We start from the raw sequence: 57,671 nt of genomic DNA on the forward strand, positions 1-57,671 counted from the left end.
GAAACCCAGCAGTTGGCGGCATGGTCCGGGCAGTTGGATGGCACCCATTTTACTTCTGAGGTCATTCTCAGCAGTCACGACAAACCTAGTGCGCCCCGGCTTTTTGTTATTCGCAAACAAGCCGATCTGCTATGATTGCGCTCCTTTTTTTACTAGCAATAGATGTGCATCATGTCAGAATTCAATAACGTCACCATCGTCAAACAGGCCAATGTCTATTTCGATGGAAAAGTGAATAGCCGCACCATTAAGTTTGCCGATGGCTCTTCAAAAACCTTGGGTTTTATGCAGCCAGGCGAATATACCTTTAACACGGCCGAACCTGAATTGATGGAAATACTGGCGGGCGAACTGCAAGTGTTATTGCCCGGTAACGATGCCTGGCAAACCGTGAAAGGCGGCGAGTCTTTCAATGTGCCGGGCAATGCCGCTTTCACCATGAAGGTTAGTGTTGCCAGCGATTACTGCTGTTCTTTTTTGAAGTAAGCGCCGGATGGAAAGGGTAGCGATTTTTGTCGATGTGCAGAATATTTACTACACCACCCGGCAACGCTACCAGAAACATTTCAATTACAGCGCGTTTTGGCAGCAGGCAACCGCGGGTAAACAGGTTGTTGCTGCCATTGCATATGCGACGGACCGCGGAGACAGCAAGCAACAAGGTTTTCAGCAGATCCTGAAAAATATCGGTTTTACCGTCAAACTAAAACCCTATATTCAGCGCCGCGACGGTACCAGTAAGGGCGATTGGGATGTGGGGATTACCCTGGATGTAATGGATTACGCTGCGCAGGCTGATCGGATTATTCTCTTGTCCGGGGATGGCGATTTCGAATTGTTATTGCAAAAGGTGCGCAGCGATTTCGGTACTGCCAGCGATGTTTATGGCATTCATAGTTTAACCGCGCCGGCCTTGATTCAAGCGGCCGACAATTTCATTGCCATTGCCGGCGCATTATTGCTGTAAGACGTTTGGGCGTTTTGCTTATTGTTTGTCGGCGTCTTCTTCTACCAATTCTTTGCCTTTCTCTGCGGAACTGGCGGCTTCTTTGGGTTCGGTAGCGTTTTGATTGTTTCTGCGGGCAAAGGTGTCGGGTTCGTCGCTACCGAATAAACCGCTAATTTTTTCCCACATCGAGCGTTCCAGGTCGCGTTTTGGTACGTCAACGCTGGTTTCCGTGGATTCCTTGGCAACCGGCATCGAGCTGGGTCTGAAGTCGCCTTGCACGCCCATCAAATTGTCACCATTGAAAAATAAAGACACCCGTTTTTGCACCCGGTCTTCGCCGCCCGGTTGCTCAGAGTATAAATAGTCCCAGCGCTTTTCATGAAAGGCATCGGACAGCATAGGCGAACCCATGATATACAAGACCTGGCGCTTGGTCATATTGGGCCGCAATTGGTTAATCATGCTTTGATCGATGATATTGCCTTGCTCAATATCCAGGGTGTACACGCCGGGCAAGTTAGTGAGAATGGTGCTGCAAGCGTTAATCGATAAACTGGTGACGGCCGCTAGCAAAAAAGTCGATTTTTTCATGAGAAGAGAATGGAGTCTGACGACAAACGATGGGCCATTATCCCATAATTCTGTCAGCGGCTTGGCGCAAAAAACGATACAATGTTGCGGATTATCGGTTTAAAGGAGGGGGCTTGTGGAAACTCAGGATTTGCGTAATGCGGGCTTAAAGGTGACCTTGCCCAGAATCAAAATTCTGGAGATTCTGGAAAAACAACAGGACGATAGGCATTTGTCGGCCGAGAAGGTCTACAAAATTCTGTTGGCGGAAGGTGAGGAAATTGGCCTGGCGACGGTTTATCGGGTGTTGACCCAGTTCGAAGCCGCCGGCTTGGTTAACCGTCATCATTTCGAGGGCGGCAACTCGATATTCGAACTAAATAGCGGCGGCCACCACGATCACGTCGTCTGCATGAAGTGTGGAAAAGTCGACGAATTTACCGATGAAGTCATCGAAAAACGCCAATCGGAAATTGCCCTAAGATTGGGTTACACCCTTACCGATCACAGCCTCTACCTTTACGGTTATTGCGCTGCTTGTAAACCCCCAAAAGCCTAAGCATGTTTAAACCTCTCATCCTGTATATCGGGTTACGCTATACCCGTGCTAAAAAACGCACTCAATTTATTTCATTCATCACTTTAACATCCGTACTCGGTATCGCATTGGGCGTGACCGCCTTGATTACCGTGCTGTCGGTCATGAATGGTTTCGAAGCCGAATTGCGCGAGCGCATCCTGGGCATGACCGCGCACAGCACAATTACCGGCCGCTTCGGGCAGCTGGATGATTGGCAAGCTTTAGAGCAACGCACTCGCAGCATGCCTCATGTCGAAGGTGCTGCGCCGTTTATCCACGGTCAGGTGATGGTGAATGCTGATCGTCAAGTCAGCGGCACTTTGTTGCAGGGCGTGTTGCCCGAATATGAAGCCAAAGTGTCTGAAGTGGCCAATAAAATGATGTTCGGTAGTTTGAACGATTTAGTCCCCGGCGAGTTTGGCATCGTTTTAGGTGCCGAGTTAGCAAGTTATCTGGGCGTGATGATGGGTGACAAGGTCACCGTGATAACGCCGCAAATTAACTCCACGCCGGCCGGGATTCTGCCGCGCATGAAGCGCTTCACCGTCGTAGGTGTGTTTAAAGTCGGCATGTACGAATACGACCGCAATATGGCGCTGATGCATCTCGATGATGCCGGCAAATTGTTCAGATTGGAGTCGGCAGTATCCGGTTTGCGTTTGAAGCTGGATGATTTATTCAACGCGCCACGCATTACCCAAGGCTTGGCAGATACGCTGGGCGAAGAGTTTCGGGTCAGCGACTGGACCAAAGCCCACAGCAACTTTTTCCGCGCCGTGCAAACCGAAAAGCGGGCGATGTTTATCATTTTGCTGCTGATCGTGGCAGTAGCGGCGTTTAACATCGTCTCCACACTAGTGATGGTGGTCACTGACAAGCGCGGTGACATCGCCATTCTGAAAACTCAGGGTTTATCGAACGGGTCGGTGATGGGGATTTTTATTGTTCTGGGCTGTATCATCGGCAGTATAGGTACTTTATTAGGCACGGTTGGCGGCGTGTTGCTGGCCCTAAATGTGGAAACCATTGTGCCGGCCATCGAAAAAGCCTTTGGCGTGCAGTTCATGGCCGCCGATGTGTATTACATCAGCGAAGTGCCGTCAAAACTGATCTGGACCGATGTGTATTGGATAGCCTGCGTGGCGTTTTTATTATCCTTGCTGGCGACGCTGTATCCAGCTTGGCAGGCGGCGCGTATAAATCCTGCCGAGGTGTTGCGTTATGAATAATGCCATCGTGTTGCAGTGCCAGCAGTTAACCAAGCGTTATGAACAGGGCGATTTGAATGTCGAAGTGTTGCGCGGCGTCGATTTGGCGATTCATGCCGGTCAGCGTGTCGCTATCATGGGCGCATCCGGCTCCGGCAAAAGCACCTTGCTGCATTTGCTGGGTGGCCTGGAAAAACCCAGCTCCGGCTCGGTGATGCTGGATGGCGCCGATTTGAATAAGATTAGCGCCGGCAAACTGAGTCAGCTTCGTAATCGTTCACTGGGGTTTATCTACCAGTTTCATCATTTGCTGGGTGAATTTACCATCCTGGAAAACGTCGCCATGCCATTGTTGATCGGCAACCAATCGATCAAGCAAGCCCAACAGCAAGCTGCCGAGCTACTCAAACGTGTCGGCTTGGGGCATCGCATGCTGCACAAGCCCGGCGAATTGTCCGGTGGCGAGCGGCAACGCGCTGCTGTAGCCCGGGCTTTGATTAATCAGCCTAAATGCGTCCTGGCCGACGAGCCTACCGGCAACCTGGACAGCAAAACCGCCGAGCAGATTTATCAGTTGATGCTGGAGCTAAATCAGGAATTACAGGTGAGTTTTTTGGTGGTGACGCATGATCCTGAGTTGGCTGGGCGAATGGATCATGTGCTTTATATGGAGGATGGGTTGATTGTGCCGGAAAGGGTGCATCATAGCTGAAGGCGGCTATCTCTGATTTTCTGGTACTGCCCTTAATTCCTCAGGGCGTTTGCTCCCTCTCCTGATGGAGAGGGTTGGGGAGAGGAGATTCAAATGGTTGTGTCGCTATCGCGACGGCTTGATTTAATGTCGGGTCTCGGCCCGACAGCCGAGATACTTTCGCTACGAAAACCATCCTTGGTTTTCGCCCTTCGGGCCAGCCTGTCGGCTGTTCAAATTCCTTCCAGACGAATTTGTGCGTGGCCAAAAGAAAGTATCCAAAGAAAAGGCCACCCGGATGCCGCTTATTCCCTGCGCTCCTCGCTTTTGACGAGGGTCGGCAGAAGGGGCTTCCCAGCCCCTCCGCCGACGTGCGGCATCCCTGCCGCACCCCTTCGGGCAATTCTCGCCAAAAGCTCCGGTGCTCGGCGCGGCATACGGGATAAAAAATCGTCCCGGAATTAAAAGTCGGTTAGGGAACAATGAAACTGCGATGGAGTGAAACGAAATCGAGGTTTTGGTGGCTTCAATGATTCTGGATTTCGCTGAGTTTCATCTAGGCTATTTGTGCAAACTTAAACCTTTATGCATCTGTTCTTCGGCTGCGGCATAGAGTTTTTGAAAAACTTTGTTCAACGCTTCCAGCCGAGCTTCGTTTTGCCCTGTATTACGGTTCGCGTACATATACGGACGGATTGCTTTGTACTCGCCGCTATCCCGTGCGAATCCGTACAAATACCCATTGTTTATGTCAAGAAGGGAGGCCTCGTATATCGAATATGAGTCTCGGTGGTGCCCAGGAGCTAACCACATTCCAATGATGGATATATTTAACATACTCAATGGATTTAAGTATGAATCTGTATCCGTACTATCGTTGATGAACAAGATGGTGTCGGCTCCCATCCTTGCGCCGGCTAGGCGTGATTCGTTGGAGAAGCAACTGCCTTCGCTTCGATAGCCACAATTTGATATTAAGGATTGAGGGACAATGTCAAAGCTTTTAATAAAACCCAAGGCCTTAAACTTTTCGCCCCAAATGTTTATAGCCTCTTGCTCTTCTTTTGAAATTTCCGTTCGACGGTGGTTGGCTGGTACTACCGCGACTTTCAATGGGATCGTTGCCTGCGGGCGCAAATTTCTAATTTCTTCCACAGTTGTAGCGGTGGAAAACTGAGTTCTTGGAGTGTCTCCAATCGATTGTTCCAGATGGGGCCGCATATCAGTTGCGGAACAAGCTGCTAGAAGTGTCGTGAGCGTAAAAATCCAGGCTTTTTTCATAAATCCTCCATAAATAAATTGGCTGCTTAAGGCTAAGTTGTGATTCTGGATCGTTCGGTGCATTACGCTATTGTTAACGTACCCTACAAAATTTTGAAGAGCACAAGCGGTGGGATTTGCGCTTGGGTTTCTCCCGTATGTCGCGCCGAGCACCGGAGCTTTTGAACGGATCAGCCCGTTAGGGGCGATGCAGGGATGCATCGCGTTGCCGAAGGGGCAGGAAGCCCCTTTCGGCAACCCCGTTCAAAAGCGAGGAGCGCAGGATCAAAGCGGCATCCGGGCCGCCTTTTCTTTGGATACTTTCTTTTGGCGGAGCAAAAGAAAGTATCTCGGCCGTCGGGCCGAGACCCGACACCAAAATAAACCGTCGCGGTAGCGACACAATATCAACTGAATAAAATCAAATCCTATTTGGCTGAATAAACCGGAAACCTAGCACACAACAAATGCACCTTCTCCCTAACCGCATCAATCACACTCTCATCCCCCAGGTTATCCATCACATCGCACATCCATTCCGCCACTTGACGGACTTCGTATTCCTTGAAGCCGCGCGAGGTGGGAGCAGGGGTGCCGACGCGGATGCCGCTGGTGACAAACGGTGACTGCGGGTCGTTGGGTACCGCGTTTTTGTTGACGGTGATGTGGGCCCGGCCTAATGCGGCGTCGGCGGCTTTGCCGGTGATGCCTTTGGGGATTAAAGACACCAGCATCAAGTGGTTGTCGGTGCCGCCGGAAACCACATCAAAACCGCGTTGGATAAAAACCGCCGCCATGGCTTGGGCGTTTTTCACCACTTGTTGCTGATACGTTTTAAATTCCGGGGTCAGCGCTTCTTTAAAGGCTACGGCTTTGGCGGCGATCACGTGCATCAACGGACCACCTTGGATGCCGGGGAAGATGTTGGAGTTGATCTTTTTTTCCAGGTCCGGATTGTGTTTGCACAAGATCAAGCCTCCGCGCGGGCCACGCAGGGATTTGTGGGTGGTGCTGGTGACCACGTCCGCAATCGGCACCGGATTGGGATATAAACCCGCTGCGACTAGGCCGGCGACATGGGCCATGTCTACGACGAAGTAAGCGCCAACTTTATCGGCAATGTTTCGAAAACGTTGCCAGTCCCAAATGCGGGAATAAGCCGAGAAACCGGCGATGATCAGTTTAGGTTTATGTTCCAGGGCCAGGACTTCGACCTGTTCGTAATCGATTTCGCCGGTGTCTTTGTTCAAGCCGTACTGGATGGCGTTGTAGATTTTGCCGGAAAAGTTGGGTTTGGCACCGTGGGTTAAATGGCCGCCGTCGGCCAGGCTCAAGCCCAGGATGGTGTCGCCCGGTTGAATCAATGACATGAAAACTGCCATATTGGCCTGCGAACCGGAGTGAGCTTGCACGTTGGCGTAATCGGCGCCGAACAATTCTTTGGCGCGGTCGATCGCCAATTGCTCAACGACATCGACGTATTCGCAGCCGCCGTAGTAGCGTTTTTCCGGATAGCCTTCGGCGTATTTGTTGGTCAGCACCGTGCCCTGGGCTTCCAAAACTCGGGGGCTGGCATAGTTTTCCGAGGCGATCAGTTCGATATGGTCTTCCTGGCGTTGGCGTTCTTGTTCCATCGCTTGAAATAGTTCGTCGTCAAAGCCTTTGATGGTCATCGATTCGCTAAACATGGGGTCTCCTAAAGTAAGTTCGGGTTATTCGTGGGGATGCAGCAGCAGGACTTGCAGGTCGGCGACATTGGTGCCGGTTGCGCCGCTCAGCAGTAAATCGTTCGCCGCTTGCAAGGCAGGGTATGAGTCATTATCGTCGAGCAAGGCCGCCGGGTCGAGTCCGGCGGCGCGGATGCGTGGCAAAGTGCCGTCATCGACGATGCCGCCGGCGGCATCGGTAGGGCCGTCGCGGCCATCAGTACCGCCGCTGAGAAAGGTCCAAGCGCCGTTCAGCCCGTATTTTTCGGCGGCCAGGGCGAAGGCAAGAGCCATTTCCTGATTGCGGCCGCCCTTGCCATTGCCCTTTAAGGTAACAGTGGTTTCGCCGCCGGCGATGACGGCTGTCGGTTGCGTCATGCCGGCTGTTGCGGATAGCGCATGCAGTGCTATTTGCTCGGCAACCAAGCGCGCTTCGCCGCCCAACTGTTTGCTGTAAAGCTGGGTGTCATAGCCCAATTTGCATGCTTGATCGATTGCAGCGTCAACGCTAATGGCATTGCTGCCAAGCAAATGGTGGCTCGTCTGCCGGAAGAGCGGGTCACTGTCTTTAGGCGTTTCGATTTGCAAGCCTTGAGCGCCTTGTTGCAAATAGTTTTGCACGCTGGATGGTATTTTCTGCCATATGCCGAACGATTCCAATATTGCGACGGCGTCTATGAAAGTGGTGTCGTCGGGCACGGTGGGGCCACTGGCGATGGCGCTCAAATCGTTATCCAGCACGTCGGATAAAATCAGTGCGTGCAAGTCGGCGGGTGCGGCAAATCGGGCAAGACCGCCGCCTTTGAGTCGAGACAGATGTTTGCGGACGCAATTGATCTGGTTGATGGTTGCGCCGGAGGCCAGTAATAGACGGGTGGTGGCGATTTTATCCGCCAAATTGATGCCGACGGCCGGGTAGGGCAGCAATGCCGAGCCGCCGCCGGAAATCAACACCAACACCAACTCGCCGGGATTCGTGTTGCTCAGGCGGGTAGCGATGGCTTTTGCCGCATGCAAGCCAGCGGCGTCCGGCAGCGGATGGCCGGCGCCGAATACCTGACAGTTTTCGACGACATCAATGTTGTCGTAATTGGTCACGACAATGCCTTTAGCGGCAAGCCAAGACTCGGGAATTATTGTTTGTGCCGCATCGGCCATTGCGCAAGCAGCTTTACCGAAAGATATTAAATGAATGCGCCGCCAGTCGCCGCTGCGGTAGCCGGTTTGTTCCGAACCGATATGCAGCAGTTCGCTATCGGCTCTGAGAAAACGTTTTACGGCAAGATACGGATCAGCCGCCGCAACGCCGGCGCGAAAAATGGCGGCTGCCTGTTCACGATAACTTGGCTGAACTGCGGACATATCGATCCGGCAGAACCTTAAGCCATGGCTTTAGCGAGTGCAAAGATGATTTCCGCGTCGAACACCTGCTTATTGCTTTCAAATAGCTTGGTGATACAGGCGCGGTGTAGGGCTAGTTTTAGCGCGCCGAAGCCGATGGCGCCCCAGACGATTTTGCCGTGTCGTTGTTCGCCTCTATCCAGTACATCCGTGCCGCCAATGCCGACAGGCGGCGTGGCGTTGGCGTCCGCCAACAATTGCAGATTTGGATTGTTTTGCCAATGTTCCGGCTTTAATAATTGGACACCGGCAGCACCGGTCGCTAATACGACGTTGGCGTCTTGGATGGCGGCGGCGCGACTGTCGTAATCGGCGGCTTCTATGGGTGTCAGATCTACGCCGAAACGCTCCTTCATCGCGAAGCAGGCTTTTTCCGCGTTAAATATGTGTCGGGACGTGATGCTGACATGCGCGCCTTCCAGCGCCATCATTGCCGCCGCACGTTGACCGACCGGACCTGTACCAGCTAATACCACCGCTTTTTTGCCGGCCAGGCTTGCGCTGCTGCCCAGTTTGGCGACGGCGGCGGCGGCTGTAGTGTTGCTGCCGTTACTGTCCAGCATCACCGACACTTGAAACCCGGGGAAAAAATGTTTTTGCACCGCTATCAGTAAACGCTGGCCGGCCTCGATATTGCTGCCGCCGATAAAAATCGCCGTGTTTTTTTTGTCTTTGGGGGCGCGAGTGAAGATCGTACCGTCGACCAGGCCGCCGACGTTATCGGGGGTAATGTTGCCGTAACCAATGACATGGTCCGCGCCGCCGTCGTAAGCGACTACGGTATCGAAAGCCGAGGGATGGGTGTCGGTGTCGAACTGGAATAACAATTTTTTCATTAAGCTACCTGATATGAATAATGGTGGCCCGGTGGGAGAAGGTTAGCCGCCGGCATTATACAGAATAATATTTACCTCGCCGCAGAATCCAAGCGGGTTTTGGCAAGCAGGAATTAGTGATTGTTTGCTCAAAAACTTTATGTCATATTGGAAAAGCCTGCCGTTGGGTCGGGTGTGGAAGAATCCAATCAATAAAGAGGAACGCAGATGAAAACGCCCGTGGATATTGCTGTAACAGGTGCAGCTGGTCAGATTAGTTACTCCTTGCTATTTCATTTGGCGTCTGGCGAATTGCTGGGGCCGGATCAGCCTATCGTGCTGCGTCTATTGGAAATTCCACCGGCTATGAAGCAGTTACAAGGCGTGGTGATGGAGTTGAACGATTGCGCGTTTCCGTTGATCAACAAAATCATCATTACCGACGATCCGAAAGTGGCATTCGATAACGTCGATTATGCCTTTTTGGTAGGGGCAAAGCCGCGCGGACCGGGGATGCTGCGTAGCGATTTGTTATTGGATAACGCGCAGATTTTTATCACCCAAGGCCGGGCGCTGAATGAAGTAGCCAACCGGAATGTCAAGGTTTTAGTGACCGGCAACCCGGCCAATACCAATGCTCTAATCGCTATTCATAACGCACCGGATTTGGCGCCGGAGTGTTTTACGGCCATGACCATGCTCGATCATAAACGCGCGATCAGTCAGGTGGCCGAGAAATGCGGGGTGCTGAGCAGAGACGTGAAAAACGTCGCGGTTTGGGGTAACCATTCCTGCACGCAATATCCTGATTTACATCATGCCAAGGTCAAGGGCATGGATGTATTCTCTTTGGTCGAGCAATCCTGGTTTGTTGATGAATTTATCCCCACTGTGCAGTACCGAGGTACGGAAATTATCAAAGTACGCGGTCAGTCCAGCGCGGCGTCTGCGGCGCATGCGGCGATTGAGCATATGCGGGTTTGGGCCTTCGGTACCGATCCGGGGGACTGGGTGAGTATGGCGGTCGCATCCGACGGTAGCTATGGTGTTGCGGAAGGATTGGTTTATTCCTTCCCGGTGACGGTGGTGGATGGGCAGATCGGCATCGTTAAGGGCTTGGATCTTAACGAGTTCAGCTTGGCAAGATTGCGTCAAAACGAAGTAGAGTTAAAAGAAGAGCGACAAGCCATCAAACATCTACTCTAAATTGTCCGAATGCGGGAGCTCTGCGGCTATTCCGCGCGGCTGGGCTTATCGAGCATCACAATCGCGGTATAGCGCAATAACTACCGCTCCATTATTTGTTGCTGATGTTTTCTTGTGTTTACGTCGGCGGGTCTCTCGGCTAGCCGATTCGTAAGGCGCCGCCATCCGTGGCAGCTTGTTAACGACTGGTAAAAAGCGCTCCATCCCTCATCCAGCGAGAGAGTTTTTTAGCGCGTCCTTAAAATCTTGAATGGGTCGGGGGCTTTAATTGATACCCCGGAAATTGTTTGGGTGGGGCAGGCAACAAAACAGTGCTTTATTATTTTTTTAGATAAAGCAATAGGTGTGCCAATTATGAATTCCCGTTTGACGGGGCACGTACGGGGTGATGGGTGATTCCAAAGTACCGGTTTTGAGGCTTATGCCGCAATGGCAAGGGATATGCCGTATTTTTGGGCATATTGAATTGGCACCGTATCGGTAAGGGATAAAACTCAGCGCGTTGCTGGGTCTGCAACGGCTAACGAGCCTCCGGAATTGCCGTGTACGTCTATCCATAAGTACGGCAATGCCAACTGTTCCAGCCAACTTGGGCCTTGTTCTTCCTTGAGCATGGCGATGGTTGACGCGCTGCCGGCCACTACGCAGAATTCGCCGACGACACTGACAGATGCCAAATGCCGAACCGGCCAGCCTGTTTTCGGATTGAGGATGTGTCCGTAGCGCTGGCCGTTGACGATAATGCAGCGCTCATAGTCCCCACTGCTGGCGACTGCGCCGTTATGTAGTGCCAAAGTACTTGCTAATGCCTGCCTTTGGCGGGGGTGATGGATACCCACTCGCCAGGCAGTGCCGTCCGGACGTGGGCCTATCAGTTTGATGTCGCCGCCCAGATTGATAAAGCCGTGGCGAGCGCCGGCATTCCGTGCAATTACCGCAGCCCGGTCTACGGCATATTCTTTGACGATGCCGCCAAAATCCAGCTCCATGCCGGCCAATGGGAACTCTAATAGCGGTGCCTGCCAGCGTAGTTTGTCCCATCCAACTTTTTTCAATAGTGTTTTAATTAGTTGTTCATCCGGCAACTGGCCGGACTCGAAACGCCAAGCCTGCCGTAAAATTCCGGACGTGATGTCGAACAGGCCGTCGCTTTGTTGATGACAGGTTGCAGCATAATTCAGTAAGCCAGCCGTTTCCTCATCCACGGTAATGCGGCCGCCCATGGCTGCGACTTGATTGATGCTTGAAAGCAGGCTGTCGGGTTTATACCGGGAATACAAGCCCTCCAAGCGTTGCACGTCGGCTGTTACTATATCGGCAATACGCTTGGCCTGTTTATGCTCCGTGGCAATCAATTGGATTTCGCATTGAGTACCCATAGCCTGGAATGGGAAGCGAAATAAGGATGTTGGGCTCACGATTAATCTTTGTCGGTTTTAAAGTGATAAGCGTGGCTGATGGAATATTAACTCCGTATTTTTTTTATTAGAACCAGGTAAAGCGCTAGAGGCAGTAAACTGGGTAGAATATATTTTAAGTCCTTCATACCAAAATACCCCAAACCCAAGGTTTTTCTAAATAAATGATGCGCGCTAGGTAAATCGTTTTTCCAATAAAACTCATAAGCTCTTTGCAATAACTGGCCTTTTGTCAAAAGATCGGTTTTAGCTTTACCCAGCGTTTGCGATATTACGGGAAAGTCTCGCAGCAAGCCTTTTTGCACGCCCCAATGATTTATTATGGCCCTAAGTCGGTTGCTGGAAATTTGTTCGCCTTGTTGATGGTGATAATAAGCCAATACTTCAGGAACGCGGACAATATTGGCAAACATTGCAATTCTGATCCACATATCGAAATCTTCAGCGGTTAGCCAGTGTTCGTTAAAACCTCCAACTTGATCGATGGCAAATTTGCGCGTCAATGCGGCGTGAATTGGCCAAGGGCAACTGCGCAACAAAACGGCAAACTTATCATTTTCTTCGTAATCAGGCGGAATATAAGGTTGGGATTTTTCTGCGCTCAGACCAATATTTTGCCAGCCGCAGTATGCGAGTACGCTATCCGGTTTTTCTTCAAGCTTATGATGAAGCTTTGCCAGAAACTCAGGGTGCCAACTGTCGTCGGAGTCCAGAAAGGCGATAAATTCTCCTGATGCGGCTTCCAATCCGCGATTGCGCGCAGGGCCGGGGCCTTTATTCTGTTGGGAAATAACTAATATATTTTGATACAGCGTTGTTATTGTCTGCAAAACCTCTAGCGAGTTATCCGATGAACCGTCGTCAACGACTATCAATTCGAAATTCTTGAAAGTTTGTTGATACAGATTGGCGATGGTTTTTTCAATGATATGTGCCGAGTTATAGCAAGGCATAATCACGGAAATGAGTGGTTTAGCTTGAGATATATCAGTAGTTTGTCGCATACTGGATTCGCCTGAATCAGGCCGTTGATTGTGCGAAATTTATTTTAAATCAAATTGTGGCAATTCGAGCTTTTACTGGAATATTGCCTTTAGCTGTTGGCGCCATTCCCAGAGAATGCCTTTTATACGTTGATTTAAGGTTTGCTGTTCAAAGCCTAGCAAACGCAGATGGGCATTATTGATTTGTCCCAATAATCCCGATAGCAGATCAAGTTCTTGATCAGAAATCGCCGGCGGGCCGTAGGCCAGCGCAGCGTTGGCGATGTTCAAAAATTGCTTAGCGTATTTTTGGCTGGAAAAATTTTCAGCGACGGAGATACGGGCGTTGGCGGTGAGTTTTTGAGCCAATTCTGGGTCGTCCAGCAGGCGCAAAATGGCCGTAGCGGTGGAATTTTCATCGCCCGGATCTACCAAAATGCCGTCGTGTTCGTTAACGATGCACTCCCGTAGACCCGAACACGCCATCGCGACCGCTGGCGTACCCAAAGCCATTGCCTCCAGAGCGGCAATGCCTTGGCCTTCAAAAATTGCCGTGGAGAGAAATATAGTGCTTTGTGCCAGCAAGGCGGCAATGTCATCTCGCGGTCCGAGTATATGTAACTTGTTGTTTAATTGGCCACGCTCTAATTCGTCTTCCAACAGGCGGACAGCTTCCGGTTCCTGTTTTGGGCCGGCGATAAGGAAATAACAATCCGATTTAAACGTAACGACCTTGGCGGCTACTCTGGCAAAGGCAGCAAAGTCCTTTTGAGCAGAGATGCGGCCCACGCCGATTACCAATTTTGCGTCTGCGGAAAGGCCCAATTCTGCGCGAATATCGGTTGAAGACGACTTGGCAGAACTACGCAAATCTTCTATATCGATGCCGTTGTAGAGCGTATTTATTCGGTCAGCGGGTAAATATTCCGATAGCGATTTAGCAACGTCGTCTGATACGCCGATGATGCGGCTGCTCAATTGTTTTAAAAGGTGAATATAGCCGCCGGTGCCAATGCTGGATTCATAACGGGACAAATCTTCCGCAAACGGTGCATGAATGTGCCAAATGGCCGGTATTCTTTGACGAGCGGCGGCAATACCGGCATGCAGTAAATGACCGGTGTTAATGTGAATAATGTCAGGGTTTTCCTGCTGTATCAACGTAATTAAATTGTCTAATTGTGCAAAAGAATCTCCGTAAAACTTAAATTGCGCCCGCTCTGTTCGGCTTAAGCAGCAGGAATATGGGACCAGCCAGTAACGAATCGCTTGAGACTGCAAATATTCCGTGACATTGCCAGCTTTGGGCACCACCGCGATAGGTTCGACGCCTAGTTTTTTTAATGCGACCATCAAGGTGCAGGTGGTTTTGTCAACCCCGTTTTTTAAATCACTATTATGGAAAATATGTAGAGTTTTCATTTTTTATACGGAGAAAACAAACGAATGGCTATAGCTTGATAAACACAATAAAATAAAGCCAAAGTTGCACTTAGATAATCCTTCTTCCGCCAGAAGGCGAGTAAATAAGTTTTCTTGTTGTGTGCGAGTAAGTATCTAAATAATGGTATCCTGATCGCTAAATTGACACGATTGAGGTAGAAGCTTTCCAGTACCGATATATTACCTTGGTATATATATAAATTTTTGTTGAGCCAAGCTGTTGAAAGGGTTTGAGCATAATGTGCAATTTCAGATTTTGACAAGTTGTCATGGAATACAATGTCTGGAAAATTTGTCATCCCATAATCCAGGTACCAATTGCCAACAGTTTGTTGAAATAAAGGTAATGGGTTGGCGTTTAAAATTATTCCTGGCATAAAATAGCTTACAGCTCCATCGATAATGTTAAATTCGTTTCTAATTGCCAAATATCTACCCAAGTATCGCCCTGCTGCCACCCCCAGCTCTGCTAAATTGCCTTTTAAGTTGTTCAATAAAGAGCGATGATGAATAAAGTGACTAGACTGCACGCGATTTTTTCCAAGTAGAGTGCTACGTGTCCAAACTGGATGGAATTGATTATCTAGAGCCGGTTGACCTTTTTCATCGCATGCTTCGCTAAAGTAGCGAGTATCCGGCATAAATGAAATAGATGTTTTGTGCTGGATGTGACTTGCCAGGATTTTCAATATTACATCGATATTGAATCTAAAATTGTCTTCCAAATATGCAAAATAAGCACCTTTAGCTCTATGCAATGCCGTGTGCCACGCAAGGCCGTTTTCATCGAAAATACAGTCATGAGTGGCAAGTAACGGGATAAAAGGTTTCAGGCTAAGTTCTGGTTTGACCGAAACTACAATAATTTCTATCGAAAACTTGGCTTGAGCCTTCAAGGCGAAGGCTTGTTGCAGACGTTGATTGAAATCTTCGCCAGCTTGGTTATAGGTAACGAATAAACTTACCGCTATCTGATTGCAGGGGATAATCGCCAGCGTATCGGGATTCAGGGCTGGGTCTAGGTTTTCGATGCCGCGGTAGGCATTGAGTAATGCCGCCAACCAAGCCTTGTCGTTGGCGAGCAGTTGTTCGCCCAAGTTTTCGCAATAGAGCTCCGGCTTTTCCAGCCACAAGACCAGCGCCTTGTTAAGACGGTCTCCCGAGGTAGCGTCTGGCAGATTCCGCCAGGTGCGATACAACAATGACGGTCCCTGCTCGGGTAATAGTTGTTTGATTCTTTCGTCTTGCCATGTGCCGGTTGGAAAAGTACAAATAACCGTTTTTGCGGTGTCCGCAGCTCGTCGAGGATCGTCTAATAGCAGTTGGTTAAATCCCGCATCGCGAACCTCCGCTACCGAAGCACACTGTGCTCGCGCTTTGTGGTGTGTAGTACTGGCTGGATTTAAGCGCCAGATGAACAGAATTTCCGGCAGATTGGCGAACCGGCATCCCGCCAATTGCATGCGCATAAATACGTCGTAGTCGGGTACCAGACAACTGCGGTCTACGGAGTAGCCACCCACTTTTTCCAATGAGTGTCGTCTAATCATCGTGGTGGGATGATGCAGCGAAAAAAAAGCGTACATCAACACCGAAATTCTCTCTGAATCAGTCGGGTGCGTATCGATGCCAATATCTCGCCCGTCGGCGTGCAACATTCGCCATTGGCTACCGACCGCGTCAATGTCTGAATGCTGATCGAGGAACTGTTTCTGTAGCTTTAGTCGATCGGGGAGGGAAATATCGTCAGAGTCCATGATGGCGATATATTCACCTTGGCTTTCGGTAATGCCTCTTTGGGTTGCAGCGCCTATGCCGGCGTTAACTTGAGTGATGAGTTTGATGCGCGAATCTTGTTGGGCGAGATTTTTCAAAATCTCCGGGCTGCCATCGGTGCTCCCGTCATCGACGATCACCAATTCAAAGTCCGTAAAAGATTGTGACAGAATACTCTGAATGGCTTCCGTTAAATATCGTTGAGTATTGTAAACGGCCATGATGACGCTGATAGCGGGCGTGTAGATGCTATTAGCAGACATAGATTAAATCAAGCTGCTGGGCGCAGTTTAATTCTTAACTCGGGCGGACATTCACCAAATTTGTTAATAAAGTAGTGATTTATTCCATAAAACTGAGCAATATAAAATGGATCATTAAATCGGCCGAATACTTGTTTTATCCACATACCAAATGCCCAATAACGCTGTTTTAGCGTTAATGGTGCTTTCCATGATAGAAATGCGAGAGAAGGGAAGCAGGCCTTAATGGTTTTTAGAATAACTGCGTGATGCTCGCTAGTGGGTAAATGCCGTTTTGACCATAAAAGCAGGTTACGGGTCATATAATATTTCCATAACGGAGATTCACCGCCAAACGATGCGGAAACCTTATGCCAAATTTTCGCGTCTGGTACGGAGTAATTAATTAACCCAGCTTTCCTGGCGCGTTGGCACCAGTCGTTCTCTTCGAAATTTAAAAAGAATAATGGCTCCATCAAGCCTATTTTTGAAATGACATCTTTGTGTACAAACAGGGCGCAACCCACGGCATACTCTACTTCGTAGGGGTTATTGCTTGGTAATTCCTGAGCGGATTTACCGAGCCCAATATGATTGAGATCAAGAATAGTTGAGTCCCAAAAACCGCCCGCAGCCCAGATTACGTTAGGATTATCGTAATAGTAGCTCGCCGCACCCAGAATGCCTGGATTAGCCAAGGAGTTATATGCGTCGTGAAATGCTTGTAAGAGGTTGGGATCGACGATAATGTCGTTGTTTAACAATACAACAGCGTCGGCGTCTTGATCCAGAGCGTAACGAATGGCCCTATTATTCCCTTCGGCAAAACCTAAGTTGGCTCCATTTTCTAATACAAAGACATCCGGATATTCGGCGCGTATAGTCTTCACGGAATCATCACTGGAACCATTGTCGGCGACGATAATATTAAAATTAGGATGCTTAAGGAGCTGTAGCGAGGATAAACACTCCAAAGTGTCTTTTTTGCCGTTCCAATTTAATAGGATAACCGTTAATTTATCAAACGATATTGATAGGTCATTTTTCATCGACTTATTTCTGTAGACGCCAGCCTATGTTTCTATTATATAGATACCTAAGATAATGAGATATATTCAATGGATTTGGATGGGTACGCAAAGTTTTTCGCTCTTTATTCGGATCATTCAAGGCATTAAATGTTGCTTCGAGATATGCATGACCCCATTTTTGGTCTGGTTCGAGATGGTTCCCTTCAGCCCATTCATTCCACGCATTAATAAAGACTAATTTCGGTATTTTAGAGTCAAATAAAGAAGCTTTTTGAATTGAACTTGCAAGCCATTGCTCGTATTTATCAGGCGTTGAGTTAATAAAAATTGCAGCATTTTTTTTCTTCCTAGCACTATTATCCCAGCAGGGAGTGACTCCCGGAAACCTTACATAATCAGGATTTTTCTTTCGCATCATGCTGGTAGCTAAAGTATCATAATCTACCACTTGGTTATCACTAAAAACCTTAGGGAATAATCCGATATTGGATATTTTTTTAAGTAATTCAGTCCTAAACAGCCTTGGTCCAAGGTTGGCCCAGTCTGGAGCAAATTCTATTGCTGCGTCGAAACCAATAGTTTCAGGGTTAATGTTGTTTACAAAGCTTTCTACTCTGACTAGATAAAGATCGCCGATGCCATTTTTAATGGCTTCTGCTCGCCAAATTTCAGCAGTTTTTTTGGGGTCTGGTAACAATTCAGTCCGATAAACTAGAAACAAAGGTTTTCCGTCAATTCTTATATAACGTGGGTCACGAAAAGCACTAAAAAGTGAATGAATATGATCTATATCATCTTCATGGCTATACTTTTGTTTTAAAAGCACGTCTTTTGATCCGCCACTCCAGGTTCTGGTCCAGTTCTCGTTAGCCCAACAAAGACAAAATGGAAAATCAGGCTTCCCAGTATTTAATATTTCATTGACAGGATGTTCGAGTATCCGTCTCTTGTTGAACCAATAATGATAATAACAAAAACCCGAAATTCCATACTTTCCGGCAAGCTCAGCTTGTTGTTGCCGTACTTCCGGTAAACGCAAATCATAAAAACCAAGATCTGCAGGTAGATGAGGCTGATAATGACCCGGAAATAATGGTCTTGCTTTTGTGACATTCGTCCATTCAGTGAACCCTTTGCCCCACCATTCATCGTTTTCTGGAATTGGGTGGAATTGGGGGAGGAAGAATGCAATTGCTTTTACTGGGTTATCATTCATGAATTAGGCGCGATGTATTAATTTTTGAAATAAACTTGTAAAAGGGCCAAATCTATTTTTTTCAAGCCAGTCAATTTTAGATTTTAGCAACATATTTTGCTTGTTTAGTTCTGATAGTTTCGAGACTAATTGGTCTACATTGTCTAGTTTCGTATACAGAGACTCTTCCGTATTTGATGTGGGTATTGCTTTTACTATAAATTGATATGTATTGGACTCTGGGTTAAGATCGTTAATCCAGTCAAAAAAAGATTCATCTTTTGCAGAAGAGCAATGCACATTAAATTCAGTTTCTTCTGGGGTCCTAATGACGCGATCCCATAAAATAATATGGTATCCGGCATCTTCAAATAATTTTATTATATTTTTTTTAGTAAAAAATCGTATATGAGTATTGTCTAGTAGTCCATATTTTTGGTAATCAAATCTCCCGTGAGCAAGTTCCCAGCATATTGCTGAGTGACTAATGTTAGGTATGGATGCAATTACAACACCATTCTCATTAAGAAAAGGAAGTATTTTTTTTAGAGTTGCTAGAGGATCTATCAGGTGCTCTAATACATCAACGAAGAGAATGGCATCGAAGTTTTCATTTTTTAGTGCTAATGATAAATCAATTTCCTCAATGCTTCCAATTATAACGTCTTCGCAATATGGTTTAGCATCTACTGCAGCTGACGGATCTATTTCGAGTCCTGTAACTCTGCAGCCCAAATTTTCTTTCAATATTCTAGATTGAATTCCGCTAGCACAACCAATTTCAAGTACCTTTGAATTATTTTTTATCCATTTAATAACTTTTTTAGCTGGGTGGTTTTCGTTATCTGGAATTTCATATATATACTTTTTAGAGGTCACTTTTTTCTCTCAATGTAATATGTTGACTAGGCTGCTGTGAATGTCCATGTGCCGGGAAGAGATACTAACCCCTCATTCCAAGTTTTGTCTGCTAGGTTTTCAGATGTTACTTGAAAATGTAGCAGGTTTTCTGCATAAAAAATAGTTCTACTGGCTGATCCTTCAGCGACTCCCGCTCTGATCGAGTAGACTCCAGGCATAAATGGAAATGATTCAATCTCAAAGTTAAATTCATATATGCCAATATCAAGTTTTTCTATTTTTAGTTGGTTTATGCTTTGCTGAGTGGCTAGATAAATAAAGTCAGTGGTGTGAATGCCCACTCCAAACATAGGATATCGAACCTGATTTTTAACTTCATAAACTAATTTAATGGTAACGGCTTGAGTGTGTTTTAATTCTGTAATTGAGTTGCCTGAAGAGTTGAGGAGTTTAATATCTACTAGGTGTATCTCTCCTGTTGCCCATTCGTTGTTATTTGCCAAGCTAAGTGTGGTAGAGCTGTCAATGCTTATTTTTTTGTCATTTGCCTGATAAAATTTTGCGCATAAGCTGTTTGCGTCACCATCACCTATAACTGAGCCTTTACTTAATAATATAACTCTATTACATAACCGTTCAATTTGGCGTATGTTGTGGCTGACTAGAAGAACAGTTTTACCTTGGCGTCTAATAAGATCTTCCATTCGATCAAAACATTTCCTTTGAAAAGCTAAATCCCCAACTGCTAATACTTCATCAATAATTAATATATCTGCTTCCATGCTAGTGGCAATGGAAAAGCCCAGCTTTACCGTCATGCCGGAACTATATCGTTTAACCGGTGTGTCAATAAACTGTTCCAGCTCGGAGAAATCAATGATTTCATCCAATTTCTGTTGAATGATTTTTTTGGGAATACCCAGGATGGCGCCGTTAAGATAAATATTTTCTCGGCCGGTTAGTTCCGGATTGACACCGGCACCCACTTCAATCAACGGTGCTACGCTGCCTTTAACAATGACTTCGCCCTTGGTGGGTTTGCTGATATTGGCCAAGTGCTTGAGCAGAGTGCTTTTACCTGCGCCGTTATGCCCGATGATACCGACTACTTCACCTTCATTGATGTGAAAATTGACATCGTCAAGCGCTTTGAAACGCTCGCGCTCGTGAACCGGTTGTAAGGCGAGGCGTCTCATGGTGTTTAAAGCGGTTTCCTTCAAACTGGTAAGGTGACCGAGCTGGTATTCCTTGGTGAGGTGGTTGACTTCTATGATGGCCATATATGCTAATTAATGATGTAATTTTGAAGTTTTTTGCCGAATCTTATATGACATCGGCGAACCAACTTTCCGCGCGCTTAAAAAACCAATAGCTGAACGGTAGTATTACCAAAATCAAAATTAACCCCGGATAAATTACATTTAAATCGGGCTCTGTTGCTCTAATTAAAACACTTTGAAATCCATCTATAATGCCCACTAATGGATTAAGTGTGTATAAAAAATACAAATCATTGGACCATTCGCCCGCTGCCTGTTCGATAACTAATTTCTTTTGTACCAAGCTCAACGGATAGATGACTGGGGAACCGTACATCAATAAAGATAATGCTATTGGTATTGCTTGGGCTATATCGCGGTAGTATACATTCATCGCTGCGCCAAAGAAGCTGATTGTTAAGGCGACTATCATCGTGTATAGCACGAAAGCCGGTATCCAGACTGCATGCAGAGTGGGCATGACATGATAATAAATCATCATGGCCGCCAATATCGCAAAACTGATAACTAATTCCACTAGTTTAGTAACCATCGCGGTTAATGGAAACACTTCACGCGGGAAATATATTTTTTTGATCAAATTGGCATTCGAAGTTACGCTATTGACGCCTTCAGAAACTGATTCCTGAAAAAATACCCAAGGTATTAGTGCTGCAAACGTAATAAGCGGATAAGGTAAGCCCCCTGTTTCTATGCCCACAAAACCCTTAACCAAGGTAAATACCAGCATTAACATAATAGGCTTTAATACAGCCCATAAAATTCCGAGGTATGCTTGCTTATAGCGGATAACGATGTTTTTCCAGGTGAGTGCGGCTATTAGCTCTCTGTAGGTATATAAGTTTTTGGCGATTCGTAACATGGGTATTTGTTTTAACTGAATAATCCAATCGGTAGCGGTTAAGCTTTTAATTAGAGATGGGGATTATTTGAAATTCTTCATGCGTTTAAGCAATATTTTCGAGTTGGGGTTGTGTTCCAAGCCTTTTTCTAAAATGGTTTTAGCTTCTGCTTTCATGTTTTTTCTTTGATACAAACTGCTCAAGGCGGCATAAGGAAAAGAGTTATTTTTATCAAGCGAAATACTCTTTAAGTTGGCGGCAATTGCTTCATCAATTTCCCCCATGAATTGGTAGGCTTGACCGACATCGTAAAATATTTTTGGCATTAACTTAAAAGTAGGCGAGGCGTGATCCGGTACATATAGAAGATCTCCCACTGCCGCGCGGTATTTAGACTGTTTTTCTGCCTCGTCATGGGTTCTGAAGGCTAAATTCATGGTGTGTAAGCCTGCGCAATAGTGGTGGATATGAATGAAGTCGTCGCCGAGCTTTCGGTTCCAGCTTTGGTAGTCAGGCGATTTTTGATCGGATGCGCGCGCCTTGCAGTAGGGTGGCAGGAAGGCGTAATCGGCGTCGGTTTTCGGATAGTCGGCTGCCGCATTCCGGATACAGGCAATAAATAGCAATGGAAGTAATCTGACTTTTTTCTGGCGCATGAATTTGCTTGAGTACTGTTTTATAAAAACTTTTGATATATGGACTGTATCGCTTCTGTGTGCTGCCGGACGTCGAAGGTGGCTAATGCTTTGCCCCGGGCGTTACTGGCTAAACGATTCATCAACTCGCTGGAGCGGTAAAACTTAAGGATAGACGCTGCCAAACTTTCCGCGTCACCGCTGTTAAATAACAGTCCGGTTTGATTATCTTCAACCATTTCCGCGCCGCCTCCATGGTTTGGTACGATCAATGGCCGGCCTAACGCCATCGCTTCGATGACGACCGTACCTAATGGTTCGGGGCTAGTGGATGCTGAGACCACAATATCCAGAGCTTTGTAGGCTTCTATCATGTCGCTGACGTGGCCGATAAAGTGGACGGTATCCGACAACGATTCCTGTCTTACACGTTCTCTAAGCTCTCGTTCGTAAGGGATGCAATCGTCTGGCGTTCCACCGACAATCAGCATTTTTAAATGGGGTATTTGGTCTTGCAGTATTTTAGCCGCGTCGATAAATAGTTGTTGCCCTTTCCAAGGAATAAGTAAGCCTACTAAACCTACGATAAAGATATTTTCAGGTAAATCGAATCGTTGCCTAAATAAGGAGCCACCTGCTTGGTTGTTCAGCTTATCCAAAGCGATGCCATCATAGACCACGCTAATTTTCTCGTCCTGCACGGCTAATTTTTCACGCATGCTGTTGGCAACCCAATGGGAGACGGACACAAAATGATCGGGTAGGGAATAAGCCCAGCGGGCTGAATGCGGTCCGTCAGGGTTGCCACGGACATGGCAAATACTGGGGATGCGCAAAATCTTGGCTACCAAGAGTGCGGCTCTGTTACAAAGCGGCTCGTTATTGGCGTGGATCAAGTCGGCTTTGAAACGCCATGCAGTCCAAAGCAAGTCGAGAAAAAACGGTAAAAAATTAAATAAGTCGTCGCTTCTGGCTATCAGTTGATTGACGAAAAACCGCAGGGGAGACACCTTCGTTAACCATTGAATCGATTCCGCTTTTGCACGCCAAGCCACGATGTCTATATGACGGTCCGGGATGTGTTTCCATAAGGCTTCATCGGCAATCTCCCGATATTGCGGACCGTTCCGTCCTGTAACAACTAGAGGTAGAAAGTGATCACGATCAAGATTTCTGACTAAATGCCTCAGACAGATAATGGCGCCACCATAACCAATTCCGTTTTCGACATAGATAATTCTTTTTGGGAGGTTGTTGGTCGACATGAAATCAGAGTTTGGCAATATCAGCGTAGAAAGCGTTAAGGAATATTCTCATATACTCAGGATTTTGCGAATTTTTGTTTAATGATACGTAGCGCATTAATTAAGCTGGCTGGCAAGATACTGAAAATCAGATAGAGTAGATTGGTAAGTGTGAAATCCTGGGAGAGGCTTTTTTTAAAGGCCTCTCTGGCTTTGGCATAATTGCCGCCGCTGAAATACCAGTAGCCAAGCGTCCATTGTGCCTCAGCCACCAGACTATTCGGCGAAATGCCTTGAGCAGTTAATTGGGGCGCGGCAAAGTTCCGAATAGACTCAGCCACCTTGGTCAAGTCTATTAACATACCTTCGCTGGCTTGCGTGGCATTGTTGCCGTGCTGGCGGCGCAGCATCAAAATGTCGGGAAGGCACGTTACTGCGTGAAACGTGGCGATTTTTGCCCACAATTCCAAGTCCTCTCCATAGCGAATCTCGGTATTGAACATGCCTGCTTCAAGCAAGGTTTGGCGCTTCACCAAAACGGTACCCGTCGGTATAAAATTTTTTTTCACTAACGCAGCAAGGGCGTTGGGAATTGGTTTTCCGGCCAGCTGTTGGAAATAGTCCAACATTTTATGTTTGGCTAACACCGATTGGGTTAGCAGTTGGTCGTCGTTGTCGATTTCCGTCATGTCGCCGGCAATCAGGTGGAGTTCCGGATTGGTTTGCAATGCTTGGATTTGCTTGGTGGTTTTGTCCACAGTCCATTGATCATCGGCATCCAGAAATGCAATCCAGTCACCGCTAGCCAATTCTATGCCTTTATTGCGCGCGGCGGACGGGCCTTGATTGGCTTGTTTGTGATAAATGACGGTATGGGCAAACGTCTTAAGGACTTGTTCGGTGTTGTCCGTGGAGCCATCATCCACCACGATGATTTCGTCAACTTTGCTGGTTTGCGCCTGGATGCTTTCGATGGCGGCACGAATGAATGTCGCGCTGTTATACGCTGGAATGACGGCGCTGATTTTCATTTTGGGCTAATCAAAATTTTCGATACGTTAGAATGGTTATAAACTGGTTTTGCAGATCAACCACGCCGGTACAATTAATCCGGTGCAATAACCGATCAGCGCTAATTTTCTGTGTCTGTAGTATAGACGGTATAGAAATGCACCGGTTTTGCGGTGCGTCGCAGCTAAGCTAATTGCTGGCCATTGACGCTGATTGAAACGATTCACGATATTGTCGGTTTTGTTTTGCAAGAATTCGCCGAGTTCCGGGGACGCCAAGAAGCGAACGTTGGGCAAATTTGCCCTGATTTGCCCTAAAAGATGGTCTAACCCACGAATAGCTTGTTGGCATTCGTCCTCTGAGCGCGTGTAATTGTAGCGATGTGTGGAAATACTCACCGGCAGGGCTTGACGATAAGCCATTTTAGCTTCGGCAAACGCGCTGGCAGGTGTGTTTTTGCCGTCAACAGGTTCGTACATCACGTTGCGAACGAGGTAAAGTTGTGCGAAACGATTGGTATTGCCGACCCGTATCAGCGGAGGATCCTGAAAATAATGTCCGGTTTCATCGCGCCCGGTACAGCGGTAGCCGGCAGTTTGAATGGCGATGATATTTTGCTGTTGCCAACTTTGTTCGATCTCATCGTTCCATAAATAGCACGGGGCGACTGTGCTGAGGCTGGGATAGCCGAACATGCCGGTAAAACATTGCATGGCATTTGCGACTAGTGAATTGGCTTCCGCAGCGTCAATTGCCTGGGTAGGTAAATTGCGTCCGTCTACATAGTGGCCTTGTAGCGGCGAATCCAGTTTTTCCCAGTCCCACCAATCCTTGGTTGCGCGAGCGGTTGCCAGGCGCGGGTCTTGTTGCCGGCATAATTCCGCGAAGGCCTTGCCGTTCAGGTGTTCCATCCCATGCAGTTGCGGCACTAAAGTGTCTTGTTGTATGCCTTGTTGCAGTGCTGCAAAAATGGCCGGGAAGTCTTTGTCCAGCATGCGCCTGTGGTATTGGCCCGTGGATTCGATCTTTGCTAAATCCGGAACGGCCAAGACCATATCGGCGGTAAGTATCGCAGAGCGGTTTACAGCGTCTTTGTGTTGAGCCAGCATGGAGAGCAGGTCTGTTAAACGGGCTGCGTGGAAGTCGCCACCCGGACCCCAGTCGTCGCTTTCGATTAAAACCGGCGTATCGGCAAAATAGGGCTCACGCCAGGTAGCGATAAATAAGGGTTTTTTCCACAGCCATAAGCCGGTAAGGCAGGCCAGCCAGAAACCTAAAAAAAACAGAACTACCATGGATTTTGTTTAATAATTAAAAAGCCTAAATATTGGGTCGACCAACGCACTGAACTTTTATCGTAGCAGAGATTAGCGAACTAGCTGAAAACCACTGCGCAAACTTTAGATGTGGTCGACATAGCAGCAGGCTTATGATAACAGCGGTAAATAGCCATTCGCTAAACATTGGGATGAGTCTAGGCTCTGTAGCATATAGACGACGCGGGCGTTCGTAGTTGAGTAACCATAACAAAACTCTAAATAGCAGAGGAATTAGAATGTTAAAAGCTTTAGGACTGCCTGATCATTGGCGTAAACCGCTGCTAGGCGTCGTGTTGGTTACCCTGGTTTCAGTAGCGGCTTTTTTTGAGACCTGGTTAGAAATTGTCGCAATTTGGTCTCGATCGGACACATTCACGCACGGTTTTTTAGTGGCCCCGGTTAGTCTTTGGTTGATTTGGTCGCGCCGGGAGTTCTATAGAGATTTACGGCCGGCTTTTAGCCCGTTAGGTTTGCTGTTTATTATCGTTAGCGGATTTGGCTGGTTAATTGCGGGAGGGTGTAAGAATTTTTGTGTAAACGGCCATTAGGCAGGAAACTGCCGTTCCTTAGAGGAGAAAAAATGACCGTATCAAAATCCATCCCTACCGAGTTGCTCGATTCCTTGTTGTCCGGTTATCAGAAACCCGAAGACCTGATTGGCGAAAATGGCCTGCTGAAGCAATTGACCAAGGCTTTGGTTGAGCGTGCTTTAGAGGCAGAAATGACTGAACATCTGGGCCACGCCAAGCATGAAGCCGTCACTAATCCCAGCGGCAATGCACGTAATGGCAAGAGCCGAAAAAATCTCAAAGGTGACTTCGGCGAATTGCAGCTTGAGATTCCGCGAGACCGGCACGGCAGTTTCGAGCCGCAAATCGTCGCAAAACATCAAACGCGGTGGACAGGTTTCGACGACAAGATCATTTCGCTGTATGCCCGTGGTATGACGGTACGGGAAATCCAGAGCCATCTGGAAGAGATGTATGGCGCCGAGGTGTCGCCTTCGTTGATTTCCTCGGTCACCGATGCGGTAGCCGATGAAGTCAAAGCTTGGCAATCACGGCCGCTGGAACCGATTTATCCCATTGTCTATCTCGATTGTATACACGTCAAAGTGCGCGACACTGGCGCCGTGCGGGTCAAGGCCGTCTATTTGGCGATTGGCATCAATCTGAATGGCGAAAAGGAAGTCCTGGGGCTGTGGATCGCCCAAACCGAAGGGGCCAAGTTTTGGCTACAGGTGGTCACCGAACTGAAAAATCGCGGCGTGCAGGATATTTTCATCGCCTGTGTCGATGGGCTGAAAGGCTTTCCGGAAGCCATCGAAGCCGTGTTTCCGCAAGCCACCGTTCAGTTATGCATCGTCCACCTGGTGCGTAACAGTCTGAACTATGTCGGTTGGAAAATGCGCAAACAGATCGCCGCTGACCTCAAGCGGATTTATCAAGCGGCTACCGTGGCGGAGGCTGAGCAACAATTGGCTGCGTTCGAGGCGCAATGGAACGGCGATTATCCCTCGATTGCCCAAATATGGCGGCGTAATTGGAGCCGCATCATCCCATTTTTCGACTATCCGCCCGAAATACGCCGTATCATCTACACCACCAACGCCATCGAGTCGGTCAATATGAGCCTGAGGAAAATCACCAAGAATCGCGGCTCTTTCCCCAATGACGAGGCACTATCGAAACTGTTTTATCTGGCACTGATTAATATTAGTAAAAAATGGACCATGCCCTTGCATGACTGGAAAGCCGCTTTAAATCGGTTTAGCATTCAATTCCAAGAAAGGATGCCAAGCCACTAAACCAAAACCCGTTTACACAAAATTCAGGACACCCTCAATTGCGGATTTGGTGCATGTGGCGGTGATTCAGCAATGGGCAGTGGTTGGTGTTTTGGTCGGTGGTTTTTGGACCGTGCTTGGCAGCCATACCGTCGCGCAAATGTTATTTCCGATAGTGTTTTTATTTTTGATGGTGCCATTCGGGGAAGCATTTATTCCGCCTTTAATGGAATACACCGCCACCTTTGTCGTTACGCTGATACGGCTGACCGGAATGAGTGTTTACCGGGAAGGCTTGTTTTTTACGCTAACCTCGGGTAACTGGTCGGTGGTAGAGGGGTGCAGTGGTTTGCGTTATTTGATTTCTTCGCTAACACTGGGTTCGGTCTATGCGTATCTCAATTACAGCAGCTACAAGAAACGGACTATCTTCATTACGCTCTCGTTTTTGGTGCCGATTTTAGCTAACGGTCTGCGCGCCTATTTGATTGTGATGATAGGCCACTTCAGTAACATGAAGCTGGCTGCGGGTGTCGATCACATCGTTTACGGCTGGGTGTTTTTTGGGATCGTCATGTTTGCGTTGTTTTATTTTGGCTCTTTTTGGCACGATTCGGATGCTGGGGTAGCGGCCGCATCGACCCTGGATTTGGCGGGTGACTCTAACCTTGCTGATGCTGCAACGATTTACAAACATTATTGGCCGGCCTTAACAGTAACCGCTTTATGCGTTTTCATTTGGCCGTTTGCGTCACAAGGTCTATCCGCACTACAGGCCGCCCACGTCGAGGTACCCGAGCGCTTTAGCCGCCCGTCTTTGCCTGATTGGCAGCCGGTTGCAGCGCCCGATTGGGGTTGGGAGCCCAGTTTTAAGGGCGTGGTGGCGGATGCCAAAGTTTATTTAAGCGATGGTCAAACGATAGTCGGTATGTATTTTGCCAATTTTGGCGATGAAACCCAAGGTGGTGAACTGGTCAATTCGCAAAATTATCTGGTGCCGCAAAAACATCCGATATGGCGGATGCTGCATGACGACGTCATTGCCATGCAGTGGGCGGCCGATAAAAGCGGCGATATTGAAGAAGCGGTACTAAACAGTACACATCGGAGCTTGTTAGTCGAGCGTTGGTACAGGGTTGGCGACAAAAATACCGCCAATGCCTATCTGGCGAAATGGTGGCAATTGCTGAAACGTTTGTCAGGTGATGCATCCGCTGAGTTGCTCGTCGTGATGTATACCGAAACCCCGGATGGAGATTACGATTTGGCCCGGCAAAAATTGAAACAGCTCGCGATAGCTTGTTGTGATTAAACGGCTGCGCCGAGCTTATTGTGACAATTCAATGAAAACGCAGGGGCAAATTTGCGAGTCAAATTACCTGATCCAAGGCTTGACCCCAGCAGTTACCTAAATGTTAGACTAGCTCAACCCATTTTCATTCAGCCCGTAAGGAAAACGACATTATGATCCCGGTAGTATTATCAGGTGGTTCAGGAACTCGGCTATGGCCTTTGTCTCGTGGTCAGTATCCCAAGCAATTTTTGCCCTTGGTGTCCGGCAACACCATGCTTCAGGAAACCATTTTAAGGCTTGATGGCGTTGCCGGCTTACAGGCACCCATTGCGGTTTGTAATGAAGATCATCGGTTTATGCTCGCAGAGCAAATGCGGGAAATCGGCATCAAACCGGCTGCCATTATTTTGGAGCCTGTCGGCAAAAATACCGCACCGGCCGTAGCGATGGCGGCATTAAGTGCACGTTCCGAAGACGATGTATTGTTGATTTTGCCGGCTGACCATGTGGTCGGTAATCGTGCCGCTTTCCATCGGGCGGTGGTTCAAGCCGAACTGTTGGCGAAACAGGATCTTTTGGTGACGTTTGGCATCGTCGCGACCGAGCCGGAAACCGGCTATGGCTACATCAAGCGCGGCGATACCCGTCATGGTGAAGCCTATAAAGTTGCCGCATTTGTTGAAAAGCCCGATTTGCAAACCGCGCAGCGCTATCTGGAAAGTGGCGAGTATTTTTGGAACAGCGGCATGTTCGCTTTTAAAGCGGGTTGCTTTTTGCGTGAGCTGGAAAAATTCAATCCGGAAATGCTGGAAGTGTGTAGAGAAGCTTTGCGGGCGGCAAAACCGGATATGGATTTTGTGCGTTTGGATAAGCAGATTTTTTCGACATGTCCATCAGATTCCATCGATTACGCGGTGATGGAGAAAACCGATAAGGCGGTAGTGATCCCGTTGGATGCAGAATGGAATGACGTCGGTTCTTGGTCCGCGCTTTGGGACGTAACGGATAAAGATGCAGCCGGCAACGCCATCAAAGGCGATGTGTTAACGGTGGATACTTGCAACTCCTATATTCACTCGGCCAACAAATTGGTAGCGGTGATCGGTGTGGATAATTTGGTGGTGGTTGAAACCGACGATGCGGTCATGATTGCCGCGAAGGATAGGGTGCAAGACGTCAAGGAAGTAGTCGATCAACTGAAAAAATTGAAACGCAGTGAAGCCAGCGTGCATCGTAAAGTTTACAGACCTTGGGGACATTACGATTTGGTCGATGCCGGTGAGCGCCATCAAACCAAGCGTATAGTCGTGAAGCCCGGCGCCAAATTATCAGTACAAAAGCATCATCACCGCGCAGAGCATTGGGTAGTTGTCAAAGGTACGGCCTGGGTAGATAAAAACGGTGAGAAAATTTTAGTCACTGAGAACGAATCGATTTATATCCCTTTGGGGGTTATTCACAGCCTGGAGAATCCGGGGGTGATTCCATTGGAAATGGTGGAAGTCCAGTCCGGCAGCTACCTAGGCGAAGATGATATCGTCCGTTACGAAGACCAATACGGCCGTATTTAACTCGGAATTGCTTGCTTATCGCCGCGTCAGTTTACGTGGCGCCTGGACTTGCATATTGTCTAAATTATCTGTCAGCGACTACTTTAAGCATATGGTTTGCATCAATCCATCGTTTGATGTGTCATCAAAATTAAATGCTTTTGTCTAAATTTACTGAAGTTCGCCGTTCAACGAAGAGCGGCGAAGGATTTTTTGTCAGCGTTTTGGTTTAAAGTTAGCCGTTTTATACCCGCCGAATAAAAAATGTGGTGCTTGCTTTATTCCGGAGTTGCTCTTGTCGCTACAAACAATCAACGATTTGTTGAAAAAACATAAGCTTGTCGAAGGCATGCTGAATAACCAGCCTATGCCGCGCCGCAAGTTGATCACTGCTTTGGTACAAAAGCAGCACATGGTGGAACTGCGTAGTCTGTTGGCGCGGCTGTCTGCTATCGAAATTGGGCAAATTCTGCATGCTCTGGACCTGGAAGATGCGAACTTGGTTTGGCAGCAGGTCGAGGAAGCCAGACAGGACGATGTGCTTTGGGAATTGTCCGATACCTTGCGCGAGGAATTGGTCGGCGACCGAGAACCGCATTGTGGCGTGGGACAAATGAGCGCATTCGAGTTGGTCGAAGGTCGCCTCGCTAAGGTCGCTATCACCTGCCGCCACGATTTGTACGCCATCAAGCCGATCTGGATCGATTTGTTGGCGCCAAGCAAGGCGCAGCGGCTGCTTATCGGGCAACATTATGGCCTGGAGTTGCCGGACCCCCTGGATTTGACCGATTTGGAAGCCAGCGCCCGGTTCTACGTCGAGGATCAGCACGAAATTCATATACATTCGGATTTTTTGCTGGATCGCGAAGGCAAATCGCGCAGCGTACCGGTCGCATTTATATTGCGCGGCGATATGTTGTTTTCGGTACGTAGCGAAGAATTGCCGGTGTTTCGTTTACAGCGTTTACGCGCACGCACGCAGCCAGGCTTTGTCTCCGATTGCAAGGATATGTTGCTGGATTTATACGGCGCTGAAGCCGAGTATTCCGCGGACGCGCTGGAGAATATTTACGAGCAGTTGGAAATTGTCAGCAAAAAAGTTTTGAGCCAGGATATTAGCGACGAAGAAGCTGCGGATATTTTGACCGATATTGCCGCAGAGGAGGATTTAAACGGCCGAATCCGCCGGAATATGCTCGACACTCAGCGCGCCGTGTCGTTTTTGATTCGCCGCAAACTGCTGAATACCACGCAGTTGGAAGATGCGCAGCAAATTCTGCGCGATATAGAATCGCTTAATAGCCATACCGCGTTTTTGTTCGACAAGATTAACTTCCTGATGGATGCCACCGTCGGTTTTATCAATATCAATCAGAATAAGGTGATCAAGATTTTCTCGGTCGCTTCGGTGGCAATGTTACCGCCCACCCTGATTGCCAGTATTTACGGTATGAACTTTGAGAATATGCCGGAATTGCAGTGGATGCTGGGTTATCCTTTTGCACTCGGATTGATGACTATCTCGGTATTATTGCCGTTTATTTTCTTTAAAAGGAAGGGGTGGTTGAGGTAAGCGAGCGATTTACATACTGCTGAACTGTTTAACGCTCAAACTCAACCTGCGACAATATGTCACATTTGAATTTGAAATTTTCGCCACTATGATTAACCTAACTTTTTAGTTCGGTTTGATAGTTTAAAGTTGCGTTATATTTCTTCCTATTGCTTCTAAGGCGGTTATTAAAAATAACCGCCTTTTTTTTGCCTAAAATAAACTTTGGTCAGCGTTTGGGATTGAATTTAATCAGCTTGATCGCGTTTTCATCGCGCTTAATTATTTCAATAATGTGCCCATGCAGTTTCACGCTGGTACCTGGTTCCGGAATGGTTTCCATGTATTCGATTACCAAGCCATTCAAGGTTTTCGGGCCTTCGGTGGGCAAATCCCAGTGGGTGATGCGATTGAGTTCGCGTATGGTTACGCCGGCATCCACCAGATAGCTACCGTCTTTTTGCATTTTTATATCGGGTTCTTCCGAGACTAGTTCACCGACGATTTCCTGTAATAAATCATCCAACGTCACTAAGCCCTGTACATCGCCATATTCGTCTACTACCAAGCCGATACGGAGTTTTTCGGCCTTAAAGATTTGCATTTGCTTGTGAATCGAGGTGCTGGCCGGAATGAAAAAAGGCTTGGACAGGCTATTGGTGATATTGTGTTTATCGAAATCAGGGTCGCTAATTTGTGCCAAAATCGTACGTAAATGTAGAAAACCTATCACCCGGTCTATATTTTTTTTGTATACCGGCAGGCGAGTATGCGGGCTATTTTGTAGTTGTTCGATAATGTCTTCGACCGATTCTTCCAGATCGATACCGATAATTTCATTGCGATGGGTCATGATGTCGGTAACGCTGGCGGATTCCAGATCTAAAATACTCAACAGCATGTTTTGATAGCGAGCCGGCAAATGATTGGCATCCGAAACGATACTTTTTAACTCGTCTTTATTTAGCGATTCGATAGCCGTATTACTCGTGCTTTTAATACCGAACGGCCATAACAACAGGCTGGATATAGCGTTAATCACCCATACCAAGGGATAAAATATCTTTAATAACGGAATGTAAATCCAGGAGGATAGTAATGCCAGTAACTCAGGTTTGAGGGCGCCCAGGGTTTTTGGGGTTACTTCGGAAAATACCAGCATGCCGAAAGTTAGCAGGCCGATAGCGGGGGCTATAGCGTTATCTCCGCTGACGCGGATGGCAATCAAGGTTGTTAACGACGACGCCAGGATATTGACAAAATTGTTGCCCAGCAGGATCAGGCCCAGCAAACGGTCCGGCCTTTTTAAGAGTTGATGGGCTTTAATCGCGCCCTTATGATTTTTTTTCACCAAATGCTGCAACCGATAACGGTTCAGCGTCATCAAGGCGGTTTCAGAGCCGGAAAAAAAAGCTGAAATAATCAGTAAGGCTGCCAGTATACCGAACAGTATACTCAAAGATATGTCGTTCAAGGCAACGGGGCTCTTGGTTGTTAAACATCGAGCTAGTTTCTATGTTGTGGAAAATTTGTCAAGCTGCAAAATGGGATGGCTGATTAGTCAATCGATGTAAATAACATGAACTAAACTATGCAATAGCTTGAAATGGGGCCATTTTGACAATAACCGGATTCGATGCTTAACTTAAAATCAGCAACCCCCTTCCGCCTTAAAACAACGTAGTTTGTAGAGAATATACGCATGGCTTTGCCAGAAATTTTGCTCATTGATGACAACACCCACCGCAGTCAGCAAGTAGAAGGCATACTCCGGTTTTTGGAATATCGCGTGGAGGTGGTTGCCAGTAGCGATTTTGAAGCGGCGTTTAGAGATCATGACAGTTTCGGTGCGGTATTTGTCGGCTGCGGCGGAGACAAGCAAGCCAGCTTGATCAAAACGGTCACCGAAAGCGTCGGCGACATTCCTGTGGTTTTGCTGGTGGACGCCGGTGGGCCGCAGGTGGTTAGCGCCATTCAGCAAATGGTCAATAAAACCTTGGAGTGGCCGACTGTCTACCCGCTATTGATCCAACTATTGGACAGTTTGCCGCAGCCTGCGCAAGCCAGTAAAAAATCGCTGCCTGATAAGGGTCTGGCGGGTAAAAGCAAAGCCATTCAAAAAACCCGTGCGCAGATCGATCAAGTCGCCAAATCCGACGCCACGGTGCTTATCCTCGGCGAATCCGGCACAGGTAAGGAAGTGGTGGCGCAAGCGCTGCATCGTGCCTCTGCGCGGCGAGACAGGCCATTCGTGCCGGTCAATTGCGGCGCTATTCCCGGTGAACTGCTGGAAAGCGAATTGTTCGGCCACGAGAAGGGTGCATTTACCGGCGCGTTGACTTCGCGGCAAGGTCGTTTCGAAATGGCGGAAGGCGGTACGCTGTTTTTGGATGAAATCGGCGACATGCCGATGCCGATGCAGGTTAAATTGTTAAGAGTATTGCAGGAACGCACTTTCGAACGTGTCGGCAGTAATAAAACCATCCATTGCGATGTGCGGATTATTGCCGCGACGCATCGTCACCTCGAACAGGAAATTGCCGAGAAGCGCTTTCGAGAGGATTTGTTCTACCGTCTGAATGTGTTCCCGATCGAAGTGCCAGCCTTGCGGGAAAGAGCCGAAGATATTCCTTATTTAATCAACGACCTGATTGCCCGCATGGAAGCCGCCAACCGGGGCACCGTCAGTTTATCGCCTCGCGCAATCGCCACCTTGATGCAACACAGTTGGCCCGGTAATGTCCGCGAGTTGTCAAATTTGATCGAGCGTTTAGCCATCATTAGTCCGGATGCTAGTGTCGATGTCAGTGATTTACCGGAAAAATTTCAGGGCTATGAAGTACCGGAAGGCGTGCAGATTGTATTGCCGGAGCAAGATATTCACATTGTGCGGCCCGCTGAGCGTGAAGCGCTGGCGATGCCGACTCCCGGTGCAGTCGCGGCCGTGCATTTACCCGAACAAGGTATCGATCTTAAGGAATATTTGACCGATCTCGAGAACGAATTGATTCGTCAGGCTTTGGAAGAATGCAATGGCGTTGTAGCGCATGCCGCCAAATTGCTGAATATGCGCAGAACCACGCTCGTGGAAAAGCTGCGCAAAACCGATACGGCTTAGACCGCACACCGCCTTGCCATGAATAAACTCGATGCTGAATTGTCGTCAGCCTTACTGATACCGGAAATTGTCGCCAATATTGCCGGTATTCGCCAATTGCGCCGCGACATACACGCCCATCCGGAGTTGTGCTTCGAAGAGATGCGTACCGCGGATTTGGTCGCGGCTAAACTGACCGAATGGGGGATTCCTATTCATCGCGGCTTGGGTAAAACCGGTGTAGTCGGGATCATCAAAGCAGGGAGTTCCGACAAGGCAATCGGCTTGCGTGCCGATATGGACGCCTTGCCGATGCATGAACAAAACAGCTTTGCACATGCCTCGCGGTACCCAGGCAAAATGCACGGCTGCGGGCATGATGGCCATATCGGGATGCTGTTGGCTGCGGCGCAATATCTGGCAACCCACCGTCATTTTGACGGGACTGTCTATCTAATATTCCAACCGGCGGAAGAGGGCGGTGGCGGCGCCGATGAGATGATCAAGGATGGCCTGTTTGAATTGTTTCCGATGCAAGCGGTTTATGGCATGCACAATTGGCCGGAGTTGCCGGCTGGGCAATTTGCGGTGAGTCCCGGACCGGTGATGGCATCTTTGAATACTTTTCGTATCGTGATTCGGGGCAAAGGCTGCCATGCAGCATTGCCGCACTTGGGATTGGATCCGGTGCCGGTGGCCGCGCAAATGATTATGGCGTTTCAAACCATCTTAACCCGCAGCGCCCATCCCTTGGATAACGGTTTGATTTCAGTCACGATGTTACATGCCGGAGAGGCGACCAATATTATTGCCGATACCTGCGAGCTAGCCGGTACAGTACGCACATTCTCCAACCAATTACTGGATTTGATCGAAACCCGTATGCAGGAAGTAGCCCGGCATATTTGTCTGGCACATGGAATGGCATGTGATTTTGAATTTAAACGTAGCTATCCGCCGACGGTTAATCACAGTGAGGCAGTCGAAACGTCGCGTAGCGTCATGGCCTCTATTGTTGGCGACCGGCATGTTTTGGAGCAAAAAGCCACGATGGGCGCCGAAGATTTTGCGTTTATGCTGCAAAAGTTACCCGGCAGCTACTGTTTCATCGGCAACGGCTCTGGTGATCATCGCAGTATTGGTCATGGCGCCGGTCCTTGTGCCCTGCATAACACCAGTTACGATTTTAACGATGATATTTTGCCCCTGGGCGCGACCTATTGGGTGAGATTGGTAGAAACTTGTCTGTCAGCTTAAATAATGCCTGCCAAACGACTGTGACAGAGTGGATTGAAAATGCCGGTTTTGTGACAACTCTGGCAGTTTTTGCGACAAAATTGCCAGGTCAGTGCACAATTTTCCATGCATACCTCATGGGAAAAGCGGTTCCCTTTAAAGCATCAACCTAGAGAAAGAATCAGTCGGTTTTCTTTTGTTTTAGAAAAAGCAGGATTTTGAGGTACTTGGACGGGTTCCGGTTTGCGTTCAGGCTATTGAAGCGTAATCGATGAGTGATTTGGCGTGGATCATGCTGCTTGGTTGTTGGGTTTAACCAGCAAATTAGGTGGATGTCATGAAAACCTCAAGCAACGAAATCACCCAACTCAGCAACACACGCACTTTATTCGTTGAAACGCTGAGTCAGCAATTTATCGCGCTAACCGGCTGCGGCGTTTATGTCTATCTCAACCCGGTCGATATCAGCGGTTTATTCAACCAATACTTAAGCGATACGCTGTCGATTAATACGTTCGCCAGACAATGTGTGAAAAACGTATTGGAATAACCCGGCAATTCAACTGAGAAAAGTGGTGAGGAAGCAGGGTGTCTTATCGATTCCCTGTTTCCTGAGGCTCAGTTTCGGGCAAAGGCGACTTGATAACCGCTGAGAAAATCGCAGCGTTCCAAGCTTTCCGCAATCGCAGGAATCGATATTTTATGATTACCGGTTGCAATAAAAACCAGATGCCATTCTTCGTGTTTATTGTTGCTGATAACGCTAATCGAGCCTTCGGCCAATCGATAACCCAAGGCATTTGCCAAATCGTTAATCTCGGTCTGATTAGGTCGAAAGCCGGTTTGAAAACGCAAAATCACCGACACTGCATGACGGGAAGGTAAGGCTGCTTCGATTCGCCCGCCCCAGATCATCGTCGCCGACGCAATTAAAGCTAACAAAATTGCCGCAAAATAAAACCCGGCGCCGCATAAAATACCAATCGCCGAAGAGGCCCAAATCGATGCGGCGGTCGTCAAGCCGCTGATGTTCAGACCTTCCTTCATGATTACGCCGGCACCCAAGAAACCGATACCCGTCACGATGCCTTGAATAACCCGAGTGGGGTCGGCGGTAGTGGTGAGCGGCAATAAGCCGCCAAACCAGAACTGCGGGTAACCGACGATAACCGTTACCGCGCGGAAGCCATGCACACCAGTCCATAGGTGCGCATGCCGGCTGCTCGGCCGTGGTAGGAGCGTTCGTAGCCCACCACCATGCCCAAAAACAAAGCGCCGACGATATTCATCAGAATCACCACGCTGGCTTCCAATTGGGCAAGCGACCAAAACGAAATCAGCCGGTCCGGCGAGATTGGATTCATGTTTATCGTCCGGTTTTTTGGTAGATACGGGCTAAAGGCTTGGGCCTATGGCACCGTTTCCACTTCAACATTAATTTCAACAGGCTTTTGATAATAGATGCCGGACAGTTTACGTTTGAACTCGTCTGTTATATCCCTAGCATCCTGGCGGCTTTTCATCACGCGGGGGGTGAGTAGCACCACCAGCTCGGTTTTGTCCTTGTTCCGCGTCGTACCGCCGAAAAGCGGCCCGATTAAGGGAATCTCGTGCAGCAGCGGCACGCCGTCACGCAAATAATCGTTGTTTTCTTTGATCAAACCGCCCAAAACAATGGTTTCGCCACTTTGTACCGCAACGCTGCTCTCGATTTCCCTTTTTTGAATGGTGGGCGAGTCGATGGTGTCGCTGGTCGTGGTTTTGATAGCCTGATTAACACTTTGTAATATGTCCATCAGCACCAATCCACCGGCATTCACCCTGGGCCTGACCGACAAATTGACACCGGTATCGATCATCTGGATCGAACTGGTTTGCACGATACCGTTATTGGAATTGTTGCTGCTCAAATTGCTGGAAACCGACGAACGTATCGGCACCGAATCGCCGACTTTGATCGTGGCTTCCTGGTTGTTCAATACCATCAAGGACGGCGAGGAGATGACATTGACGTTATTATTGACAGCACTGGCATTTAGTACGGCTTGAATGTCCTTCGAACCGCTAGAAAAAGCGTAGGAGAAACCACTTGTGCCAAATGCCTTCATAGCATCTTTAGCAACATTTGTGAGACTCAAGCCTTGTGCAGAGCCTCCAGCTGTATCGTTATTTCCTCCGTTATTGTGGCTAAAGTACCATTGCAATCCATACTTTAAATCGTCTTTCAGCGTAACTTCCACAATCGTCGCATCGATCATCACTTGTAAAGGCAGCACATCCAGCTGTTTTAACACGCGCTCAATCACTGCATATTCCTGGGCGGTCGCGACGATAATCAAAGCGTTATTGCCTTCGTCGGCGATGATTTTGACGTTGGGCATGTCATTGTTATTACTGCCACCCGAACTGCCGCTTAAACTACCGCCGAGTGTGCCGCTGCCGCTTTTATCTTTGGTTCGGTCGCTGAGCGTTCTATCGCTCATCGAATCCTGTTGCCGGTTGGCGCCGCCTGCGCTGCTACTTGATGAGCTGTCCGACTTTTTATTGCTGGCCGATAATGATTTGCGGCCGGAAGCGATAGAGGCCTTGCTGGATTTACCAGAACCGCCGCTACCGAAAATATTGCTTAAGGTCTCGGCCAAATCGGTGGCGCTGACATGTTGCGCCCGGTAGACATTCACGCCGCCGGCTGCCGCTGTGTTAATGCGATCCAGCCGAAATACCCAGTTTTCAATGTCCTTCAGATAACCGGCTTGATGGGTGACGGCTAATACCGCGTTAAGCCTTTCTATTTCGATAAACCGGAAAAAGCTGGCTTCGTCGTCTTTGGATTTTTTGGTGTTGAAGATTTGCTCCAGCTCTTCAATGATTTTGCCGGCGCTGACGTTAGCCGGTGTAAACAGAGCAAACGAGCGGCCTTTTAAAATATCGACATCAAAGGTATTGACCACATCCAACGCCCTGGAGATTTCCGCGCCGGAACCGGCGACCAATATCAGATTACGGTTCGGATCGACATGCAGCAACGATTTTTCCGGCAATAACGGTTTCAATATCTCCGCCAGTTCCGAAGCCGCGACATTTTTGACCGGAATTAACCGCACCTGATAACCATTGGGCATTTTGGCGCCGGACAGCGAGCTGATTGAGCTGCTGTACAAGGCTTCATTGGACGGTTTAATCAGATACATGCCGCCTTGTTCGGTCAGGGCGGCATTATTCAAGCTCAGCAGCATATCCAGGGTCGGGATCAGCTCGTCCTTGCTTAAGGGTTTGGAGGTTTGCAAAGTCACTTTGCCGACCACTTGCGGACTGATGGTGTAGTTCCGGCCGAGAATATCGCTGAGTATTACTTTCGCCACTTCGCCCAGATCGGCGTCATCGAAATTCAAACTGTATTCGCCCTTACCGCTGGTTTTGCCGCCACCTTGGTGGCTGGCTTGCGGGGCGATGCTTGCGTCGTCGCTAGGGTACATTTCGACTTTGGTGATTCTATTTTCGGCGTTTTTATTGGCCTCGTTAGCCAGTTCCGGAATCAACAAAGTATCTTCTTGAGCCGGTTTGTGATCGGCAATAGCCAGTTTTTCATGCAACTGCGGGCCGATAAATTCACAGCCGGTCATGGACAGCGCCAACGCCAACATTGGAGGAATGTTGATTTTTTTAGTTGTCATTGATGTTCTCGGGATTTTCATTAGGTACTGGTTCTATAGGTTTGGCAACGGCGTTGGGCTGCGGCGGTCTGGGCGGTACGGCTGGCTTGCCCGGTACCGGAGGCTTGACTTGCGCACGCGGCTTTCTCAATACGACCGATTTTTCCTGGCTGCCTTGCTGAAGCAGCACATTGTCGGCGTGTATTTGCTTCAGCAGCCAGCCGGATATGCTTTGTTCTTCGGTTATTTTTAAAAACTTTTTGGCTTCGTTGCGCTTTCTAAACAAGGCGGTCGGCTTGTTATTTTTATCGTAAACGCCGATTAACTCCCAATCGTCGATTTGTCCGGAATCTTGAGTTTGCAAATTGTCGGTCGGATTGGTTTCGGCGACAGGCTTTCGGCCTTCCACAAACAAAGGTCTATCGACAATATCGCTGTAGGTTTCCGCAGAGCCGCTATTATCGGCGATATTGGGCAGTTGCTCGGCAGGGGATTCGGTTTGCGGGCGCGGCTCAAGCAGTGTTTGCAATTGCTTTAAGGTATATTGACTATAAGTCCATTCCGCTGCCAACAGCAGGCTCAGCGTGCCGCAACCCAGTAATTGCAATCTGATCAGTTTCTGATTCATGAGGCTTTGGCTCGCATAAAGCTGATCACTTCAAAACTGACATTCAACTGAGAACTGGGGTCCATTTTGTTGGTGCTGCGGTTACGCGCGCCGCGTACCGGGGAAATGTCCAATTGATCGACCAGCAGCAAGGGCATATTGGTATCCAGACTGTGCAGCACCGCGCGCAATGCTTCAATGCTGCCGCTCATGCGCACTTTTACCGCGATGCGCACAAAATCCTCTTCGGCCTTGCCCGGCAAACCTTGCGTGCTGGTCAGTTGGCCGCCGGCTTCTGTTACTGCGGTTTTGACGATGTTTTGTAGCTCAGCTGAGGCCAAGGCTTCGGTGTCGCTGTCGCTCAGATAGCCTTGCTGTTGGTATTGTTGATTCAATGATTCCAGGTTTTGGGCAACGCTGTCGCGGCGGGCGACAATGGCTTGTTGGCGTTGCAAACGAAACAACAGGTCGTTTTTTTGCTCGCGGTAATCCAGCCAGCTGCTGAATAAAGGCAGCAGTACCAAAAATATCACGGTAAATAACACCAATCCAAGTAGAGCCAGTGCTAGCCAGCGCTGATAGCGCGCTTCATTCATTGCTCGGACCCTCCATTTGCCTCGGATTCAGCTGGAGCAGGCTGGCTGGTGGTCGTCGCCTCAGTATCCTCAGCAGGCTCGGCGGGTGGCGGGCTAACATCCATACTAATTTGAAAGCGCTCGCGCCCGGTGGCTTTATCCTGGGTCAACGGCGAGACGAAACTGACATTGCTGAAATATCCGGAACTTTCCAACAAACCGATCAAAGACGACGCGCCCGGCGATTGACCCTGGATTTGCAGACGTTTGTCCGCAAATTGAAAATGCGTCAACCAGCTGTCATCTTTTAACAAGGTGCTCAGTTCGTTCAATACCGCAACCAGAGCGGGAGACTGGGTTTTAATGTCTATCAAGCGTTGGGTTTGCTGGCGTAAGGCATCGATTTCGTGCTGTTGTTCTTCTATTACGCGGGTTTCTTTTTCCAGCGTTTTGATGTGATTTTTCAAGACATCGACGGCTTGACCTTCCTGCCACACCGGCCAAATCAAAACTGCCAGAAACAACAGTAACAGTAAGCTGTTCAGCAGCCAGTGCATGGCTTGAGCTAAGGCGTTGCCGCGCGGCCGGTAGCGTTCCGGGAGTAAATTGTAAGCGGGCGCATCGGCAGGGCAAACGGTGCTGGCATGGCAGAAATCCACCCGCACCGGCTGTATCCCCAAAGCCTGTAGTTTGACAAGTTGCTCGTCCAGTACGGTTTTAGGCGTAAATACCAGTAATACTTCAATTTGACCATGCTCGGTTTTACCTAGCGGAATGGCGGCAAAATAGACTTGCTCGGCCTTGAACGGCGTGTAACGGTCCAATTCAAATCCGACAACTTGCTGCAGATTCTCTTGGGCCGCAGCGGGTAAATAGACGATTTTTTTTAGCGCCTGTGTAGGGTCCAGGCGCAAGATACATTCGGCTTTTTCAAAATCCGGATGTTGGGCCTTCAAGGTTTGATAACTATCCGCGAGGTTGCTGTCCAAGCGCCATGTCATCGGGGTTTGCTGTTCGGCCTCGCGGTAAAAACGGATTTGAAAATCCGCGTCAGCGGCGCTGATTACGAGTGCGCCACTACGGTCTGTCAGCAAGGATCTGAGACGATTCGGTACCAAAAACGCCAATTCTCGCCCCCACCACTGGAAGAAACGTTTCAGATCGAAATCAATGCTGGTTTGTAAATTCATCTTGAACGGTAATGAGCTGGGATTCCTTGGCCGAGTCGAATAAGGCCAATACTTGCTGACCTTGTTTCCAATCCAGGATTTGGTAGGGCGCTTGGCTGGGGTCTTGGTTCTGGATTCTTACCACTGCTTCGATAGCGGCCGTCGCCTGATCTTCCAGCAGGGTTTGCACCATAATAGTATACGTTTGCTCTTCATCCGCCAATGCCGGATCGGTCTGATCGGCCGTGCTATCGTCTGCCGCAGCCGATTCAGACAAGCGTTTGTCCAAGTATACATCATGAATATTCTGTGCCTTCAGGTTGTCACCAACCATTTCCAGTAACTCCGACGGTGCCTGCCGCAAGTTTAATTCCGCTTGTCCGGAGTAGATGGTAATCCACGGTTGCAGCTGCTCGAAAATATCGGCGTTGAACCCCAGCACTAATTGCAACTCCTCCAGGGATTGAAAAGGTTGATTGCTGGGCTGATAAGCCAGCCCGGCCTGCCGATATTGTTTTTTCTCGGCGCCTTGCGGGCGCGGATCATCGTCGGCGTCTCGCCAATCCAGCAGGGCATCCAACAAATTCTGCTGTAGTTTTTCGTCGTCGCTTACCGAACTAATCAAGGCCTTTAATAAAGGTTCCTCCGCGGCGTTGATATCCACTTTGCCGGATTCGGCGATAATTCGGATCCGAATTTCGCTATCGTTGCCCGGTATTCGATAGATACTGCCATCCGCGTGCCAACGCCGCTCGGGATCGGCCTGTTGCAGCATGAATTGGGCAATGTTTAAACCGGTTTCCGCCAGTGCTTGGGCTTGGGCATTGTTTTTCAACGCGCCGGCGACGCTGCTTTCCCGGCGCATACTTAACGCAAAACTGCCGGCCATCAGGCTCAGCAGCGTCAAAATCCAAATGACGATTACCAGCGCCAGACCGCGTTGCCGATGGGCGGCCTGTGCACGAAGCATGCTATTCATTCGCGATGCCGGGCTGCTGGTTTTGCTCGCCGAGCAACGCTTCTGCGTTCGGCTGGCCGTTGATTTTTAATGCAAATATCATGTCCGGCCAAAAACTGTCGTCGTTTAGTGCGATGCTGACTTTTACCAGTTTGGGTAACTGGCCGGTGGCTTGTCCTTGCCATTCGTCCAGCCAAGCACCATTACGGTCAACGTTGTCAGCCGATGCGCCAAAGTAACTGATTTTGAAATGCCGTAAGTTTTCCAATAGCACGACCGGTTCGGCGTCGGCCGGTATCGATTCGGTTTGCCGGTAAGGGGTTAATGCGACTTTCAGGGTCGACGGCTGCTGCGGGTCCAGGCCGACATGAAACACTTGTAAGCCCTTGCGTGCCGACGCGGCCGGCAGCGCAGAGACAAAGCTGATGCTTTGCGGCAAGCCTTCGAAAGCCAGTTTCGGCAATTCTTGCGATGCCAGTTGTTGAGCGTTTTGTGTTTGGTTTTCCTGGATGATAGGGAAGGGTTTGGTATTGCTCAAATGCCGTTTGAAGAATTGGTAAACCACGGCTTTTTTATTCACTTCGCTGATTTTGGCTTCACCGCTGTTCCAGCTTTCCGCGGCTATCCGCAAACTGGCGAAGAGCAAGACCACCATGATCCCCAGCAAGCTGATGGCTATCAGCATTTCGATCAGCGTAAATCCTTTTACCGATGAACGCTGCGACACTAGCCCGGACCTGGTTGTTGTAGTTTTAAGGTATGCAATTCCACGGCACGCGGTTGTTCGTCCTCTCCCCACGCCACCACTACCCGCACCGACATCAGCACCGGTGCCGGCTTTTGTTGATCGGGATCCGTATCTCTCAGACTGGCACGGGATTGCACTGGCGTCGCCGGATTGACCGTGATTTGCCAGTCGTATTTATCGCCTTCCGTGCCCTGGCTTTCGCCGGTTGTCAGCTCTGTCTCCACCCCGGTGCGGGCCATCAGCGATTCGGCGATTTGCACCGCGATAGTGTATTCCTCGGAAATAACCGCATTGTTAACACCGGTGCCGAAGATGCGCAGCAGTATCGTCAACGCTATCGCCATGATGGAAAAGGCGACCAGAATTTCCAGCAGGGAAAAGCCTTTATGCCGCTGCATCGGAAATACTGACCTGGCCGGTAATCCAGTTAACGTCGATGCGGCGCAATTGATTGCCCCATTCCAGCGTGATTCTGCCTCCGGTGGACGAGCCGTCGCCAAAGAACCGAATATGGCCTTGCTCGCCCTCGCTAAACTCTTCCTCCGCGACCACTAAGGACACGTCAATCTCTTCGGCAAACGGATAAGTTTTGTCGTGGTTACTGATGCGGTAACTGTTGTCTTGCAGGTCGATGGCGACACTGACCGGCTTTTGCGTCATCAGCGCCTGGCCGTGCGCGTAACGCAGGGCTGAGGCCATATCCCTGGCGACGGCTTGTAGCTTGGTACTGCGGTTGCCGGAGCCGATATTGCTGCCGACCACCGCAAAAGCCAGCACGCTGATCAGCAGTACGATGATCAGCTCGATCAGCGTAAAGCCTTGCATGCGTTGGCGGGCGGGCAGGGCGGTCATTTATTCCCAGCTGTTGATATCCTGATCTTCGCCTTCGCCGCCTTCTTTTTCATCGGCACCATAGCTGAACAAATCGAACTTACCGTGTTGGCCGGGGAAGACGTAGTGATAATCCTGATTCCAAGGATCTTGCGGGATTTTGTCCTTACGCAGGTAGGGGCCGTTCCAGCGCTTGGCATCGGCCGGTCTTTCCACTAACGCGGCCAAGCCTTGTTGGCTGGTGGGGTAGCGGCCTTCGTCCAGTTTGTACATGTCCAGCGACGCCGCCAGATCCTCGATTTGTACTCTGGCGGCCTTGGTTTTGGAGGCGCCCATATGTTTCATCACCTGTGGGCCGACAATCCCGGCCAGCATGGCGATAATGCCCAATACCACCAATAATTCCAGTAAGGTAAAACCGCCGTGGCGGCGTAACATGTGTTTCATTTGCAAAACTCCTTCTATAAAAATGGATGGTACCGGCGAATTCATTCGCCCATGCGCCTAAACCGCCAGATCGTTTACGCTCAAAATAGCCAGTAAGATGGAAACGATGATGCCGCCTATCATCAAGCCCAGCGAAATGATTAAGGCCGGTTCCAACAGCGCCAGCATCCGCTGGATGGTGGTCTTTAGCTGCTTGTCGTAAATGGTGGCTACCCGCATCAGCATTTCCTCCAGCTTGCCGGTTTCCTCGCCCATTTTAATCATTTGCACCGCCAGTTTGGGAAACAGGTTTTGCTGGGCCAAGGCGTCCGACATGGTCCGGCCTTGCTTGAGCTGGGCTTCGGCATGCTCCAACAGATCGGCCAAGACTATATTGCCGACGGTTTCCCGGACGATGCCCAGCGATTTCAAAATCGACACGCCGTTGCCCAATAACGTGCCGAAGGTACGGCTGAAATTGGCTATTTCCATGGTCAGGATGATGTCGCCGAACAACGGAAACTTCAGTAGCCGGCCGTCCCAGGCTTTCTTGCCGGCCGGATCGGCCAACTGCAATTTTATAGTTTGCACGCTGCCGACAATAACAATCAGCAACACCCACCAGTAACTTTGTAAAAATTCGGCCAGGCCGATCACTATCTGGGTTGGCACCGGCAAGGCTCGGCCGGCGCTATCGAACATTTCCTTAAATTGCGGGACTACAAAGGTCAGCATTACGAACAATGAGGCCAGCGACATCAGTAACAAAATGGCCGGGTAAATCAACGCGGTGCTGACCGTGTCTTTCAGTTCCTGCGAACGTTCCATGTATTCCGACAAGCGCAGCAACACGCCGCCCAGATTGCCGCCCATTTCCCCGGCGCGGATCATGTTCAGATAAAATTTGGAAAACACCCCGCTCTGGCTTTCCAACGCATCGGCGAGTGCCTTGCCGGCTTTGACCTTTTCCAGCACTTCGCCGACTAGTTTATTCAGTTTCGGATTTTCCTCGGTCAACTGCATCAGAATCGTTAACGACCGATCCAGCGGCAAACCCGATTCCAGCAAGGTCGCCAATTCGCCGGTCAGCATACCGATTTCTTTTTGCGACAGTTTGACGGTAGCAGACTTTAGTTTGAAACCCAGAAAAGTCTTATCTTTTGCCAACTCAATGCGGATGGGAATCAAGCCCTGGTTTTGCAATTCCAGCAGCAAGGCCTGCTCGTCTGCAGCATTACGCACACCTTCTTCGGCGACACCCTGACTGTTGACGGCTTTGTAGGAGAATAAAGGCATGTATTTGTTTAGTTTGCTTTTTAGCTGGGTTTGCGCTTTGGTACTCGGCAATGTTTTTGCAATGCCAAAACATGGATACTCGATAACCGTTGTGTGGCGTGTATATGTCTATCACATTTCATGTTACTAGCCCGGCCCTATTGATCACGGATATTCCGATCAAATTGAGTTCATCTAAGCCCAGACGGATATGCGCTTCGATAGCCAAGGGCATAAAGGTGACCGGGTATTTAAGGGCCGGGTTAATCATCACGCAGATTCGGTCTGGCGAGGCCTAATTCCGTCGGCAAAACATGCTCGCCACTATAAAGTAGTTGCGGGCGTATCTCAAAACTCCATGCGTATCCCGACATTAAAGGCGTGGCGGGAAACGTACTCCTGGCCGAAGGTGGTGTCGTATTGCACGAACGCCGAGCCGCCAAACGGCAGTTGGGCGGATAAACCGGCGCGCAGATTGATGTAGTCCTTATCGACGCTAAAACTGTTGGTGGTAAAGGCATTGTTAGGCGAATCAACGAAGCGGGTGGTAATCAAGGAGTTTTTGTTGAACCACTGATGCTCCCACTCGACATTCACTTGCGAAACCAGCACGCCCACCGGTGTGCTCAGCGCATGCGAGACCATCGCGCCGATACTGCTGCTCAACGACTCGTTGTCCAGCTCGCCGACTATCATGTTCATACCTAAATCGGCACCTTGTTCCTTGCGGCCGTTGACAAAGTTGTAACCGTATTCCGTGCGGCCTCTAAGGCCGAATGTCCATTCTTTTACCGCTATGTCGTAACCGCTACTGAGGCTGGTGCGATTTTGCCAGCCATCGGTTTGGCTGGATGCCGTTTCATTAATCGCTGTGCCGTTGGCATCGTTATAAAGTGTGACACGTTTGGAATCGTACTGGTTATAAGTCAGGTTGTTGACCAGATCAACGTACCAGTTATCGGTCAGGTTTAACGAGCCGAAGGCTGATAAGGTGTACCCGTCTATGCTTTGGCTGCCGCCCTGTTGGGAAATCAGGGCCGTGCTGCTGCCGTAGCCGGCAGACAAACCCAAGAGTAGCCGTTTGCTCAAGCGATAGTCGGCACCGGCAGTGACCGCGGACATCGAGGACGCATAGCCGCGTTGAACGACCGTTGCGGTTCTATCAGCCCATTCGAATTGGCCGTTAATGAATAAGCCCAAATTGCTGAAGCCGGAGATAAGATCGGTGCCGTCGTTGTTGTTATCCGTGCTTAAGGAAATACTGACCGAGGAGGGGGCATTGGATGAGGATTGACCGTCTTTTTCCGGCGTTGAAGCCTGAATGTTGATAGCGTTAGAACTGGGTGTGTTGGGTGAACTGGCTGAACTGGTGGGCGCACTGGGTGCACTACTAGGCGTGTTTATGCTGCTTGATGCATTCGGTGAGCTGATATTGTTGGCTGAGCTGGGTGCGCTGAGAACGCCCGGAGCGCTGCCGATAGCCATTGAACTGCTTACCGGTGTGTTGAACGTGGGGGACGACTTGAAACTTGAAGCGGAACCGGCGCCGACGCTTGCGGACCTCAGGGTGACGAGTCGCTGAGTGATGTTGCCGGTCTGCAATTTGGCTATTTGGTTCGATACGGTTTGTTCCGCCGCGATTTGGCCAGGGCTGATTTGCCGCAACGCGCTGATGAATTGGTCTACTTTGCTGGCATCGGCGTTACCGTTTGCTAAAAAGGGTTTCAAGCCGTTCAATAGATTCTGCAGATTAGTTGGGGTTGAGGCACTGCAGTCTATTTGCTGTAAGGCGTTGGCCAAGGATTGCACGTCGGCGGGGACCAGATTGGGCAATCTGGGCACCATGGTCAGCAAAAACTGCTTTTCCTGCTTGGAAAATATAAACATATCGCTGGAGCCTTCCGGACAGGTAATGCTTTGGTTAAAATTTCCGGAGATGCTGCCGCTGGTGGTTTGCAACAGCACAGACTGCGAAAAAGCCTGTTGCGGCGAGAAGTTAGGCTGGCTGGCCAAGCGTTGTAAGTTAAGCTTTGCGCCTTGAATATCGATGCTGCGCGCAGTAATCGAATCGGTTACCAACTGTCCGTTTACCCCACCCAATTCCAAATTCAAGCTGCTGGATTGGCGGAAAATCAAATCAGCCGATGCGGCGTCAATGGCCGCTATCCCTTGCCCATTGGCACCCGGACCCGGCGAGAAACTGTTGTTTATGTCCACGATGCCGGCGTAAGAACCGCTGCCGGATACCGGCCCGTTCAAAGTCAGGTGCGAACCGGCGATGCCGACCGTGCCATTGTTGATGACCGGACCGCTGACGCTGCCGTTGCCGCCGAAGCTGCCGGCTTGTATGTCGGTCAAAGCCTGGCTCCAAACCCCGTCTACCCGGGTAGTGCCCGCGGTTTGCCGGTAAGTGCCGTTGCCGATAAACGAGGCATTACTGGTCACGCGCACATTGCCGGAATTAATGACCGTCGATTGATTGTTGAGGATGAAATTGCCGTTCAGCAATAAGTCGCTGGCGGAGCCTCCCGAGCCGCTGATAATCAAGCTACCTGGGCCGCGCATCTCGCCCCCGGAAAGCACTGCGGATTGCACTCTTAATTCGCCAGGGCCCGATAATATGCCGCCAGTCTGCACGTAACGACTCACCTCGGTGCTGGTGTGCTGTAAATTGACGGTGCCGTTGTTTATGGTAAAAGTGCTACCCAGATTGAGCTGCTTGGTCGCCGCGGACGAAAAATTGACGGTGCCGCCGGATACCGTCGTGGAATTGCTTACCGAATAATCGCCGGCGATAGTAGTTGTCCCTCCGCTAAACACCGCATCGGTGGCCGTTAGCGCAACGCCGGCGTTGACTAGATTGGTCCCACCGCTAAAAGTGATATTGGCTGTGCCAAGGTTGGTGCCGGCATTGAATTGTTGCGTGCCTGCGCCGAATTGCAAGGTACCGTTGCCGGTGAAATTGCCGGAGTGGGTATTGTTGCCGGTAAAATTCAATACGCCGGCATCTACCAGTGTGTTACCGGTGTAGCTGTTAGTGCCGCTCAAGGTCACCGTACCCGAAGTGGTTTTGTTCAAACCCACGCCACCACCCAAATTGGCGCTGACCGTGCCGGATTGAAGATCGAACGCACTGTTCGAGGTCAAGGTGCCGGTGCCGGTGATAGACCCCGACAGCAGTCGTACGCCTGCCACTGTGTCGTTATGGCTGCCCAGAGCAAAGGTACCGCCGTCGACGACCAGACTGGATGTATTGGCAAGCGCGTCACTGGCACTCAAGGCCAACGTGCCGGCATTGACTTGGGTGTTGCCGGTGTAGGTATTGGTTCCGCTTAGCGTCACGGTACCGGCGGTGGTTTTGTTTAGGCCGATATTGGTGCCACCTAGCTTGGCGCTGACCGTGCCTGATTGCACATCAAACGTGCTAGTAGACGTTAACGTACCGGTGCCGGTAATCGAACCGGACAGTAATTGCAGCCCGGCCACCGTATCGTTATTGCTGCCTAGAGCGAAAGTGCCGCCGTTGACGATCAGATTGGAGGCATTGGCGAGCACATCGCTGGCGCCCAAGGCCAACGTGCCGGCATTTACTTGGGTGTTGCCGGTATAGGTATTGCTACCGCTCAGCGTCACGGTACCTGCGGTGGTTTTACTCAAGCCCACGCTGCCGCCCAACGCCGCGCTGACCGTGCCGGCTTGCATATCAAAGTCGCTGGTTGACGTTAACGTACCGGTGCCGGTAATCGAACCGGACAGTAATTGCAGCCCGGCCACCGTATCGTTATTGCTGCCTAGAGCGAAAGTGCCGCCGTTGACGATCAGATTGGAGGCATTGGCGAGCACATCGCTGGCGCCCAAGGCCAACGTGCCGGCATTTACTTGGGTGTTGCCGGTATAGGTATTGCTACCGCTCAGCGTCACGGTACCTGCGGTGGTTTTACTCAAGCCCACACTGCCGCCCAACGCCGCGCTGACCGTGCCGGCTTGCATATCAAAGTCGCTGGTTGACGTTAACGTACCGGAGCCGGTAATCGAACCGGACAGTAATTGCACGCCGGCAACGGTGTCGTTGTTCGCACCCAAATCAAAAGTGCCGCCGTTGACGACCAGACTCGAGGCATTGGCAAGCACGTCGCCGGCGCCCAAGGCCAACGTGCCGGCGCTGACTTGGGTGTTGCCGGTGTAGGTATTCGCCCCGCTGAATGTCACGCTGCCGGCAGTAGTTTTGGTCAAGCCCACGCTGCCGCCCAACGCTGCGCTGACCGTGCCGGCTTGCATATCAAATGTGCTGGTAGACGTCAAAGTGCCGGTGCCGGTAATCGAACCGGACAGTAATTGCACGCCGGCAACGGTGTCGTTGTTCGCGCCCAAATCGAAAGTGCCGCCGTTGACGATCAGGCTGGAGGTGTTGGCGAGCACATCGCTGGCGCCCAAAGCCAACGTGCCGGCGTTGACTTGCGTGTTGCCGGTGTACGTGTTGGTGCCGCTTAGCGTCACGGTACCGGCGGTGGTTTTGTTTAGGCCGATATTGGTGCCGCCTAGCTTGGTGCTGACCGTGCCGGATTGCACGTCAAACGTGCTGTTCGACGTCAGAGTGCCGGAGCCGGTAATCGAACCGGACAGTAATTGCACGCCGGCGACGGTGTCGTTGTTCGCACCCAAATCGAAAGTGCCGCCGTTGACGATCAGATTGGAGGCATTGGCGAGCACATTGCTGGCGCCCAAGGCCAACGTGCCGGCATTGACTTGGGTGTTGCCGGTGTAAGTATTGGTCCCGCTCAGGGTCACTGTACCGGCGGTGGTTTTGTTTAGGCCGATATTGGTGCCACCTAGCTTGGCGCTGACCGTGCCGGATTGCACGTCAAACGTGCTGTTCGACGTCAGAGTGCCGGAGCCGGTAATCGAACCGGACGTTAATTGCACCCCGGCGACGGTGTCGCTGTTTGCACCCAAATCGAAAGTGCCGCCGTTGACGACCAGACTGGACGTATTGGCAAGCACATCGCCGGCGCCCAAGGCCAACGTGCCGGCATTGACTTGGGTGGTGCCGGTGTACGTGTTGGTGCCACTTAGCGTCACGGTACCTGCGGTGGTTTTGTTCAAGCCCACGCTGCCGCCCAAATTGGCACTGACCGTGCCGGCTTGCACATCAAACGTGCTGGTAGACGTCAAAGTGCCGGTGCCGGTAATCGAACCGGACAGTAATTGCACCCCGGCGACGGTGTCGTTGTTCGCACCCAAATCAAAAGTGCCGCCGTTAACGATCAGACTCGAGGTATTGGCGAGGACGTCACTGGCACCCAAGGCCAACGTGCCGGCATTGACTTGGGTGTTGCCGGTGTAGGTATTGGTTCCGCTTAGCGTCACGGTACCGGCGGTGGTTTTGTTTAGGCCGATATTGGTGCCACCTAGCTTGGCGCTGACCGTGCCTGATTGCACATCAAACGTGCTAGTAGACGTTAACGTACCGGTGCCGGTAATCGAACCGGACAGTAATTGCAGCCCGGCCACCGTATCGTTATTGCTGCCTAGAGCGAAAGTGCCGCCGTTGACGATCAGATTGGAGGCATTGGCGAGCACATCGCTGGCGCCCAAGGCCAACGTGCCGGCATTTACTTGGGTGTTGCCGGTATAGGTATTGCTACCGCTCAGCGTCACGGTACCTGCGGTGGTTTTACTCAAGCCCACACTGCCGCCCAACGCCGCGCTGACCGTGCCGGCTTGCATATCAAAGTCGCTGGTTGACGTTAACGTACCGGAGCCGGTAATCGAACCGGACAGTAATTGCACGCCGGCAACGGTGTCGTTGTTCGCGCCCAAATCGAAAGTGCCGCCGTTGACGATCAAGCTGGAGGCATTGGCGAGCACATTGCTGGCGCCCAAGGCCAACGTGCCGGCGTTGACCTGCGTGTTGCCGGTGTAAGTATTGGTCCCGCTCAGGGTCACGGTGCCGGCGGTGGTTTTGTTCAAGCCCACACTGCCGCCCAGCGCCGCGCTGACCGAGCCGGCTTGCATATCAAAGTCGTTGTTTGAGGATAATGTGCCGGCACCGCTCAAAGTCGCCCCAGTATGCGCCAAACTGAAATTTGCTACAGTGGGCGAAATATCAAGAGCCACATTTTGGCCGACATTGATAGCCGCATCATCGGCCGCTCCGGGGCTTGCGGCACATGACCAGTTAGCGGGCGTAGACCAAATATCATCCCCACCTTGCCAGGTACAAACGGCAGCTTCGGCAGTTGAAAAAAATCCGATCAGCAACGCCGAGAAAGCGCAAGAGGCATCGGCGCCGACGCTGCGCGAACGTCGTTTCGCTATCGGTGGATTATTTGCAGACTCGGCTGGCGATTGGTACATCTTGAATCCATGATGTTGATTAAAAAGTGGGTTTTAGTCATATTCCACTTGACGCTATTTGTTATGCGGTATGTTGGCTTTGTTATTCAAAGCCTTTCTAGGTTTGGATCAACGAAAGTTTGTTGTCGGGCGCCGATTAAACAGCTCAAGCTTCGGTCGTTACCCTTAATACCTCTTCTAAGGTGGTGATACCCTGCAAGGCTTTGCCGACGCCGTCTTCGTACATGGTTTGCATGCCTTCCTGGATCGCGGTTTGCTGGATCACGAAAGCTTCTTCGTGTTTCATGATTTGCTTGCGGATCGTGTCGGTCATCGTCAAAAATTCGATGATCGCCAGTCGGCCTTTATAGCCGATGCCGTTACAGGTGGGACAGCCGACCGGTTTGTGAAGCAGGATTTCGCCGGTAGGTTGCCACTGTCTAAGTTTCATTTCTTCGATCAGCGTGTCCGAGGCTGGGTGGGCTTGTTTGCAATGCGGGCACAGGCGGCGGACCAAGCGCTGGGCCAGGATACCGTTGATGGTCGAGCTAAGCAGGTATTCTTCCAGGCCCATGTCCTGCAAACGGGTAACACCAGCGGCGGCATCGTTGGTATGCAGCGTGGACAGCACCAAGTGACCGGTCAGCGCCGATTGCACGGCGATCTTGGCGGTTTCCAGGTCGCGCATCTCGCCGATCATGATCACGTCCGGGTCTTGGCGGACGATGGAGCGCAAGGCCGAAGCGAAGGTTAAACCGATCTGCGGTTTGGCTTGAATTTGGTTGATGCCTTCCAACTGGTATTCCACCGGGTCTTCGACCGTGATAATCTTGCGCTCGGAGGTATTCAGGGTTTTTAATGCGGCATACAACGAGGTGGATTTACCGCTACCGGTCGGGCCGGTGATCAACAAAATGCCGTGCGGTTGCGCCAATACTTCCATGAAACGTTCGGCCTGCTTGCCGACGAAGCCCAGGGTTTCGAAATCCAGTACCGCGTTTTCCTTGTCCAGCAAGCGGATCACCACGCTTTCGCCGTGCAGGGTAGGGATGGTGGAAACCCGCAAATCCAGCTCCTTGCCTATCATTTGCAGTTTGATGCGGCCGTCTTGCGGCAGGCGACGCTCGGCGATATTGAGCTTGGCCATGATTTTGATCCGCGACAGCACGGCGGCGGTCGAGGCGACCGGCGGCGAGTCGATGTCTTGCAACACGCCGTCGATCCGTAGGCGCACTTTCAGGCTTTGCTCGAACGGTTCGATATGCACGTCCGAGGCGCGGCTTTCCACGGCTTTTTGCAGGATGAAGTTCACCATTTTGATGATGGGCGCTTCGCTGGCCAGGTCTTTTAGATGTTCAAGGTCTTCGCTGCCTTCTTCCTCGACATTGAGGTTGTCCATCAGCTTGTCCATTTGCGACTTGCCTTCGCCGTATTGCAATTCCAACGCGGCGTCGATTTCTGAAAGCTGGCCGATTTGCAATTTAATGGGTTTGCCGATGGCAAGTTGCAAAGCTTGCGTCACATAGTCATCTTCCGGGTCCATCACCGCGACTTGGATCTGTTCGTCGTCCGCCGTCAGACCTACGGCATGGTATTGCTTTAAAAAACGCTGCGAAACACTATCCGGCAGGGGCGTTTGCGGCGGGTACTGTGCCGGACCTACGCGAGCAATCCCGCTGGCTTCGGCGAAGCTGCCGGCGATGTCGCTGTCCGAACACAAACCCAGTTTGATCAGCAGTTGCGGCACGGAGTCGTCCAATGCCGATTTTTGCATGCGGCGGACTTTACTCAAATCGCTGTCGGAGAGCTTACCTTTCCTTTTTAACAAGCTGAGAAAGGCGGCGTATTTTTCGGGGTTTTCCACGGTTTCCATGTTCACTGTATCAGCCTAAACTTGCAGAACTCGGGCGCATTGTAGCGATTTTCCACTCAGTCCGGCAGTAATTGTTTATGGGATGGTGACTCTTGCGCCGCGTTAGAGAGGGAATGAGGCGCTGCTCGAACAGTTTCTTGTTTTTGGGGTGGCGAGTGTTGGGGATTTTGACGCCTTTGGGTTCCCGCTTTTGTCAGATCGCACCATGGTGAGTTGACGGTTAAATACTGATCAATTGCTTGGTAGGTTGATCATGATGGCAAGCCCCAATGGCTTGGCATCGCCCCTATACCTGCCTGCACCTTTGTCAAAAGCAAATGTCTGTAGCCATCCGTATATAAATTCAGATGTCAGATCATTTGAAGCGTTTGACCAAACGGGTATTGCCGATACAATCCATGACAAGCTCAACAAAACGTAAATATACGGCTATGGCAGAAAGTACTCACCCCCCTAGAACGTTGCTATTGGTCGACGACGAACCGAACATTATTAATGCGCTGAAACGTACGTTGCGCAGAGATGGCTACAGCATACTCACTGCCAATGGTGCGGAAGAAGCGCTTGATTTACTTGTCGATCATAAAATAGCCCTGATCATATCCGATCAGCGTATGCCTAAGATGAGCGGTGTGGAATTTTTGCGCAAAGTTAAAGAGCTCTATCCAAAAACCGTGCGGGTGGTGTTATCCGGCTTTACCGATCTTGAATCGGTGACTGGCGCCATCAATGAAGGGGCGATTTACCGATTTATGACTAAGCCGTGGGATGACGAGTTGCTGCGTAAGAACGTTCGCGAAGCGTTTGAATATCATGAAATGGAACAGGAAAATCAACGGCTGACTCGAGAGCTCCAACATTCAAACGATTTACTTGCCAGACTTAATCAAAGTTTGGAACAACAAGTGATGCAAAAAACCCGTGAAATCGTACATAACATCAAAATGCTGGAAATATCTCAGGAAATACTTGAACATTTGCCGTTGGCTATTCTTGGCCTTGATGAACGACACATGATCGCCTCTTCCAATCGACTTGCGGACTCGCTATTCCAGCGTTATCCCAACGAATGCTTGCTTGGCCTGCAAGCAGAGAGTGTTTTGCCCGCCCCCTTATTGCATGTATTACAGCAAACCAAGGATTCTGAAACGGCAGCAGAATTTAACGGCAGCTGCTTAGATTTAGGCAATAGTAAGACCCTTTACGTGTGGATAAGCCCAATGGGTGAACTTAGTCAATCAAAAGGCACTATAGTGGCGCTTTCGTCAGTCAAGACATAACCTTGACTGTCTCAGAAAAGTACAGAGGTGGAGTTTGCCGACATGAATACGAAATCCCAAGCGACCCTGCTGGCTGATTTGCCGTCCTTACCCACCGTAATCATGGATGCCTTGCAGTTCACGGCAGACAAGCAAAACTTGTCCAATCTCGCCAACAAAATCAGTCAAGACCCACACATGGCGGTACGCATTTTGCGCGTCGCCAATTCGCCTTTTTACGGTAGGTCTCGAGAAATTGGTTCTTTGCAGGAAGCGGTGGTGGTGTTGGGGCTTAACCGAGTAAAAAACCTGTTGTTAGGCCTTGGTTTTATGAACCTGTTTCGGTTGGACCGCCAAGATTTCGACTACTCACAGTTTTGGCATCACAGCATGGCAGTCGCGGAGTGTGCTCGACAATTGGCGATTCATACCGGTATGGATCAGGATATTGCCTTTACGGCGGGATTGTTGCATGACATCGGGCTGCTGGCCATTGTTTTGTTATTTCCAGACGATTTTAGCCGTATTACTACGGGGCAACATCTCAATAGAATTGAAGCGGAACGGCACGTTTTGGGGTTTGATCATGCGGAGATCGGCTGCAATGTCGCAAAGCATTGGAATTTACCGATGGCGATTCAGCATGCTATCGAACAGCACGAAATCCCACGCGGGCAAGATGAAGGGAAATCGTTAGAATTGATGATCCATATGGCCAATTTTCTGGTACTTGCCACACAACGCGACGACCAGGCTTTTGAGTATCCGGAGTCTATTGTGCAGATACTTGAGATGCTGAACATTCCTCTTGACCAAGCCATAGACTGGGCTAATTCTAGTCAACAATTCGCCAATCAGGTCGTCGCCAGTCTATAAATTCGGGAGCATTATGTTATTAACTGAATCGCAACAATGGGACTGGATTTATAACCTCTACCAATTAGGGCAATCCGATGCGTTTGAAGAAGATACAAACAAGATATTCGAAAAATTACTGCGTCATATTGTAGAGGGATTTAGAGCCGATACCGGCTCATTAGTCTTGTATGAAGGCGAAGACAGCAGCTGTTTAACCATAGTCGCTGCGCTCGGTTTGCCTGAGGAATGTGTCGGCAGCGCGATACCCAATGGCAACGGCGTGATAGCTTGGGTATTGGCCAACCAGCAGGCGCTATTGATCAAGGGCGATATCAATAAAGACTCGCGCTTTCTCCGCTACCCACCCAAAACCAAAACCCGCATACCGGTTGCCTCCATGTGCTGGCCATTGCAGATAGGCCAGCGCTTGATTGGCGCATTATCGGTCAACAGTTTTAACGATGAGTGTAGTTACACGGGAGCGGATTTAGACCACGGACAAAAATTAGTTAATCCGATCACGCTCGTGATCGACAACATTAGGTTACATGGTGATCAACGCAAGCGCATCCAGCAGCTTGCCAACGCAAATCAACGCTATGCCAATGCCAACCAGCAATTAATAGAGGCTCACAAACGCTTGAATGAGTCGGAAAAACGCCTCAACGACATTTTAAATTCACTGGATAGCGTGGTCTGGTCGATGGAGCCGGTCACGATGAAATTGCTGTATCTCAACAAGGCCGCCACTGAGGTATCCGGTCGGCCGGTCGAGGATTTTTTAAATGATCCGCAGTTATGGCTGAATATTATTGACCCGATTGATAGAAAGCAGGTGGAAGCCAGTCTGGCCGATTTAAAGACTAACAGTATCCAGAAAGTCATCTATCGTATTCACCGCCCCGATGGCGGGCTTCGTTGG

The 57,671-nt window shown here is 49.7% G+C and carries 51 protein-coding genes (2 of these 51 cut by a window edge); 18 read left to right on the forward strand and 33 right to left on the reverse strand.

From position 1 onward, the window contains the following. The 3 genes in view from mnmM to JL719_RS08825 are tightly spaced (at most 36 nt apart) and all read left to right on the forward strand, a layout consistent with a single transcriptional unit that may run on beyond the window. Positions 1 to 135, forward strand: the final stretch of a protein-coding gene (mnmM, locus tag JL719_RS08815) for a tRNA 5-(aminomethyl)-2-thiouridylate-methyltransferase MnmM (RefSeq protein WP_033159002.1). The gene continues 453 nt to the left of window position 1, outside the view; only the last 135 of its 588 coding nucleotides appear in the window; the start codon falls outside the window, past its left edge; the stop codon is at positions 133 to 135. Positions 136 to 171: 36 nt separating this feature from the next. After that, positions 172 to 486 carry a pyrimidine/purine nucleoside phosphorylase gene (gene ppnP, locus JL719_RS08820; RefSeq protein ID WP_033159042.1) on the forward strand — a complete coding sequence of 105 codons (315 nt, stop codon included), beginning with the start codon at positions 172 to 174 and terminating at the stop codon, positions 484 to 486. A gap of 7 nt (positions 487 to 493) precedes the next feature. Continuing rightward, positions 494 to 967: a LabA-like NYN domain-containing protein gene (locus tag JL719_RS08825; RefSeq protein WP_033159001.1), complete on the forward strand. Its 474-nt coding sequence runs from the start codon at positions 494 to 496 to the stop codon at positions 965 to 967. Between the two features lie 18 nt (positions 968 to 985). Here JL719_RS08825 and JL719_RS08830 read toward each other — a convergent pair whose 3' ends face one another. Beyond that, the gene (locus JL719_RS08830) at positions 986 to 1,540 is read right to left on the reverse strand and encodes an outer membrane protein assembly factor BamE (protein ID WP_033159000.1); all 555 of its coding nucleotides are present in this window, start codon (positions 1,538 to 1,540) and stop codon (positions 986 to 988) included. A gap of 115 nt (positions 1,541 to 1,655) precedes the next feature. On the opposite strand from JL719_RS08830, the gene fur reads away from it, so the two are divergent. The 3 genes from fur to lolD are packed head-to-tail and all read left to right on the forward strand — an operon-like array spanning position 1,656 to position 4,019. Then, entirely contained in the window at positions 1,656 to 2,078 is a 423-nt protein-coding gene (fur, locus tag JL719_RS08835) for a ferric iron uptake transcriptional regulator (RefSeq protein ID WP_026146882.1), read from the forward strand. Positions 2,079 to 2,080: 2 nt separating this feature from the next. Next, the gene (locus tag JL719_RS08840; RefSeq protein WP_033158999.1) at positions 2,081 to 3,328 is read left to right on the forward strand and encodes a lipoprotein-releasing ABC transporter permease subunit; all 1,248 of its coding nucleotides are present in this window, start codon (positions 2,081 to 2,083) and stop codon (positions 3,326 to 3,328) included. Then, entirely contained in the window at positions 3,321 to 4,019 is a 699-nt protein-coding gene (lolD, locus tag JL719_RS08845) for a lipoprotein-releasing ABC transporter ATP-binding protein LolD (protein ID WP_033158998.1), read from the forward strand. Before JL719_RS08840 ends, lolD begins: the two co-directional genes overlap by 8 nt. A 540-nt stretch (positions 4,020 to 4,559) precedes the next feature. Here the strand turns inward: lolD and JL719_RS08850 are convergent. The 4 genes from JL719_RS08850 to JL719_RS08865 form a co-directional block, all read right to left on the reverse strand. Beyond that, positions 4,560 to 5,279: a hypothetical protein gene (locus tag JL719_RS08850; RefSeq protein ID WP_033159041.1), complete on the reverse strand. Its 720-nt coding sequence runs from the start codon at positions 5,277 to 5,279 to the stop codon at positions 4,560 to 4,562. A gap of 407 nt (positions 5,280 to 5,686) precedes the next feature. Continuing rightward, the gene (gene glyA / locus JL719_RS08855; RefSeq protein ID WP_033158997.1) at positions 5,687 to 6,946 is read right to left on the reverse strand and encodes a serine hydroxymethyltransferase; all 1,260 of its coding nucleotides are present in this window, start codon (positions 6,944 to 6,946) and stop codon (positions 5,687 to 5,689) included. A gap of 24 nt (positions 6,947 to 6,970) precedes the next feature. Beyond that, positions 6,971 to 8,326: a glycerate kinase type-2 family protein gene (locus JL719_RS08860; protein ID WP_033158996.1), complete on the reverse strand. Its 1,356-nt coding sequence runs from the start codon at positions 8,324 to 8,326 to the stop codon at positions 6,971 to 6,973. A 17-nt stretch (positions 8,327 to 8,343) separates the two neighbouring features. Further along, on the reverse strand, positions 8,344 to 9,201 hold the full coding sequence (locus JL719_RS08865) for an NADP-dependent methylenetetrahydromethanopterin/methylenetetrahydrofolate dehydrogenase (RefSeq protein WP_033158995.1): 858 nt from the start codon (positions 9,199 to 9,201) through the stop codon (positions 8,344 to 8,346). A 207-nt stretch (positions 9,202 to 9,408) separates the two neighbouring features. Between JL719_RS08865 and JL719_RS08870 the strand changes: the two genes are divergently transcribed. After that, entirely contained in the window at positions 9,409 to 10,386 is a 978-nt protein-coding gene (locus tag JL719_RS08870) for a malate dehydrogenase (RefSeq protein ID WP_033158994.1), read from the forward strand. Between the two features lie 494 nt (positions 10,387 to 10,880). Here the strand turns inward: JL719_RS08870 and JL719_RS08875 are convergent, their stop codons facing one another. The 13 genes from JL719_RS08875 to JL719_RS08935 all read right to left on the reverse strand — a co-directional run bounded on the left by JL719_RS08875 (position 10,881) and on the right by JL719_RS08935 (position 25,642). Next, positions 10,881 to 11,765, reverse strand: a complete 885-nt coding sequence (locus tag JL719_RS08875) for an FAD:protein FMN transferase (protein WP_033158993.1) — start codon at positions 11,763 to 11,765, stop codon at positions 10,881 to 10,883. 86 nt (positions 11,766 to 11,851) lie between these two features. After that, complete coding sequence (locus tag JL719_RS08880) at positions 11,852 to 12,808, reverse strand: glycosyltransferase family 2 protein (RefSeq protein ID WP_225893069.1); 957 nt, start codon at positions 12,806 to 12,808, stop codon at positions 11,852 to 11,854. Positions 12,809 to 12,880: 72 nt separating this feature from the next. Next, complete coding sequence (locus tag JL719_RS08885) at positions 12,881 to 14,209, reverse strand: glycosyltransferase (RefSeq protein WP_033158992.1); 1,329 nt, start codon at positions 14,207 to 14,209, stop codon at positions 12,881 to 12,883. Further along, on the reverse strand, positions 14,206 to 16,269 hold the full coding sequence (locus tag JL719_RS08890) for a glycosyltransferase family 2 protein (protein WP_051670442.1): 2,064 nt from the start codon (positions 16,267 to 16,269) through the stop codon (positions 14,206 to 14,208). Before JL719_RS08890 ends, JL719_RS08885 begins: the two co-directional genes overlap by 4 nt. An 8-nt stretch (positions 16,270 to 16,277) precedes the next feature. Beyond that, positions 16,278 to 17,297 carry a glycosyltransferase family 2 protein gene (locus JL719_RS08895; protein WP_051670441.1) on the reverse strand — a complete coding sequence of 340 codons (1,020 nt, stop codon included), beginning with the start codon at positions 17,295 to 17,297 and terminating at the stop codon, positions 16,278 to 16,280. Between the two features lie 4 nt (positions 17,298 to 17,301). Further along, the gene (locus JL719_RS08900) at positions 17,302 to 18,495 is read right to left on the reverse strand and encodes a glycoside hydrolase family 99-like domain-containing protein (protein ID WP_033158991.1); all 1,194 of its coding nucleotides are present in this window, start codon (positions 18,493 to 18,495) and stop codon (positions 17,302 to 17,304) included. A 3-nt stretch (positions 18,496 to 18,498) separates the two neighbouring features. Continuing rightward, positions 18,499 to 19,353, reverse strand: coding sequence for a class I SAM-dependent methyltransferase (locus JL719_RS08905; protein ID WP_051670439.1), 855 nt, complete (start codon positions 19,351 to 19,353; stop codon positions 18,499 to 18,501). A 26-nt stretch (positions 19,354 to 19,379) separates the two neighbouring features. Continuing rightward, positions 19,380 to 20,615 carry an ABC transporter ATP-binding protein gene (locus JL719_RS08910; protein WP_033158990.1) on the reverse strand — a complete coding sequence of 412 codons (1,236 nt, stop codon included), beginning with the start codon at positions 20,613 to 20,615 and terminating at the stop codon, positions 19,380 to 19,382. A gap of 43 nt (positions 20,616 to 20,658) precedes the next feature. Next, positions 20,659 to 21,477, reverse strand: coding sequence for an ABC transporter permease (locus tag JL719_RS08915; protein WP_033158989.1), 819 nt, complete (start codon positions 21,475 to 21,477; stop codon positions 20,659 to 20,661). A 63-nt stretch (positions 21,478 to 21,540) separates the two neighbouring features. After that, positions 21,541 to 22,113 (reverse strand): tetratricopeptide repeat protein, encoded by a 573-nt coding sequence (locus tag JL719_RS08920; RefSeq protein ID WP_033158988.1) that lies wholly within the window; start codon positions 22,111 to 22,113, stop codon positions 21,541 to 21,543. A 20-nt stretch (positions 22,114 to 22,133) separates the two neighbouring features. Then, entirely contained in the window at positions 22,134 to 23,357 is a 1,224-nt protein-coding gene (locus JL719_RS08925; protein WP_033158987.1) for a glycosyltransferase family 4 protein, read from the reverse strand. Positions 23,358 to 23,413: 56 nt separating this feature from the next. Further along, positions 23,414 to 24,367 carry a glycosyltransferase gene (locus JL719_RS08930; RefSeq protein ID WP_033158986.1) on the reverse strand — a complete coding sequence of 318 codons (954 nt, stop codon included), beginning with the start codon at positions 24,365 to 24,367 and terminating at the stop codon, positions 23,414 to 23,416. A gap of 36 nt (positions 24,368 to 24,403) precedes the next feature. Beyond that, a complete protein-coding gene (locus JL719_RS08935) occupies positions 24,404 to 25,642 on the reverse strand; it encodes a hypothetical protein (RefSeq protein ID WP_033158985.1) in 1,239 nt (412 codons plus the stop codon). Positions 25,643 to 25,902: 260 nt separating this feature from the next. Between JL719_RS08935 and JL719_RS08940 the strand changes: the two genes are divergently transcribed. The 5 genes from JL719_RS08940 to corA all read left to right on the forward strand — a co-directional run bounded on the left by JL719_RS08940 (position 25,903) and on the right by corA (position 31,869). Further along, positions 25,903 to 26,214 carry an archaeosortase/exosortase family protein gene (locus tag JL719_RS08940; protein ID WP_033158984.1) on the forward strand — a complete coding sequence of 104 codons (312 nt, stop codon included), beginning with the start codon at positions 25,903 to 25,905 and terminating at the stop codon, positions 26,212 to 26,214. A 32-nt stretch (positions 26,215 to 26,246) separates the two neighbouring features. Then, on the forward strand, positions 26,247 to 27,473 hold the full coding sequence (locus JL719_RS08945; protein ID WP_033158460.1) for an IS256 family transposase: 1,227 nt from the start codon (positions 26,247 to 26,249) through the stop codon (positions 27,471 to 27,473). Between the two features lie 55 nt (positions 27,474 to 27,528). Continuing rightward, a complete protein-coding gene (gene xrtA, locus JL719_RS08950) occupies positions 27,529 to 28,764 on the forward strand; it encodes an exosortase A (RefSeq protein ID WP_230410262.1) in 1,236 nt (411 codons plus the stop codon). A 152-nt stretch (positions 28,765 to 28,916) separates the two neighbouring features. Then, positions 28,917 to 30,317 (forward strand): mannose-1-phosphate guanylyltransferase/mannose-6-phosphate isomerase, encoded by a 1,401-nt coding sequence (locus JL719_RS08955; RefSeq protein ID WP_171694834.1) that lies wholly within the window; start codon positions 28,917 to 28,919, stop codon positions 30,315 to 30,317. Positions 30,318 to 30,591: 274 nt separating this feature from the next. Further along, the gene (gene corA / locus JL719_RS08960) at positions 30,592 to 31,869 is read left to right on the forward strand and encodes a magnesium/cobalt transporter CorA (RefSeq protein WP_033159561.1); all 1,278 of its coding nucleotides are present in this window, start codon (positions 30,592 to 30,594) and stop codon (positions 31,867 to 31,869) included. A gap of 208 nt (positions 31,870 to 32,077) precedes the next feature. Here corA and JL719_RS08965 read toward each other — a convergent pair whose 3' ends face one another. Further along, entirely contained in the window at positions 32,078 to 33,322 is a 1,245-nt protein-coding gene (locus JL719_RS08965) for an HlyC/CorC family transporter (protein ID WP_033159562.1), read from the reverse strand. 228 nt (positions 33,323 to 33,550) lie between these two features. Between JL719_RS08965 and JL719_RS08970 the strand changes: the two genes are divergently transcribed. The 3 genes from JL719_RS08970 to JL719_RS08980 all read left to right on the forward strand — a co-directional run bounded on the left by JL719_RS08970 (position 33,551) and on the right by JL719_RS08980 (position 36,731). Further along, positions 33,551 to 34,966 carry a sigma-54 dependent transcriptional regulator gene (locus JL719_RS08970; RefSeq protein ID WP_033159563.1) on the forward strand — a complete coding sequence of 472 codons (1,416 nt, stop codon included), beginning with the start codon at positions 33,551 to 33,553 and terminating at the stop codon, positions 34,964 to 34,966. 18 nt (positions 34,967 to 34,984) lie between these two features. After that, entirely contained in the window at positions 34,985 to 36,202 is a 1,218-nt protein-coding gene (locus JL719_RS08975) for a M20 aminoacylase family protein (protein ID WP_051670564.1), read from the forward strand. A gap of 316 nt (positions 36,203 to 36,518) precedes the next feature. Beyond that, positions 36,519 to 36,731, forward strand: coding sequence for a hypothetical protein (locus JL719_RS08980; protein ID WP_033159564.1), 213 nt, complete (start codon positions 36,519 to 36,521; stop codon positions 36,729 to 36,731). A gap of 68 nt (positions 36,732 to 36,799) precedes the next feature. On the opposite strand, the gene JL719_RS08985 is transcribed toward JL719_RS08980, so the two are convergent. The 14 genes from JL719_RS08985 to gspE form a co-directional block, all read right to left on the reverse strand. Then, the gene (locus tag JL719_RS08985; protein ID WP_201799025.1) at positions 36,800 to 37,375 is read right to left on the reverse strand and encodes an MgtC/SapB family protein; all 576 of its coding nucleotides are present in this window, start codon (positions 37,373 to 37,375) and stop codon (positions 36,800 to 36,802) included. Beyond that, positions 37,354 to 37,545 carry an MgtC/SapB family protein gene (locus tag JL719_RS24255; protein WP_201799026.1) on the reverse strand — a complete coding sequence of 64 codons (192 nt, stop codon included), beginning with the start codon at positions 37,543 to 37,545 and terminating at the stop codon, positions 37,354 to 37,356. Before JL719_RS24255 ends, JL719_RS08985 begins: the two co-directional genes overlap by 22 nt. Before the next feature lie 45 nt (positions 37,546 to 37,590). Continuing rightward, positions 37,591 to 39,855 carry a type II secretion system secretin GspD gene (gene gspD / locus JL719_RS08995; protein ID WP_033159565.1) on the reverse strand — a complete coding sequence of 755 codons (2,265 nt, stop codon included), beginning with the start codon at positions 39,853 to 39,855 and terminating at the stop codon, positions 37,591 to 37,593. Continuing rightward, positions 39,845 to 40,462 carry a hypothetical protein gene (locus JL719_RS09000; protein WP_033159566.1) on the reverse strand — a complete coding sequence of 206 codons (618 nt, stop codon included), beginning with the start codon at positions 40,460 to 40,462 and terminating at the stop codon, positions 39,845 to 39,847. The genes gspD and JL719_RS09000 overlap by 11 nt, the downstream gene beginning before the upstream one ends. Then, complete coding sequence (gspM, locus tag JL719_RS09005) at positions 40,459 to 41,037, reverse strand: type II secretion system protein GspM (protein WP_033159567.1); 579 nt, start codon at positions 41,035 to 41,037, stop codon at positions 40,459 to 40,461. The genes JL719_RS09000 and gspM overlap by 4 nt, the downstream gene beginning before the upstream one ends. Continuing rightward, positions 41,034 to 42,206, reverse strand: coding sequence for a PilN domain-containing protein (locus tag JL719_RS09010; RefSeq protein WP_033159568.1), 1,173 nt, complete (start codon positions 42,204 to 42,206; stop codon positions 41,034 to 41,036). Before JL719_RS09010 ends, gspM begins: the two co-directional genes overlap by 4 nt. Continuing rightward, on the reverse strand, positions 42,184 to 43,164 hold the full coding sequence (locus JL719_RS09015) for a type II secretion system minor pseudopilin (RefSeq protein WP_033159569.1): 981 nt from the start codon (positions 43,162 to 43,164) through the stop codon (positions 42,184 to 42,186). The genes JL719_RS09010 and JL719_RS09015 overlap by 23 nt, the downstream gene beginning before the upstream one ends. Then, positions 43,157 to 43,870 carry a prepilin-type N-terminal cleavage/methylation domain-containing protein gene (locus JL719_RS09020; protein WP_033159570.1) on the reverse strand — a complete coding sequence of 238 codons (714 nt, stop codon included), beginning with the start codon at positions 43,868 to 43,870 and terminating at the stop codon, positions 43,157 to 43,159. The genes JL719_RS09015 and JL719_RS09020 overlap by 8 nt, the downstream gene beginning before the upstream one ends. Beyond that, positions 43,870 to 44,289, reverse strand: coding sequence for a type IV pilus modification PilV family protein (locus tag JL719_RS09025; protein ID WP_033159571.1), 420 nt, complete (start codon positions 44,287 to 44,289; stop codon positions 43,870 to 43,872). Before JL719_RS09025 ends, JL719_RS09020 begins: the two co-directional genes overlap by 1 nt. Next, positions 44,276 to 44,743, reverse strand: coding sequence for a GspH/FimT family pseudopilin (locus JL719_RS09030; protein WP_033159572.1), 468 nt, complete (start codon positions 44,741 to 44,743; stop codon positions 44,276 to 44,278). Before JL719_RS09030 ends, JL719_RS09025 begins: the two co-directional genes overlap by 14 nt. Further along, positions 44,744 to 45,169: a type II secretion system major pseudopilin GspG gene (gene gspG, locus JL719_RS09035; RefSeq protein WP_033159576.1), complete on the reverse strand. Its 426-nt coding sequence runs from the start codon at positions 45,167 to 45,169 to the stop codon at positions 44,744 to 44,746. Positions 45,170 to 45,226: 57 nt separating this feature from the next. Beyond that, positions 45,227 to 46,444 carry a type II secretion system F family protein gene (locus tag JL719_RS09040; protein WP_033159577.1) on the reverse strand — a complete coding sequence of 406 codons (1,218 nt, stop codon included), beginning with the start codon at positions 46,442 to 46,444 and terminating at the stop codon, positions 45,227 to 45,229. 327 nt (positions 46,445 to 46,771) lie between these two features. Next, positions 46,772 to 52,780: an autotransporter-associated beta strand repeat-containing protein gene (locus JL719_RS09045; protein WP_129871376.1), complete on the reverse strand. Its 6,009-nt coding sequence runs from the start codon at positions 52,778 to 52,780 to the stop codon at positions 46,772 to 46,774. Between the two features lie 145 nt (positions 52,781 to 52,925). Continuing rightward, on the reverse strand, positions 52,926 to 54,632 hold the full coding sequence (gene gspE, locus JL719_RS09050) for a type II secretion system ATPase GspE (protein WP_033156717.1): 1,707 nt from the start codon (positions 54,630 to 54,632) through the stop codon (positions 52,926 to 52,928). 398 nt (positions 54,633 to 55,030) lie between these two features. Between gspE and JL719_RS09055 the strand changes: the two genes are divergently transcribed. The 3 genes in view from JL719_RS09055 to JL719_RS09065 are tightly spaced (at most 42 nt apart) and all read left to right on the forward strand, a layout consistent with a single transcriptional unit that may run on beyond the window. After that, positions 55,031 to 55,912, forward strand: coding sequence for a response regulator (locus tag JL719_RS09055; RefSeq protein ID WP_225893071.1), 882 nt, complete (start codon positions 55,031 to 55,033; stop codon positions 55,910 to 55,912). A 42-nt stretch (positions 55,913 to 55,954) separates the two neighbouring features. Beyond that, the gene (locus JL719_RS09060) at positions 55,955 to 56,767 is read left to right on the forward strand and encodes an HDOD domain-containing protein (RefSeq protein ID WP_033156716.1); all 813 of its coding nucleotides are present in this window, start codon (positions 55,955 to 55,957) and stop codon (positions 56,765 to 56,767) included. Positions 56,768 to 56,780: 13 nt separating this feature from the next. Next, positions 56,781 to 57,671, forward strand: partial view of an ATP-binding protein gene (locus JL719_RS09065; RefSeq protein WP_033156715.1) — the 5' portion only. 963 nt of this gene lie beyond the right edge of the window; only the first 891 of its 1,854 coding nucleotides appear in the window; its start codon is at positions 56,781 to 56,783; the stop codon falls past the right edge of the window.

Source organism: Methylomonas sp. LW13 (genome assembly GCF_016865255.1).
Taxonomy (GTDB): Bacteria; Pseudomonadota; Gammaproteobacteria; order Methylococcales; family Methylomonadaceae; genus Methylomonas.

Excerpts from the sequence above, each read along its gene's own strand:
- JL719_RS08900 (WP_033158991.1), bottom strand. The coding sequence starts at position 18,495 with ATGAATGATAACCCAGTAAAAGCAATTGCATTCTTCCTCCCCCAATTC.
- JL719_RS08920 (WP_033158988.1), bottom strand. The coding sequence starts at position 22,113 with ATGCGCCAGAAAAAAGTCAGATTACTTCCATTGCTATTTATTGCCTGT.
- JL719_RS09030 (WP_033159572.1), bottom strand. The coding sequence starts at position 44,743 with ATGACCGCCCTGCCCGCCCGCCAACGCATGCAAGGCTTTACGCTGATC.
- gspE (WP_033156717.1), bottom strand. The coding sequence starts at position 54,632 with ATGGAAACCGTGGAAAACCCCGAAAAATACGCCGCCTTTCTCAGCTTG.
- gspD (WP_033159565.1), bottom strand. The coding sequence starts at position 39,855 with ATGACAACTAAAAAAATCAACATTCCTCCAATGTTGGCGTTGGCGCTG.
- JL719_RS08925 (WP_033158987.1), bottom strand. The coding sequence starts at position 23,357 with ATGTCGACCAACAACCTCCCAAAAAGAATTATCTATGTCGAAAACGGA.
- JL719_RS08895 (WP_051670441.1), bottom strand. The coding sequence starts at position 17,297 with ATGAAAAATGACCTATCAATATCGTTTGATAAATTAACGGTTATCCTA.
- JL719_RS09040 (WP_033159577.1), bottom strand. The coding sequence starts at position 46,444 with ATGCCTTTATTCTCCTACAAAGCCGTCAACAGTCAGGGTGTCGCCGAA.
- JL719_RS08865 (WP_033158995.1), bottom strand. The coding sequence starts at position 9,201 with ATGAAAAAATTGTTATTCCAGTTCGACACCGACACCCATCCCTCGGCT.
- JL719_RS09025 (WP_033159571.1), bottom strand. The coding sequence starts at position 44,289 with ATGCAGCGGCATAAAGGCTTTTCCCTGCTGGAAATTCTGGTCGCCTTT.
- JL719_RS08830 (WP_033159000.1), bottom strand. The coding sequence starts at position 1,540 with ATGAAAAAATCGACTTTTTTGCTAGCGGCCGTCACCAGTTTATCGATT.
- gspM (WP_033159567.1), bottom strand. The coding sequence starts at position 41,037 with ATGAATGAAGCGCGCTATCAGCGCTGGCTAGCACTGGCTCTACTTGGA.
- JL719_RS09015 (WP_033159569.1), bottom strand. The coding sequence starts at position 43,164 with ATGAATAGCATGCTTCGTGCACAGGCCGCCCATCGGCAACGCGGTCTG.
- JL719_RS08975 (WP_051670564.1), top strand. The coding sequence starts at position 34,985 with ATGAATAAACTCGATGCTGAATTGTCGTCAGCCTTACTGATACCGGAA.
- JL719_RS08875 (WP_033158993.1), bottom strand. The coding sequence starts at position 11,765 with ATGGGTACTCAATGCGAAATCCAATTGATTGCCACGGAGCATAAACAG.
- JL719_RS08890 (WP_051670442.1), bottom strand. The coding sequence starts at position 16,269 with ATGTCTGCTAATAGCATCTACACGCCCGCTATCAGCGTCATCATGGCC.
- JL719_RS08930 (WP_033158986.1), bottom strand. The coding sequence starts at position 24,367 with ATGAAAATCAGCGCCGTCATTCCAGCGTATAACAGCGCGACATTCATT.
- JL719_RS08980 (WP_033159564.1), top strand. The coding sequence starts at position 36,519 with ATGAAAACCTCAAGCAACGAAATCACCCAACTCAGCAACACACGCACT.
- JL719_RS09010 (WP_033159568.1), bottom strand. The coding sequence starts at position 42,206 with ATGAATTTACAAACCAGCATTGATTTCGATCTGAAACGTTTCTTCCAG.
- JL719_RS08840 (WP_033158999.1), top strand. The coding sequence starts at position 2,081 with ATGTTTAAACCTCTCATCCTGTATATCGGGTTACGCTATACCCGTGCT.
- JL719_RS08910 (WP_033158990.1), bottom strand. The coding sequence starts at position 20,615 with ATGGCCATCATAGAAGTCAACCACCTCACCAAGGAATACCAGCTCGGT.
- JL719_RS09055 (WP_225893071.1), top strand. The coding sequence starts at position 55,031 with ATGACAAGCTCAACAAAACGTAAATATACGGCTATGGCAGAAAGTACT.
- JL719_RS08940 (WP_033158984.1), top strand. The coding sequence starts at position 25,903 with ATGTTAAAAGCTTTAGGACTGCCTGATCATTGGCGTAAACCGCTGCTA.
- JL719_RS08870 (WP_033158994.1), top strand. The coding sequence starts at position 9,409 with ATGAAAACGCCCGTGGATATTGCTGTAACAGGTGCAGCTGGTCAGATT.
- JL719_RS08860 (WP_033158996.1), bottom strand. The coding sequence starts at position 8,326 with ATGTCCGCAGTTCAGCCAAGTTATCGTGAACAGGCAGCCGCCATTTTT.
- JL719_RS08915 (WP_033158989.1), bottom strand. The coding sequence starts at position 21,477 with ATGTTACGAATCGCCAAAAACTTATATACCTACAGAGAGCTAATAGCC.
- JL719_RS08825 (WP_033159001.1), top strand. The coding sequence starts at position 494 with ATGGAAAGGGTAGCGATTTTTGTCGATGTGCAGAATATTTACTACACC.
- ppnP (WP_033159042.1), top strand. The coding sequence starts at position 172 with ATGTCAGAATTCAATAACGTCACCATCGTCAAACAGGCCAATGTCTAT.
- glyA (WP_033158997.1), bottom strand. The coding sequence starts at position 6,946 with ATGTTTAGCGAATCGATGACCATCAAAGGCTTTGACGACGAACTATTT.
- JL719_RS08880 (WP_225893069.1), bottom strand. The coding sequence starts at position 12,808 with ATGCGACAAACTACTGATATATCTCAAGCTAAACCACTCATTTCCGTG.
- JL719_RS09045 (WP_129871376.1), bottom strand. The coding sequence starts at position 52,780 with ATGTACCAATCGCCAGCCGAGTCTGCAAATAATCCACCGATAGCGAAA.
- JL719_RS08850 (WP_033159041.1), bottom strand. The coding sequence starts at position 5,279 with ATGAAAAAAGCCTGGATTTTTACGCTCACGACACTTCTAGCAGCTTGT.
- JL719_RS08935 (WP_033158985.1), bottom strand. The coding sequence starts at position 25,642 with ATGGTAGTTCTGTTTTTTTTAGGTTTCTGGCTGGCCTGCCTTACCGGC.
- JL719_RS08945 (WP_033158460.1), top strand. The coding sequence starts at position 26,247 with ATGACCGTATCAAAATCCATCCCTACCGAGTTGCTCGATTCCTTGTTG.
- lolD (WP_033158998.1), top strand. The coding sequence starts at position 3,321 with ATGAATAATGCCATCGTGTTGCAGTGCCAGCAGTTAACCAAGCGTTAT.
- gspG (WP_033159576.1), bottom strand. The coding sequence starts at position 45,169 with ATGAAACACATGTTACGCCGCCACGGCGGTTTTACCTTACTGGAATTA.
- JL719_RS08885 (WP_033158992.1), bottom strand. The coding sequence starts at position 14,209 with ATGAAAACTCTACATATTTTCCATAATAGTGATTTAAAAAACGGGGTT.
- JL719_RS09000 (WP_033159566.1), bottom strand. The coding sequence starts at position 40,462 with ATGAATCAGAAACTGATCAGATTGCAATTACTGGGTTGCGGCACGCTG.
- JL719_RS09060 (WP_033156716.1), top strand. The coding sequence starts at position 55,955 with ATGAATACGAAATCCCAAGCGACCCTGCTGGCTGATTTGCCGTCCTTA.
- JL719_RS08955 (WP_171694834.1), top strand. The coding sequence starts at position 28,917 with ATGATCCCGGTAGTATTATCAGGTGGTTCAGGAACTCGGCTATGGCCT.
- JL719_RS24255 (WP_201799026.1), bottom strand. The coding sequence starts at position 37,545 with ATGAATCCAATCTCGCCGGACCGGCTGATTTCGTTTTGGTCGCTTGCC.
- JL719_RS08970 (WP_033159563.1), top strand. The coding sequence starts at position 33,551 with ATGGCTTTGCCAGAAATTTTGCTCATTGATGACAACACCCACCGCAGT.